The following is a 52,770-nucleotide window of genomic DNA, read 5'->3' as shown; positions in this document are numbered from 1 at the left end:
TCCGTTGGCGGGAACTCACCCCTGGAATATAGGCGCAATTGGATCACGCCACAATCTCCGCCGTCTCCACCACCGCGTGAAACAAAACATCCGCGCCGGCCGAGGCCCACTCCTTGGAGATCTCCTCCGCCTCGTTGTGGCTGAGACCGCCGACGCAGGGGCACATGACCATGGTTGCTGGCGCCACCTTGGCGGCCCAGCAGGCGTCGTGGCCGGCGCCGGAGATGATGTTCATGTGGCTGTAGCCGAGGCGATCGGCGGCGTTGCGGACGGCGTCCACCAGCTTCGGGTCGAAGGTGACGGGGTCGAAATGGCCGACGGCCTCGACCGAGCAGCCGACGCCGAGAGCTTCGCAGATTTTCGCGGCCTCGGCCTCGATCGTCGCGCGCATGCGGTCGAGCTTGGTCTGGTCGGGCGTGCGGATGTCGACGGTGAAGACCACCTTGCCCGGCAGGACGTTGCGTGAGTTGGGCGAGAAGAAGACCTGGCCGACGCCGCCGACGGCGCCCGGCTGCTCGCCCATCGCCACGGCCTGTACCATTTCCATGATGCGGGACATCGCGAGCCCGGCGTTGACGCGCAGGTTCATCGGTGTGGAGCCGGTGTGGGCTTCTCGGCCTGTCAGCGTGAATTCCAGCCACCAGAGGCCCTGGCAGTGGGTGACGACGCCGATCTGCTTGTTTTCGGCTTCGAGGATCGGGCCCTGCTCGATGTGATATTCGAAATAGGCGTGCATCTTTCGAGCGCCGACCTCTTCTTCGCCCAGCCAGCCGATACGCTTCAGCTCGTCGCCGTAGGTCTTTCCATCAGGATCCTTGCGGGAATAGGCGTAGTCGATGTCGTGGACACCGGCGAAGACGCCTGAGGCGAGCATGGCAGGGGCGAAGCGGGCGCCTTCCTCGTTGGCCCAGTTGGTGACGACGATGGGGTGCTTGGTCTTCAGCCCCAAGTCGTTCATCGTGCGCACGACCTCGAGCGCGGCGAGCACGCCGAGAACGCCGTCATACTTGCCGCCGGTCGGCTGCGTATCCAGATGCGAGCCGACATAGACGGGGAGCGCCTCGGGATCGGTGCCGGGGCGGGTCGCGAACATCGTGCCCATCTTGTCTACGCCCATGGTCATGCCCGCGGCGTCGCACCATGTCTTGAAGAGGCTGCGGCCTTCGGCATCGGCGTCGGTCAGCGTCTGGCGGTTGTTGCCGCCCGCAATCCCCGGGCCGATCTTCGCCATATCCATGAGACTGTCCCAGAGACGGTCTCCGTTGACGCGCATGTTCTCGCCTGGTGCTGCCACCATATCCGTATTCCTCACCAGTTTTATGCGGCATGCGTCAGCATGTCCGCTTGTTCCCGGGGCCAATTTCAGCGCCTTTGTTTGTTTTATTGGCGTCTGAAAATCGTCAGTTGCCTTTGATTTGCTTCTGACGGATAATTTGACCGACTGGTAAACATTACAACTTCCGGCGTCTGGCTCAAGGCGAAAATCAGGAAAAATACAGACAAAATTCAGGGCATATGCCCGGTTTTTTGGCAGCGGATCGCCGATTGTTAAAGTTGACTGAAATAGTTGAATTTGAAAGAGAAAAATTAGCGACATGGCGATACCGAGAGCTGCGAAAACACAGCGGCGCACCCGCATCCAGGAGGAGAAAGAAGAACAGATCCTGGAAGCGGCGCTCGATGTGTTTTCGGTGAGCGGTTTTCGCGGATCGACGATCGACCAGATCGCCGAAGTGGCGGGCATGTCGAAGCCCAATCTGCTCTATTACTTCCGCACCAAGGAAGCGATGCACCGGGCGCTGATCGACCGCGTGCTGTTCACCTGGCTCGAGCCGCTGCGCGCTTTCAATGCGCAAGGCAATCCCGAGAGCGAGATCCGTGGCTATATCCGCCGCAAGCTGGAAATGGCGCGGGATTTTCCGCGCGAGAGTCGCCTGTTCGCCAATGAGGTGCTGCAGGGCGCGCCGCATATCGAGGACGAGCTGAAGGGGCCGCTGAAGGAGCTCGTCGACGAGAAGGCGGCGGTCATCCGTGCCTGGGCAAAGGCCGGCAAGATCGTCAAGTGCGATCCCTACCACCTGATCTTCTCGATCTGGTCGACGACGCAGCACTACGCCGACTTCGACGTGCAGGTGCGTGCCGTTCTCGGGCAGGGGCAATCCGGCGAGGGGCGGTTCGAGGACGCGGCGCGCTTTCTCGAGCAGCTCTTCGTGGATGGTCTCAGCGTGCGGACGAACCAGCCGGCATCATGATTTAACGATCGGCGCGATGCGCGATAGAGCGCTTGCGACGCTCTCGATCGTGTAGGGCTTCTGCAGCAGATTGGCGCCGAGGGCGCCATAGGCCTGCGATACCCCTTCGCCGTAACCCGTCGCCAGGATCAGCGGCACGCCCTTTGCCGCCAGCCTTTCGGCCACGGCGATGCTCGTTTCCTCGCCGAGATGGACGTCCAGAACGGCCAGGTCGAATTTGCGGTTTTCTATGACTGCCAAGGCGTTCGAGACATTCGGGGCCAGCGACACGCTATGGGCGCCGAGTTGCAGGAAGATGTCTTCACCATCCATGGCGATGATGAGATTGTCCTCGACGAGCAGGATGTCGAGCCCGTCCAGCGGCCGATCCTTGATCGTCTCCAGAATGGCCTTGGCCGATTGCAGCGATTGCTCCGGCAGAAGCGAGACCGCGCCATCGGCGAAGGTCGCGAACTTCTCGGGGATCAGGAAATGCGCCTCAAGGCCTTCAGGCTCATAGCGCACATCCGCCTGGCCGCCGAGCTCATAGGGGATCGAGCGGCGGATGATCGTGGTGCCGAAGCCCTGGCGGGTCGGCTGCTTGACGGGCGGCCCATCACTTTCGCGCCAGTGGATGAAGAGATTGCCGGCGTCGTCCTTGTGCCAATCGACCCCGACGGTGCCGCTGTCGCAGAGGCTGCCGTATTTGGCGCTGTTGGTGACCAGTTCGTGGAACACCAGCGCCGATATCGAAAAGGCCTGCGGCGCGAGCAGCACTTCCGGCCCGTTCATGATGATGCGCGCGGCATTCGGGCCGAGATAGGCGGCGGCTTCGGCCTGCAACAGGGCGCGCAGCGGTGCCGGCGCCCAGTGGTCTCGGGTGATCTGGTCGTGTGCGCGCGACAGCGCCTGAACGCGGCCTTCGAGATGGCCGATGAACTCGTCGGTGCTATCCGTCGTGCCGCGCGACTGGCGGATCAAGCCGCTGATCAGGCTCAATATATTGCGCACACGGTGGTTCAGCTCGGCGATCAGCAGTTCCTGCCGTTCGTTGGCCTGCTGGCGCACGGCGTTGGCTTCATCGGTCAGCCGCAGCACGACCTCGATCAGCGTGACGCGAATGGTTTCGGCAACGCGGCGTTCGGCGGCGGAGAAGGGCTGCGAGTGCTGGCGCACCAGCTCGGACCATGTCTCGAAGCTCTTGCGCGGCGTCAGGCGCGGGCCGTTCGGGCCGTATTCGACGGGCTTGTGCGGATCGCCCGCCCAGCGCACGGAGCGCACGATCTCCTGGCGGAAGAGAACCACGTAGTCGCGTGGCGAGCGCGAGATCGGAATGGCGATCAGCCCGGCCACGATGTCGCCGGACATCGTCCCCGGCCATGTCTGAGCGATGCTGTCGGTCGAAAACACGCGGCCGGCGGAGTTACGGTTGAGGACGCGGACGAGCTCGGCGAATTCGGCCTGCGACGGCGTGATGCCGTTCAGCGCGGAGCGGCCATTGATCCAGACGCCGATGCCATCGGCGGGGATCGCGTCGGCCAGCGCATCGATCAGCCAGGAGGGATCGTCGAGCAGGCTGGCATTGTCGGCGACCGAGGTCAGCAGCCGGTCGGCGATCTGGCGGGCCTTGGTTTCGAACTCGAGCGCAAGCCGCCGCTCGCGGCTCTCCAGCCTTGAGGCGAACATCTGGCCGAACAGTTCCGATGTCGTGCGCCGCTCGAAGGAGGGCAGGCGGGCGGAGTAGTGGTGGCAGGCAAAAAGGCCCCAGAGCTTGCCGTCGACGACGATCGAGATCGACAGCGAGGCGCCGACGCCCATGTTCTTCAGATACTCGATGTGGATGGGGGACACCGAGCGCAGGATCGACATGGAGAGATCGAGCGAGCGCCCATGCGCATCTATCTCCGGCACAAGCGGCACGTTGACGGCGTCGATGTCGGCGATGATGCGGAAGAGATTTCGGGTGTAGAGCGCCCGCGCCTGCACGGGAATGTCTGAGGCCGGGTAATGCAGGCCGAGGAACGAGCCGATGCCGGCGCGCGCGGCTTCCGCCACCACCTCGCCGGCGCCGCTCTCGTCGAAGCGGTAGACCATGACGCGGTCGAAGCCGGTCAGCGCGCGGGCCTGGCGGGCACCTTCGCGGAAGAAGGCTTCCAGCGTTTCGGCCTGGTCGAGACGGCCCATCATGCTGCGGATCGACACCGGCGAGCCGCCTTGCGCGCCCTCCTGCGAGGGCTCTGCCTCGATCACCACCTGATCGTCGCTCATGTGGATGGCGATGTCGAAAAGCGGGCCGCCTTCGGAGAGCTCGATGCCGAAGAGGCGCTCGACCACATCGGGCCCGCGCATGATGCTCAGCCGGTTGCGCAGCGTGTGCATGGTCTTGCCGCTGATGACGCGCGACACGGGCTGGCCGATGATCTCATCGCAGGCGATGCCGACGAACTGTTCCAGGTTGGCGGATGCGCGCGCCACCATCCAGTCCGATGACACGACGAGCAGGAAGCCGAAAGGCTGGATGGCGCCCAGGCGATGGATGGGTTCGCGGTCGCAATTGGTGAGGTCGACCTTGCCGAAATTCTCGCTCGAATTCTCGTTCACGACTGATCATGCTCCCGATCATACGGGGCAGCGTCTGCCATCGGGCGAACTGGAAAAACGTCTGCCGCTGCGTGGCAATCGCTGGTGTGGGCGCGAAGCGCGCTGCAAGGGGGCATGCTGTGGGATTTCCAGTTTTCGGTTCGGTACGCGAGACAGATCTCTAATGAGCAGGATTGAAAATATGCGTCAAGCCATCCGGATTTCCACCCGCCGGGCAGGAAATTTCACTGCATCAAGGACTTCGCCTGTTTGCGCGCGGTTTTCTGCCTGATCTCGTAGACCTGCCGGACTTCATGTCTTCGCTGGTCTCGCCTGTCATCCGAGGGAATTTCCGAGAGCCAGGCGATGGCTATGTCCGTGAACTCTGCGTCGGCGGGGATGAGGAGATCGGTCTCATCGAGCTGTTTGCGGATGCAGCCGCGATCAAAGGCAATGACGTCGTTTCCGGCTGCCTTGGCTTCGAAGACGACCAAGGGCTGGGCTTCATTGGCGTAGGTTGTTGGGAAGACGAACACGTCGATATCGCGGTAGAATTTTGCCTTGTCGTCGCCAAGCACGCGGCCGCGATAATCCAGCGCGCCGGCGAATTCACCGAGCGCCGCATCGATCATGGCGCGGTCGGCGCTATCGGTCGCGGGGCCGGCAAGGACGGCGCGGATCGGCAATCCCTGCAGGATCGCCTGTCGCAGCAGATCGAGAAACGTCTCCAGACCCTTGGCGCGGCTGAGGTTGCTGAGCATGCCGATCGTCAGCGGACGGGCGGGGATCGCCGCGTCCTCGCTCTGCGAGGGCACGAAGGCGGCGTTGGAGATGATGGCGGTGTGCAGGCGCCGGTCATAGGTGTCGGTGAAGCGGTCGCGCATCATGCCGCAGAGAAAGACATGGGTGAGATCGGGTGCGGCGAGCGCCAGAATGGCGCGCATGGTGATGCTCGGCCGGTCGATATAGCGAAAGCTGTGGTGATGAAGGTAGGTCGGGTAGGCGAAGAGCCGGGCGAACGCCACCAGCAGCAGGGTGTAGAGCTGGCCGAAGCCGCCGTCGCAGGCGAGGTAGCAGGCCTTGTCTGGGTGTCCGCGCTCGCGTGCGAGACTCGCGAGTGCGGCAAAGACCTTGATTGCCTTTGCCGGATGTCGCCAGAGGCGGGAACCGCCTGCCGGTGGCGAGAGGTTGCTGGTGACGACGGTGTGGTCTTCCAAGAGCAGCTCCACCATCGCCGCTGTGGCGAAGGAAAAGCCGTGTAGCGGCGGCGGCAGCGGGCCGATGGCAACGATATGACGGGTCATGCGGGCCACCTCTTGAGCCTGCGATGACTATGCGCGCCGGCGCGGAAAACTCAATCTCCCCGTTCGGCGCATATGCCCGCCGCTATGCTGTGGCGTTGGACGATCCGGTTTCGAAATCGAAGCCTTCGTCGGCCCAACCGGTCATGCCGCCGATCATCACCTTGACCTGGTATCCAAGCCTTGCGAGGCGAAGGGCCGCCTTGTCGGTGCCGTTGCAATGCGGGCCGGCGCAATAGACGACGAAGAGTGTGTCGGATGGCCATGCGGACATACGGTGCGCGGTCATCTTGCCGTGTGGCAGGTTCTGGGCGCCTGGTACATGCGACCGCGCGAACATGGCGGGAGAGCGGACGTCGAGGAGGACGAAGTCGATGCGTCCTGACGCGAGCGAGGCGTGAACGTCCCAGCAGTCGGTCTCGAAGGCGAGCTTGCGGGCGTAATAGGCGGCGATCGCCTCGGGTGCCGCGGCCGGGGTTTCGGCGACGTAGCTTGGTGCCGCGGGGTGGGCTGCGGGCTGCTGTTCGGCGATCATATCGGTCATCGGTGTCTCCTATCGTTGCTGTTGCCGGCGAAGATGCGCGATGATAGGTGTTGGCGAAACTGGCCATAATGACGACTGGCGTAAAGATCATGCCAAATATTGCCGCACTATCAGGACCCAAAGTCGCCGTGCTCGTCTATGACGGCCTGTGCACGTTCGAATTCGGCATCGCCTACGAAGTCTTCGGCCTGCCGAGGCCGGAGATGGGGTCGAACTGGTATCGCTTTCGCGCCTGCGGCGTCGAACCCGGCCCGCTTCGCGCGGCCGGTGGGCTGAGCGTGACCGTCGATGGTGGTCTCGAAGATCTCGAGGATGCCGATCTGATCGTCGTCCCCGGTTGGCGGGCGATCGATGCGCCGGTGCCTGATGGGCTGATAAAGGCTTTGCAAGCGGCGCATGGGCGCGGGGCGCGTATCATGTCGCTATGCTCGGGCGTAGCGGTTCTGGCCGCCTCGGGATTGCTGGCAGGCAAACGGGCGACGACGCACTGGCGCTATGTCGCCTCCGTCGCCGAGCGCTATCCCGAGATCGGGCTTGATGCCGATGTGCTCTACATGGACGAGGGGCGGATGCTGACGGCGGCGGGCAGTGCCGCCGGCATCGATCTCTGCCTGCACGTGGTGCGCGGCGATTTCGGCGCGGAGGCGGCCAATTCGGTCGCCCGGCGACTCGTCGTGCCGCCGCATCGCGAGGGCGGGCAGGCGCAGTTCATCCGCGCTCCCGTGCCGCAGCCGCGCGAAGGCGTGCGGCTCGGGCCGCTCATCGAGTGGATGCGGGCGCGGCTGAACGAGGAACAGCCGATCAGCCTGCTTGCGACCAAGGCGGGGATGAGCCAGCGCACCTTCCAGCGCCGCTTCGAGGCCACGACGGGCTCGAGCGTCGGCGAATGGTTGCTCATCGAGCGGCTGCGACATGCGCGCGAACTGTTGGAGCGGGAGGGCGAGGCATCGCTCGACGACATCGCCACCGCCTGCGGTTTCGGAACGCCGGCAACGATGCGGCATCATTTTCGCCGCCGATTGGGGACCAGCCCGGGGGCTTATCGGAAGGTGTTTTCGGGTGGCGTTACGGATGCGAGCCGGGGCGTATGATGCCGCTGGCGGCCGTGATCAATAGCTGGCCTTGCGCCAGCCTGCGGCGCGCGCTTCTGCTTCGGAGCAGAACCACCGCTCGCCATATTGCGGCGAGATCTTCGTGGCTGCGTAATAATGCTGGCCCGGAACGTGATAGATGCGTTCGCCCGAGTTGATGCTGATGTTACCCTTGATGTTGCAAGAGGTCCCCCGCTGAACGATCACGCCGTTGTCGATGATCATCGGCTTGGCGGCTGTCGTTCCCTGAGTAAAGCTCAGCGCCTGAGGCACCACGGTGTAACCACCGGCGGCAAGAAATGAGGTTGTTGCGCATAATGCGACGATAATTGGAAACTTCATGATCTGCCCCGAAAACCTCTTAAGGTTGTAGCAGGGGCGCTTTAGTATCTTATGTATACTATTGCTAAAATACCGGTGATCGGCATCGCCAGGATCTCGCGGCCTCATGAATGAAGCGGTGACCCATACCGTGAGCGTGTGGTCTCACGGTATGGGTTCAGATGCTCGCCTTACTCCGCGGCCTGCCGGGCCATCGGGTTGTTCGGGTGCGTCGTCCAGTTGGCGTAGTTGGGGTCGACGGTCTTGCCGGTGCGCTCATCAAGGCTGCCGGAGGGAAGCTGCTCCATGGTGATGCAGTTCTCGACAGGACAGACGTTGACGCAGAGGTTGCAGCCGACGCATTCGTCTTCCATCACCTCGAAGTGCCTGACGCCGTTGACGAATTGCGTGATCGCCTGGTGCGATGTGTCCTCGCAGGCGATGTGGCAGCGGCCGCACTTGATGCAGGCGTCCTGGTCGATCTTGGCCTTGGCGATGTAGTTGAGGTTCAGATACTGCCAGTCGGAGACATTGGGCACGGCGCGGCCGGTAATGTCGTCGAGGTTGCGGTGGCCCTTGGCGTCCATCCAGTCGGAGAGGCCGGAGATCATCTCCTGGACGATCTTGAAGCCGTAGGTCATCGCCGCCGTGCAGACCTGCACGTTGCCGGCGCCGAGCGCCAGGAACTCGGCCACGTCGCGCCAGGTGGTGACGCCGCCGATGCCTGAGATCGGCAGGCCCTGGGTTTCCGGATCGCGGGCGATCTCGGCCACCATGTTGAGCGCGATCGGCTTGACCGCTGGACCGCAATAGCCGCCGTGGCTGCCGCGTCCGTCGATCGAGGGTTCCGGCGAGAAGGTGTCGAGATTGACCGAGGTGATCGAGTTGATCGTGTTGATCAGCGACACCGCGTCGGTGCCGCCGGCTTTGGCGGCGCGGGCCGGCTTCCTGATATCGGTGATGTTGGGCGTCAGTTTGGTGATGACGGGCATGCGGGTGTACTGCTTGCACCAGCGCACCACCATCTCGATATATTCAGGCACCTGGCCGACGGCGGCCCCCATGCCGCGCTCGGACATGCCGTGCGGACAGCCGAAGTTGAGCTCGATACCGTCGGCCCCGGTCTCTTCCACCAGCGGCAGGATCGCCTTCCAGCTCTCTTCCTCGCAGGGCACCATGATCGAGGCGATCAGCGCGCGGTCCGGCCAGTTCATCTTCACCTGCTTCATTTCGCGCAGGTTGGTGTAGAGGTCGCGGTCGGTGATGAGCTCGATGTTGTTCAGGCCGAGCAGGCGGCGGTCGGCGCCCCAGATCGCGCCGTAGCGCGGGCCGTTGACGTTGACGACGGGCGGGCCTTCCTCGCCCAACGTTTTCCAGACCACGCCGCCCCAGCCCGCCTTGAAGGCGCGCTCGACGTTGTATGCCTTGTCTGTCGGCGGCGCCGAGGCGAGCCAGAAGGGGTTCGGCGATTTGATGCCGACGAAATTGTTGCGGAGATCAGCCATGGTTCACTCTCCCCTTCAGGCGACGGCAACGGCCGGCGGCGCATCGGCGGCCAGCATGCGGTGAATGGATTCGGCGGCGTCGCGGCCATTGGCGACGGCCGAGACTGTGAGGTCGTTGCCCCCGAAGACGCAGTCGCCGCCGGCCCAGACGCCGTCAAGCGAGGTGCGGCCTTCGGCATCGACGACGATGCGGCCGGATTCCAGACGCAGGCTTCCGAGGCTTGACGAGACGAGGGCCTGGCCGATCGCCTTGAAGATCTGGTCGGCGGCGATGACGCCGGTTTCGCCCGTGGTCGCCAGGCGTCCTTCCGACAGCGTGGTGTATTCGACCTCCAGGGCCGCGACCTTGCCGTCCTGCGCAAGGATCGCCTTCGGCGCCAGCCAGTGGCGGATGATGACGCCCTTGGAGGTCGCCAGATCCTGCTCGAATTCGGAGGCGTTCATGTGCTCCTTGCCGCGGCGGTAGCAGATGGTCACTTCCTCGGCGCCGAGCAGCTTTGCCTGCACGGCCGCGTCGATTGCGGTCATGCCGCCGCCGAGCACGATGACGCGGCGGCCGATGGCGATGTCGGCCTTGTTGTCGGTCTGACGCAGCGCGGCGATGAAATCGACCGCGTCATCGACGCCCGCGAGGTTTTCGCCCTCGACGCGGAGCGCGTTGACGCCCGATAGGCCGATGCCGAGGAAGACGGCGTCATATTGCTGTTGCAGGTCGGCCAGCTGGAAGTCGCGGCCGAGCAACTGCCCGTGCCTGACCTCGATGCCGCCGATCGACAGCACATAGTCGACTTCCTTCTGCGCGAAGCCGTCGACGGACTTGTAGGTGGCGATGCCGTATTCGTTGAGGCCGCCGGATTTCGGCTTTGCGTCGTAGATCACGACCTCATGGCCCTTGACCGCGAGACGGTGCGCGGCGGCAAGGCCGGCCGGGCCGGCGCCGACGACGGCAATCTTCTTACCTGATGCGGCGGCGCGGGTGTAATACTGCTTGCCGGCCTGCATCGCCGCATCGGTGGCGTAGCGCTGCAGGCGGCCGATCTCGACGGGGCGTTCCTCGGCCGTGTTGCGCACACAGGCCTGCTCGCAGAGCTCTTCGGTGGGACAGACGCGGGCGCACATGCCGCCCAGAATGTTCTGGTCGAAGATGGTCTTGGCGGAGCCGAGGGGATTGCCAGTCGATATCTGTCGGATGAAGAGCGGGATATCGATGGCGGTGGGACAGGCCGTCATACAGGGCGCGTCATAACAGAAATAACAGCGGTCGGAGGCGACCAGAGCCTCGTGCTTGTCGAGGCGCGGGTGAAGATCGGCGAAATTCTTGTCATACTCGGCGGGCGAAAGCCGGCCAGCATGAATCCCAGTGTCCAGACGTTCCATTGAAGTTCCCTCATTATAGGTAAACGGCCAGTGGAACGAAGCGTAACTCAGCATAAAAAATTTATCAAACGGTAAAATTTTAGCATGAGGCGGGCTTGAAGAAGACGTATCCTGCTGTTTTAGAACGGCTTTTCGATTTTGAGTTGATTGCTGTCAAGTTGCTCGACGGGCGCTTGCGGCCGCGCCGATCTTCACAGCGGAAGAATAATTGAAAAAATCAGAGATTTTTCGTGAAGAGCGGGAACCATTCCTCGCATAGCCCGTTATGGCGATATCCGAATGGTGATCGCATCGACCCAAAAATGCGCGCCCCCAAACCACCTTCGGATCACACTCACGGTCCCCTCCCGGTGAGTGAAAACAGCCGGTGCGCCGCCCTCGCACTGGCTGTTTTCTTGTGTGCGGTATTCAGTAAAAATCGATGGAATGTCAGGTGGTGACGGTCAGACGCCGCCGACTTGTTGCGGCGCGCGCTTCAGGATCTCGAATTCCGTGTCGGGGATCAGCAGGTGATACTCGATGCGGCCCGGTGTCAGCCGCAGATCGGCCTTGCCGTTGACCGATGAGGGCACGACGCGCTCGAGCACGATGCGGCCGAAGCTGTTGTCGCTGAATTCGTGGACTTCGTCGTTGGGTAGCGTTTCGGTCCAGGTGAAGCTGATCGCCTTGCGGTCGCCGTGCATGGTTTCCTGACAGTCGAGCGCTATCGCGGGTGCGCCGCCGGCAATGGCGCCGAAGGTCGCCGAATTGACGATCAACTCGTGCAACGCAAGGCCGACATGAACCGCCGCGTTTGGCGTCAGGTGAACATTGAGCCCGGTGACGGGCAGGGGGCCGGCGCTCTCCGGCCAATAGGGGGCGAACTGCTTGCGGGTGAGTTCGAAGAGAAAGGCGCCGCGCCAGCTGCTATCGGTGATGAGATCCTGCGAGTTCGACAGCGACTGTAGCCGGCCGCGGAATTTTACCAGGAAGCTGTCGAGAGACAGCGTGTTGCGGGCTGTCTGCGTGGCGATGCCCTGGATGATGGCAAGCAGGTTTTTCGAGCGGTGCGAGAGCTCGCGCAGAAGCGATTTTAGCACCTTCTCGCGGTGTCTGGTCTCAGTGATTTCGGTAATGATCGACAGCAGGCCGACCTCGTGTCCGAGCGTGACGCGCTGCACCTTGATTTCGTAGGTACGCATCTCGCCGTCGATGGCGATGTCGGCCTCGGTACTGGCGGGCGTGCCGGTTTCCAGCACCTTGCGCTTCAGTGTTTCGAGATTGCGCGCGTGGACCTCGCCGAACATGTCGGCATCGCTGCCGCCGGGGGGAACAGCGTGTTCAAGATGCGCGGGGAGGTTCTCGGCGTAGACGATGCCGAGATCGGGGTCCTGATAGACAACGGCGATGCCGGCGCTTGCGAGCGCCCGCTCCATCAAGAGCTCTTTGCCTTCCAATGCGAAGGGCGTGCCGGCCAATGGTCCAGTCCTCTTCACCCAGCCGCCTTTCCTTCAATCCGTTTATGCCGCCAGCAGACCCTGAAGTCCGCCCACCGCTTCTTTTTAGAGGCAAGCGCTAGATAAAATCTTAATATCCGGGGAGCGCTACAGATGGACTGGAACGCTCCCCCTTTCGCATTGTTCCGCAATGGCTGAAATATAGCTTCAGGCGGCTGCCTTCGTGCTTTCGTTGAAGAAAAGCGCCTGGCTGATCAGAGCTTTGACCATGTCAGGATTGAATGGCTTGGTGACGAGGAAGGTCGGCTCGGGACGCTCACCGGTCAGAAGGCGCTCGGGGAAGGCGGTGATGAAGATCACCGGAACGCTCGAGGTCTTCAGGATGTCGTTGACCGCGTCGATACCCGAGCTGCCGTCGGCAAGCTGGATGTCGGCGAGAACCATGCTCGGCTTGGTCTTGTTGTAGAGTGCCACGGCTTCCGTGTGGGTGCGGGCGATGCCGGTGACGCGGTGGCCGAGGCTTTCGACCATCTGCTCGATATCCATGGCGATCAGCGGTTCGTCCTCGATGATCATGATATCGGTCGCGACCTGGCGGGAGATTTCGCGCGATGCGCTGTCGAGCAGGGTCGCCACTTCGCTCTCCTCGCTGTCGAGGATCTCGGCGATTTCGCCGACGCGGAAGTTTTCGACCGAGGCCAGGATGAAGGCCTGGCGGGCGCGCGGCGAGACCTTGCCGAGGTTGATGGTGGCGCGCTGCTCCCAGGCGTAGGGGGAGGAGGGCTCTGGAATCTGCACCGTCGAGGAACCAAACAGCGTCGTGAATAGTTTGTAGAGTGCGACGCGGTCGTTCGATGTGTCAGGGAAAATGGATATGTCGGCAATGATTGCCTCAAGCACTGCGGCAACATACGCGTCGCCTGATGTCTGTGTGCCGGTCAACGCCCGTGAATAGCGGCGCAGATAAGGAAGGTGCGGCGCAATTCGAGTAGAAAGTGTCATAGAAAGCTCCCATAAGCAGGGCCGAAAAACAGCTCCAGTGCATCGAGAACGCACACTACCGGAAAAAAGTTCCAGATGATCAGGAACTTTTTTTACCACCGCGCATTCTACTGCCCACGAGAAGGGGCTCATCGTAAACTGACCTGCGACACGACATGCATTCCGAGAGGGTTGTCCGGCGAGAATTCGACCGAGGCGGCGGGGGACCGGAATGAAGGTTTTCCCGCAGCGGTACGCGAGGCTTAGAGACAACGGACAAGAAGTGAAAAGTTAATGACAAGCCGGAACAACGAAGACATAGACGGCCAACGCGCTGAGTTACGTGCAAGCGACATCATGGATCCCAACAGCCAGATCGGGGTGCGTTTGAGGTCGCTTTACGCTGCCGTTCAGGAAGAAGCGATTCCCGATCGTTTCCTCGATCTCCTCGAAAAGCTCGACCAGGCCGAAATGGCCTCGGCCAAAGCAGCGAAGTGAAGGTTGATCTATGGACAAGCAGCAACCAAGCTTCAAACGCGAGCTCCTTTCGGCTCTCCCAAGCCTGCGCGCATTCGCCATCTCGCTGATCGGTCGTCATGACCGCGCCGATGACCTCGTGCAGGACACCATCATGAAGGCATGGGCCAAGCAGGACCACTTCGAGATGGGCACCAATATGAAGGCCTGGCTCTTCACCATCCTGCGCAACGAGCTTTACAGCCAGATGCGCAAGGCGGGTCGCGAGATCCAGGACAGCGACGGCCTGTTCACGGAATCCATGGCAACGCACCCGTCGCAATATGGCGCGCTTGATCTGCAAGACTTCAAGAAGGCGCTCGAGCAACTGCCGAGCGACCAGCGCGAAGCGATCATTCTGGTCGGCGCATCCGGCTTTTCCTATGAGGAAGCGGCCGAAATCTGCGGCTGCGCGGTCGGAACGATCAAGAGCCGCGTCAACCGCGCCCGCCAGCGGCTGCAGGAAATGCTTCAGATCACCGGCGAAGCCGATTTCGGACCGGATGCGACCTCGTCACCGCTGACCTCCAAGGCATTCGCGTTCTGAGATTGCATTGAACGGACAAGGAAAAACCGGCTGACCCTTGCGGGCGCCGGTTTTTTTATGCGTTCAGCGAAGCTGCCAATACCCTTAGTCGCGATCCTTCGATGTGAAGAGATTGGCGGCGACCATGGCGGCAATAACGCCGGCGGTCAGAAGCGGCTGCGAGCGGATGATGCCGAGACTGGCCGCGGCGGCCGTTTCGAACGCCTGCTTGCGTTCCCTGGCGCGCCGAGCTTCCTGAGCGTTCATCACCATCATGACGATCATCACGATGATGGCGATCAGAAGCGCACATGCCGCCAGAAAGAGTGCTGCTCCGACGGCGCCGTAAATGCCGGCAAGCCAGATCGCGCCGGCTGTGACGGCAAGCGCATAGGCGGTCAGCACGAAAATAGCGGCGATGGCAATGAAAATACCGTTGCGCTTAGTGCGCGCAACGGTGCGGTGAACACTCGTGCCTACCAGGAGGCTGAGGATCGGGAACAGCATCTAGCCTCCTTAGCGTCGTGCCAGGAGGGCAACGACCAGTCCGAATGCGGCAGCAGCGCCGATGGTGGCGACCGGGTGCCTGCGAACGGTGTCACGCACTTCGGAAGCGCCGCGCAGATAACCATCCTGCAGGTCGCGCAGCAAGTCCTCGCTGCGGGCAACCAGATCTTCGTAGCCGGAAGCTGCCTGGGCGCTGAGTTTTTCGCTCTGCTTGCGCGAGTTCTTGCTGATCATCTTCGTCAGCGACGCGATTTCATCCTGAAGGGACGCGATCTGGTCCTCGACCGTTGCCTCGATATTGTGGAGAGCGGCGCTGCCATTGCGACGGTGACGGCCGGACTGAAGGAAAGATGCCATGGTTTTCTCCATTGTTACGGCGCGGTTTCGCACCGCCTGGTTAAACACAGGATCAGAACGCAAGCTTGCATGAACACAGATGCCCGGCAATGACCCAAATCAATGGCTTAACGCGGGTTGTGGCCAAAAGGTTCCGCGCGTGATCAGCCGCCGACGGCGCTGTGGGCAAGCACGAATGGGGTGCCGTCGTCGGGCACCTTGTTGATACGCAGCGGGCAGCCGAACACCGAGTGCATGGTCTCGTCGGTCAGCACCTCATGCACCGTGCCGCCGGCCGCGAGACCGCCCTGCTGCATGAGAATGATCTGGTCGGCGAAGAGCGCCGTCAGGTTGAGATCGTGCATCACGGCGATGACGCCGCCGCCGGCATCGCAGAAGGCGCGGGCAAGCCGCATGATCGTCAGCTGGTGGCTGATATCGAGGCTCGAGACCGGCTCATCGAGAAGCAGCCAGCGCGGCTTGCCGTCGACGACGGGCTCGGAGATCTGGCAGAGCACGCGGGCAAGCTGCACGCGCTGCTGTTCGCCGCCGGAGAGGTGCTGGTAGAAGCGCCCTTCGTAGCCGTCGAGATCGACCGAAGACAGCGCCTTGGCTGCCGTCTGCTCGGCGCGCTCGGGATTGCGGTTCAGCCCCGAGGTCAGGCCCATGCGGACGATTTCGCGGACGGTGAAGGGGAAGGAGATGTTGCTTGCCTGGGGCAGCACGCCGCGCACGGCCGCCAGCTGATATGGCTGCAGCCCGCGCACGTCCTCGCCGTTGATGCAGATCGAGCCGTTATAGGGCAGTTCGCCGGATACTGCTTTCATCGTCGTCGTCTTGCCGGAGCCGTTCGGCCCGGCGATCGCCGTCAGCTTGCCCGAGGCGGCGGTGAAGCCGACGTCTTCAACGATGGTTTTGCCCGACAGGCGGACGGAGACGCCGGAGACTTCGATCATGGCAGATACTCAAAGGGCAAGGCGGGAACGCTGGCGCAGCAGGATCCAGAGGAAGAACGGGCCGCCGACGGCCGCGGTGATGATGCCGATCGGCAGTTCGGCGGGCGCGACGATGGTGCGGGCGATCACGTCGGCGAAGATCAGCAGCGAACCGCCGAGCAGGGCCGAGGCCGGCAGGAGATAGCGGTGATCGGGGCCGATCGCCATTCTCAGTACATGTGGCACGACGATGCCGACAAAGCCGATACCGCCGCTGACGGCGACAGAGGCGCCTGTCGCAGCCGCGACGGTGACGATGGCGATGTTCTTCAGCCGCTGCACGGGAACGCCCATGTGGAAGGCCGCGGCTTCGCCGAGCGTGATGGCGTTGAGGCCCTTGGCGAGGAAGGGGACGACGATGAAGGACAGGATGATGATCGGGCCGGCGGCGGCGATCTTGGTCCAGGTCGAGCCGGCGAGCGAGCCCATGCCCCAGAAGGTGAGGTCACGCAGCTGCTGGTCGTTGGCCATGTAGACGAGCAGGCCGGTCATGGCGCCGGCAAGCGAGCCGAGCGCGATGCCGGCAAGCAGCATGGTCGCGACGGAGGTCTGGCCGTTGCTGGTGGCGATGCGGTAGAGGAGCAGCGTGGTGGCGAGGCCGCCGGCGAAGGCTGCGAATGGAAGCGCGTAGATGCCGAGCAGGACGTAGAGCGGCGCGACGAAGCCGCCGCCGAGCACGATCATGACAACCGCCCCGAGGCCGGCGCCGGAGGAGACGCCGACGAGGCCGGGATCGGCCAGCGGGTTGCGAAACAGGCCTTGCATGACGGCGCCCGACACCGCCAGCGAACCGCCGACGAGGAAGCCGAGGATGGCGCGCGGCATGCGGATGTCGAAGATGATGATGCGGTCGCGCATGCTGAGCGCATCATCCGATCCGGCGACATTGGCGATCACGTCGAGGAAGGACGCATCCGAGGCGCCCGTCGTGACGGAGAACAGCAACGACAGGACGGAGCCGACAACCAGCAGCGCGATGACCGCCAGTGCCAGCAGCGAGCGGTCACCGGCCCGGTGACGCTCACGCATCCCCGAGGCCGAAAACACGATGCGACGTCCGTCCATGTCGTTCACTACCGCCATGGTCAGCCCCCGTAGATCGCCTTGGTGAGTTCGCGAACGGCGCTTGCGGTGCGCGGTCCGAAGCCTAGCAGGTGCAGGCCGTCCATGCGGATGATCGCCTTGTTCTGCACGGCAGGCGTCAGCGCCAGCGCCGGCTGGCTCATCAGGTCCTCGTTCTTGGTGCCTGCGCCGTCGCCACGGTTCATCATCAGGATGACGTCGGGCTTGGCTTCGATGATCGCCTCATCGGTCAGCGGCTTGTAGCCCGGGAAGGTGCCGACGGCGTTGACCAGGCCGGCGAGCTTGATGATGCCATCGGCCGCCGTTCCGGTGCCCGAAGCCATGATCTTGCCGCCCTGCATGCTGAGGATGAAGAGAACGCGCTTGCGTTCGCTTTCCGGATGCTTGGCAGCGTCGGCAATCGCGGCATCGAGATCGGTCGCGACCTGCTTGTGCAGTTCGGCGGCCTTTGGCTCGACACCGAGGAGTGCGCCGACCCTGTCGATCTTGGCGAGGATGCCGTCGCGCGTATAGGCGTTCGGCACCGTCTCGAAGGGCACGCTGGCGCTGCGCAGCACCGTCAGCGCTTCCGGCGGGCCGGAACCTTCGACGGCAACGATCGCCGTCGGGTTCATGGCGAGGATGTTTTCGGGCGACAGCGCGCGCATGTAGCCGACATCGGGCAGCTTCAGGGCCTGTTCGGGAAACAGGCTGGTCGTGTCGCGGGCGATCAGGTGCTTTTCTTCGCCGAGCGCATAGATGATCTCGGTGAGGTCGCCGCCGATCGAGATCAGGCGGGTGCTGTCGATCTTGTCTTCGGCATGGGCAGCCGGCGAGAAGGCGAGAAGCGAGGCTGCCAGCGGCAGGGCCATGAGGCCCCGCAGCATGGATGTCGTCTTGGATGAACCGCGATTGTGGTTCGGCATCGTCATCTCCTTCGGCTTACGCCGCTACGCTGGTCGCCTTGGGCAGGCTTTCGACGATGTCGCGCCAGTCGGCGCGCTCCGCGGAGCCTTCGTGGCGCTTGCCGAAGAACTGGATGATCATTTCGCCATTGGCGCCGTAGACCTCGACGGAGGTGACGTGACCATCCTTGGTCGGCTTGCGCACGGCCCAGGTCTCGGCGATGTGGTCCTGACGCAGGTGCAGGTGGAAGGTCTCATCGAGGATGTTGATCCACGGACCCATCGGCTGGATGTTGAAGATCGGGCCGGAGTGGATCTGGACGATGCCGTCATTGCCGACGAAGCACATGATCGGCAGGCCGGACTTCACCGAGGCGTGCATCATCTCTGCGGTTGCGGTGTTGTCGAGCTGCCAGGCGAAGTCGTCGCCAACGGTGCGCACGGCGGCCTGGCGGCCGATCTTCAGCTTGCGCAGCATGCCGAAGAACTCGTGCGTGTCGGTCATCTTGCTCCAGTGGTCGCGGAGCTCATCCTTGGTGACGCTGCCGCTCTCGTCGGCCACCGTCCTGCTATCGTCGGCGACGAAGTCCTGCGACTGGTCCTCGAGCTTCAGGTCGTTCACGATAGAGTGATAGGCCTCGACGTTGGAGGCCGGGCGCAGGTGAACCTTGTGGACGGCGGTGCCGGCCTTGTCGAAATACTGCAGGCTCAAGCGCTCCTGGTCGCCATCCTTCTTGGTGACCGCGAAGGCGTGGACCCAGCGGCTCGGGAAGATGCGCAGGTCGATGTTTTCACCAAGCACGATGGCGCCCTGGCCACCGGTCTTGATGTTTTCGTAGACGCCGATCTTTTCATGGACGGCGCTTTCGTTGCGCGAGAGCGCCATGACTTCGCCGAGTTCGGCGACGCGCTCCAGGAGCTTGATCGCGCTTCCGTCGATGCGGATGGCGGAAATGCCGACTTCTGCGGCCACGAGCGCTGCTTCGGAAACCTTGAGCTGGGCGGCGATATCGCGCTCGCGCATCTTCGGGTTTTCGGCGCGGAAGGCGCGGATCTCGGCCGGCGACGGCTTGGTGTTCTCAGTCATATGTCTACCCCTACTTATTCAGAATTAGCTTGCCCTGGCGGGTGATTTTCATCCGGTACAAGGCGCCGTCGTGGCGAATGACGATCTCGTTGGCGCCGCGAAAGATCTCGCTGCTCTCCAGGATTCGGACCTCGGCCACGGCGTCGCGCGCCAACAGCGTTTGCTTCAGTGTGTCCGGCTTATCGACCATCATTTCGTTGGCTTTTTTGCTTCTTTAGGTGGGCCAAAAATGCCCTTGCGACCTACAATTATCTTGACTTTCATAGTCATCATTTTCTAAAGACGCAATAGCGGACTTTGTAAGTCAAGTTTCAGAATTTCAGTGGAGAGACGCAATGGTAGTCACGAGGCCGGTCACCCGATTTGCAACGCTTTTGGCGGCCGGCTCCCTGGTCCTTTCGGGCGCGATCCAGGCCTATGCGCAGGAGCCCGCCGCGGCGGCCGCGCCGAAGGCGGCGCTCGATGTGGAGCTCAACGCGCTGGCGCCTTCGCAGAAGGGTTGCATGATGACCTTCGTGGCGCTGAACACGCTGCCGCAAGCGATTACCAAAGTGTCCTTCGAGCTTGCCTTCTTCAACGACAAGAACGCCGTCGACAAGATCACCGTTCTCGATTTCCGCGATCTGCCGCAGGGCAAGAAGCGGGTGCGGCAGTTCGATATGCCGAACGTGAAATGCGAGGCGGTGACGCGGCTGCTGATCAATGACACGCCGGCGTGCGAAGGCCCCGACAAGGGTGAGTGCATGAAGGGTCTGGTGACCCGCTCCCAGGTTTCCATTCCTTTCGAAGGTTGAGTGACGGCCGGGGGTAGCCCCGGCCTCTTCCGTTGCAGCGGTACAAGGCGTCCAAAATGGTGGTTTCAGCGAGATCAAAGGCGAGACAGGTTCTCTTCGACGAGGCGGTCGCCGATGGCGGTGTGAACGACAACAATCCGGGCATGCATCCCGGCCACGAGTTGTCGGATCTTCGCAACGTGGCGCGCCAGCCGGCCGCCGAGGCTGTTCTGCACTATACGCGCCAGGCGCAAATCTCGTCCTTCCCGCAGGATCCGCGCAGCGCGAGCAGCGGCCACGCGGCGGCGCCGCTGATGGATGCGAGCGTCGAGATGCCGGCGGCCACCCGGCCGCATCGCGGCAAGCTCGGCGTGACGGCCGCCTGCATCGGTTCCTTCATTTTCCATAGCGCGCTCGCCATCGCCCTTATCGTCGGCGTCGTCGTCACTCCGGAGCAGCCGGAGGAAGAGGCGGGCGAGACGGTGAGCGTGATCATGCTCGGCGATTCGGATCTCGATCAGGCATCGTCGGGTGAGGAGACGGCCGAGCCGCAGCCGGAAGAGATCGTGGCGGAACAGGTGCAGCCCGAAACCGCGCAGCAGCCGACAGAGGTTCAGCCCGACGCCCAGCCAGTCGATCCGCAGCCTGTTGCGCCAACGCAGGAAGTCACGCGGGTCTCGCCTGAGAACATGACGGCGGTCGAGCCTGAGGTGCTGACATCGCAGGTGCCGGCCGAGACCTCGGTCGTTCAGCCGATGGCAACCGAGGTGCCGACGGAGGTTCAGCCGGAGGTAACCGAGACGCCGCCTGCGACGCCTGAGGATGTGGCACCGGTTAAGCCGACCGAGACAGCGGAAATTCCGCCTGAGCCGGAGACCGTGCCGACGCCGGACCCGAAGCCGGTTGCGCAGAAGCCGGTGGAAAAGCCGAAGCCTGTAGAGAAGAAGCAGCCGCCGAAGAAGGTTGTCACACGTTCAGGCTCTCAGGGCGAGAACAAGCAGGATAGCCGACGCGGCGCTTCCGATGGCGTTGACCAGGCCTCCGACCAGGATTCGCGTAGCGCCGGAAATCGCGGCGGCTCCGGCAGTGCCGCTGTCGCCAACTATCCGGGCAAGGTGCAATCGAAAATCAGGCGGTCCGTCCGCGTGCCTTCCGAATACCGGCGGATGAATGCCGCGATGAGCGTTCGCATCCGCTTGAGCATCAACGGCTCTGGCGGCGTGAGCAGCCTGTCTGTTGCGCGCAGCTCGGGCATTCCCGAACTCGACGCCGCCGTGGTCGATGGCGTTCGCCGCGCAGCACCATTCCCGCCGCTGCCGGCCGAATGGGGCAAGCCGATCTGGACCTTCACCCAGGAAGTGCAGGTCACGACGGGCCGCTGACAGCAAGCGGCCCGATGATGAAATCGGGCCCTTGAGAAAATATGATCATAATAATCAACTTTATACTTTACTATAAAAATCAAGTTTACTAAGGTCCACCCACACACGCAGCAATCGTGTGCCGATCAATGAACGAACGGGTGGTCAATGGCGCGTAAGGCGAAGAAGGGTTCTAACCGGGAAATCCGCGTGAGTGCGGATACAAGCACGGTTGAGGATACCTCCGGACGTTCCAAGCTCGATGGCCGCAGCTTCCTTTATGTCGGCGGGCGCGACTGCCAGGTGGCGCATCTGCGCCAGATCGCCAGCAACTTCGGCGCCGAGCTGATTCACCACGATGGCGGGCTGCGCGAGGCTGTGTCGCGCATCGATACGGTGCTTCCTTCCGTCGACTGCGTCTTCTGCCCGATCGACTGTATCAGCCATGATGCGTGCCTCAGGGTAAAGACCGGCTGCAAGAAGTTCGGCAAGACCTTCATTCCGCTTCGCAACGGCAGCAAGTCGAGCCTCGAGCGGGCGCTGACGACCATGAACGAGCGAAACGCCACCCGATGAGCGATAGACACCCGGAAGGGTATACGTTGATCGGCCTGCACAAGCTGGCCGCCCACAATGGCGATGGCATGGTTCCCGAACTCTATGAGCTGATGATGGAACGCGAAGAGCGGCGCAGGTACTATCCCAATGTCGAGCAGTTCCCGATCTGGGAAGCGCGCATGCCGGGCGAATTGCCGGAAAAGCCGCTCGGGCGCGATGCGCTTGAGGGCCGCAATGTGATAGCCTTCGAGGCTCCCGAGGCCGAGAGGAAACGCAAGGCGTGAGTGTTCCCATGTTTATCGCAATGAACCGCTTCAAGGTATCGATCGGGTCGGAGGCGGAATTCGAAAGCGTCTGGCGCAACCGCGATTCCAGCCTTTCGGAAGTGCCCGGCTTCGTGGAATTCAGGCTGCTGCGCGGTCGGGAGAATGCGGAGGAGGGCTATACGCTGTTTTCCTCGCACACGATCTGGCGCAGCGAAGAGGATTTCCTCAGCTGGACGAAGTCCGAGCAGTTTCGCGCTGCCCATCGCAATGCCGGCGACCGCAAGGCGATGTACAAGGGACCGCCCGTGTTCGAGGGCTTTCAAGTCGTGGACGGGATCTAAGCGATGATGGCTGACAATCCAGATCGTATCGAGGTTCTGCCGGTTTTGCCGTCGCTCGATATCGGCGAGACGCTGTCCTTTTATCGCGGCGGGCTCGGCTTCGAGATGATCGTCTATCAGGACAAGGATTATCTCATCCTGCGTCGTGACGAGATGGAGCTGCATTTCTGGCTGACGGACGATCGGTCGCTCTGCGAGCGCACATCCGTCTATCTGCGCGGTGGCGGCATCGGCGCGCTTCACGCGGAATACAAGGCGCGCGGCGTCGAGAAGCTCAGCGACATGACGGTGCGGCCGTGGAACATGGAAGAGTTCTACATCCACGATCCGCACGGCAACCTGCTGCGCTTCGGCCGGATCCCGCAGCAGTCATAAGCCGCTTGGTCTTAGGCGCGGTTGCGGAAGATGGCGCCGGCGGCGATTGCCAGCCAGCCGAACATCATGGCGAAGCCGCCCGTGGGCGCGGCCATCGGAAACAGGCTTGAGCCTGCAAAGCGAAGCGTCACCAGATCGCCGGAGAAGAGCAGCGTGCCGAGGCCCATAAGGAGCCCGGCGAGCCAGGCTGTCTTCAGCTTTTCGCCCGCCAATGCCAGTGCCAACAGGGCAGGGGCGTGGGCGAGGCACATCGCGGAGGCCGAGGCGAGGAAGTGTCCGTCGCCGTCGAGATGGGCGGCGGCTGCGGCCAGCGCCACGCCGGCAAAGCCGAAGAGGCCCGAGAACACCAGGAAAAGCGGCGAGAAGCGCTGATTGAGCGTCATTATAGGAGGCCTATTGCTTGTTCTGCATGTGATCGGCCAGCCGCTCGATCGGTGGAAGGATGATCTCGCGCAGCTTCGGGTTCGGAACGGTCTCTTCCAGCGCCTGGCGGAAGCATAAAAGCCACTCGTCGCGCTCGACGGGGCCGATCTCGGCGATGAAGTGGCGGCTTCTGAGGCGCGGATGGCCGTATTTCTCGACATAGACGGGCGGGCCGCCGAGATAGCCGGTCAGGTACTCGTAGAATTTGGCTTCGCTGCCCTCGAGCGTCGGCGGGTGAACCGCGCGAACGTGGCTCGCCTCCGGCAGCGTGTCCATCAGCTCGTAGAAACGATGCGACAGCGCCCGGATCGTCGCGTCGCCGCCGATGGCCTCATAAAGTGTAATGGTGTTTTCGCTCACGGCGCGGCTCCTCACAGCTTGCTCCTTCATGCACCGCCACAGCGTCGATCGCAACCGGAACCCGCACCACCAAGCGCGACATTTCGCGCCAGACCCAATGGTCGAATTTCACGGTATCTTGACAAAACCGTCCAGACGGTATCTTTATGCAGCATGTCAAACGCTCATCATCGCCGCAAGCAACCCGCCATCGTCCGCCAGCAGCTGCTGGATGTCGCCGCGCGCCTGACGAACGAGCAGGGGATGAGTGCCGTGACGCTCGATGCCGTGTCGGGTGCCTCAGGCGTGAGCAAGGGTGGCCTTCTCCACCATTTCCCGACCAAGAATGCGTTGCTTAACGCGCTGTTCGAGGATCTCCTGGCGCGCTTCGATGCCGATCTCGACGAGCGCATGCGCGAGGATCCGGTGCCGCATGGCCGCTTCACGCGCGCCTATCTCAATGCCGTTGCCGGCCTGCGCGACAGTCCTGACGACGCCGGCCACTGGGCGCAGGTGACGATCGCGCTTCTGGCCGAGCCGCGGCTGCGGCAGCGCTGGGGGGAGTGGATCGACGGGCGGATCGAGGAATATGTCGGCACGGACTCGTCTATCGATGCGCAGATCGTGCGTTTCGCCGCCGATGGCCTCTGGCTCGCCGACATGATCGGCGGCGCCTCCGACGACACGCAGCGCCAGGCGCTTCTGGCACGCCTTGTCGAGCTGACAGCCCGCTAATTTCCCTGGAATAGAGGATAAACCATCATGGCACCGGTTGCGGTCTATGCGCTCCTGTTTACGGCGATCGCGCTCGAAGTCATCGGCACGACGGCGCTGCAGCTGTCGCAACAGTTCAGCCGCTTCTGGCCGACCGCGCTGATGGTCGCCTGCTACGCCGCCTCCTTCTACTGCCTGTCGCAGACGCTGAAGGTCATCCCTGTGGGCATCGCCTATGCGATCTGGAGCGGGCTCGGCATCGTGTTGATTTCCAGCGTCGGCCTCATCTATTTCAAGCAGCGGCTGGATACGCCCGCTGTCATCGGCTTGGGGCTGATCATCGCGGGCGTGCTGGTGGTCAACCTGTTCTCCAAATCCGTCTCCCATTGATTTTAGTGGAAACCGGTCGTATGCGAGGGAAGCCCCCAGTCACCAGGGGAGATGGCCCCCGGGGTCGCGACATTTGACCTCACCTCACGGAGGCCTGACTTGCGCAATCGGCTGCGATGTCCATATCCTGAGTGACAGATGACAGTTTACGCATCGCGCATTGGAACACCCATGACTGACAGCACTGCTGACCTTTCCTCCCCCAAATCCGCCGATTCCAAACCCGAGGGACAGACCTTCGGCACCTCGGGCATCGCCCCGATGGGACGCCCAAGCCCCGTGACACGGTTCTTCATGGGCATCGTTGCCTGGGCGGAAAAGCTGAACTTCAAATATGCCAAGCTTGGCAATCCGCCGGTCTATGACAACGCCACTTTCCCCTGGGCGAAAGAGGTCGAGGCGGCTTACCCTAAGATCCGCGCCGAGCTGGAGCGCGTGCTGGTGCGCCAGAGCGAGCTGCCGACCTTCCAGGACATCTCGACCGACGTGAAGACGATCTCCACCGATTCCGGTTGGAAGACCTTCTTCCTTCTCGGCTTCGGTGTGAAGTCGGAACAAAACATCGCTCAGTGCCCGGAAACGTGGCGCGCCGTGCAGAAGATTCCTGGCCTCAAGACGGCGATGTTTTCGATCTTCGAACCTGGCAAGCATCTGCCGGCGCATCGTGGTCCCTATAACGGCGTGCTGCGCCTGCATGTCGGCATGATCGTGCCGGAGCCGGCCGACAAGCTCGCCATCCGCGTCAAGGACCAGATCTGCCACTGGCAGGAAGGCAAGGCGCTGATCTTCGACGACGCCTACGAGCACGAGGCCTGGAACCACACCGACAAGACCCGCGTGGTGCTGTTCGTCGACTTCGACAAGCCGCTGAAGTTTCCGGCCCGCTTCGTCAACTGGGCGCTGATGAACCTCGCCGTCTTTACACCGTTCATCCGCGAAGGACTGGATAACCACAAGGAGTGGGAAAAGAAGTTCTACGCGGAAGCCGAGGCCTTCAGAAACCGGCCGCAAGGCTAAGCCAGCAAGGCTGAGCCCGGAAAGACAAACAGCATGGCCTCGTTTCAGAGGCCATGCTGTTGTTCGGCGGGTGGGACGCCGCTCTCAAATCATCGTGCGGCGATAGCGCCGCAGGCAGTCTCGATGCGTATGTTTCGGAGCTGGCAGGTCGCTTCCCCTCGTAAGCAGGCCTTGCTCCGGCGACGTCAGCCGCCCCCATTCGCAACTAGTTGTTGTTTGCCGCCTTCAGGCGACGGTCCGGCTTGGTTGCCAGGTAGATGACATAATCTTCTGCTGCGTCTGCCAGGTGAAGCGCGATTTCTGCTTCACGCCATCCCGCCGCGATTGCGCGACGGACAACTTCGGTTATCGCCCCTTTGCAGACGCTTTCGCATTCCCGCGACCGTCCCATATCATCGGCGTTGAATCTTGGAGAGCGGATGTTTGTCATGGCTGAAGATTGCCATAACCGCCTTCGTTTTCAACAGGATGCTAATGGATTGGTTAGCCAGTAAGGTTAAGGCTTGCGGGTGTTTCAGGCTGCGACAGACGCGTTGTCGCGGAACGAAACGACGGGCCGAAAACGGCTGGCAACAGAGGCTGAAATGTCTCGATCCAGATCGGAATCTTGAATGCGCCGCCAACGGCCGGCCGACGCGCGGCCCGCGCCGTTAACGCACGTTAAGCGTGTTTTTCGGAATTTCTGCCCGGAGCGGCCTTTGCGGGCAGGCGATCGATCTGTTAAGGATGGCGCGAAGCTGAACGCAAACTCGTCCAGGGAGACTGTCATGAAAGCGATCCTGTCCAGAACGAAAGGAACGATCACTCACAAGGACACTCCGCTTCATGTCTATTCAATTCGCCCGCGCGCGAAAAGACGCGCCGCGCCGTAAACCACTCCCGACCACTTCCGAGCCTAATACCACCGCCGATCAACATGCACGGCGCCGGTCACGGGTCGCCAAGTTTCTCAGCTACTACCGTCCGCATCTGCCGTTGCTCTGCGCCGATGTCGTCTGCGCCATTCTCGTCGCGGCGACCGCCGTGGCGTTGCCGATCTGCGCCAATATCGTCACCAACCACCTTCTCGTGATTTCGGATGCGGGGGAGGCCACCGTGCTGATCCTCAAGGTCGGTGCCGTCATGCTGGCGCTTCTGGCGGTTCAGATGATCGCGGTGTTCTTCGTCGACTATCGCGGCCATGTGATGGGCGCGCGCATCGAGGCCGCCGTCCGGCAGGAGCTGTTCGATCATTGCCAGAAGCTCTCCTTCAGCTTCTACGATCGCCAGCGCACCGGACAGCTGATGAGCCGCATCACCAGCGATTCCCTCTGGCTCGGCGAGCTGTTCCACCATGGTCCCGAGGATGTCTCGATCGCCATCCTCAAATATGGTGGCGCCATGCTGGTGCTCTTCTATATCGATCCTCTCCTGGCAGGGTTGATCCTGTTGCTGACACCGCTCGCGGTGGCCTACGCGCTGCATTTCAACCGCCGCATGAACCGCGCGCTCGAACGCAGCAAGCAGCAGATCGCCGGCGTCAACGAGCGGCTGGAAGACAGCCTCGCTGGTATCCGCGTCGTGCAGTCCTTCGCCAATGAGAGACTGGAGAGGGATCGCTTCGCCGTTCAGAACGAGCGCTTTCTCGCGAGCCGTGCCGATGGCTATCGCAGCGAGGCGTGGTTTTCCGTGGGAACGGAGAGCTTCGCACAGTTCATCACCATCCTCGTCATCGTCATCGGCGGCATCAGGATCGTGTCGTCGGCGATGACGGTGGCCGATCTGCTGACCTTCCTGCTCTGCGTCGCCGTGCTCGTCGATCCCGTGCAGCGGCTCGCCAATTTCGTGCGGCTCTGGCAGGAGGGCTATACCGGCTTCGTGAGGGCGATGGAGATCCTCGATGTCGAGCCCGATATCGTCGATCGCCCGGGCGCCCATGCGCTGCCGACGCCGAAGGGTGAAATCAGGTTCGAGGATGTCAGCTTCGGTTATGATGCCGACACGACTGGCGTGTTCGAGAACCTGTCCTTCACCATCGCGCCCGGCGAGTTCGTGGCGCTGGTCGGTCCGTCAGGGGTGGGAAAGAGCACCTTGTGCGCGCTCATTCCCCGTTTCTACGACGTGCAGGCCGGGTCGATCCTGATTGATGGCGCCGATATCCGTGATGTGACGCTGTCGTCGCTGCGTGGACATGTCGGCGTGGTGCAGCAGGACGTTTATCTCTTCGCGGGCTCGGTCGCCGACAATCTTCGCTATGGGCGGCCGGATGCCACAGACGCCGAGGTGGAGGCCGCAGCGCGGGCGGCCAATGCGCATGAGTTCATTATGGCGCTTGCCGATGGTTACGACACCGATATCGGTCAGCGTGGGGTGCGGCTTTCGGGCGGGCAGCGGCAGCGGTTGACGATCGCGCGGGCGTTTTTGAAGAACCCCGCGATCCTGATCTTCGACGAAGCCACCAGCGCGCTCGACAATGAGAGCGAACGGGCGGTGCAGCAGGCGCTGCTCGGGCTGGCCAAAGGGCGCACCACCGTCGTCATCGCGCATCGCGCATCGCCTGTCGACGGTCCGCCACGCCGATCGCATCCTCGTGCTAACCGCTGACGGGATCGTCGAGGAGGGCAGGCATGAGGATCTGATGGCGCGCGACGGAATTTATGCTGGCTTGCACAGCGTGCAGGCCAGCATGTGATTGCCAACATTAGAGAGGTACGCAGCGCTTCGTCGAAGCGGAGCGTTGCGTGTCTCCGTGGCGTTTCAGTATCTCAGGTCGCGCGCGGTTTGCCGACCGCTCTGCTTGGTCTGCCGCTTGTCCTGCCGGCATGCCGCGTTGCTTTGTTGATTGGCGGCGCGGCAATCCTGCTTCGTATCGCGCGCACTCTGCCGTGTGGTCTGTTTGACGTCACGCCCCGCCCGGCGCTGCTGCGCCTGCTCTGTGCTCCACGATACATCGGGTAGGGTCGCCACGAACAGTCCCGCCAGTAGCGCGGCGCATAACGGTTTCAACTTGCCCATTGCCTCACTCCCTTGTTTTCGTCCTGGTGCTGGAGCGGTTGCGACGATCAGTCGAAACCGGGAGCGATTTTACAGGATGCGGATGAGCAAGGGGCGTATCTTACGGTATGGTACACGACGAGTGCTCAAAAAAGCCCCGGCGAACCGGGGCTTTTCTCAATTGCTGTCGTCTCAGCCTGCCTTTGCAGTGCTTGCCTTTGCGGCGACCGGCTTGGCCGGGGCGTTGTTGCCGCCCGGGTTGTAGCCGCCGCCGATGGCGACGTTGAGCGCGACGTAGTCGGTTGCCATCTGCTGGACGGCTGCGGCCAGGCTTGCCTGGGCGAGCGAGACCTGACGCTGGGCGTCGAGGACGTCGAGCAGCGAGGAGGCGCCGTCCTTGTAGCTGGCGGTCGACAGATCGAGCGTTTCCTGGGTCGTCTTGACCTGGGCGCGGAGCGCGGCCACCGTCTGCGCATCGCGGCGAACCGCCGACAGCGCGTTTTCCACTTCCTCGACCGCCTGCAGAACCGCCTGCTTCCAGGCGAGATACTGGGTCTTGGCGTCGGACTTGGCGATATCGACATTGGCGCGCAGGCGGCCGCCGTCGAAGATCGGGAGCGTCAGCGTCGGGCCGAAGGACCAGCTGGTCAGGCCGCCATTGGCGCCAACCGGGCGCACATAGGTCGGCGAGATCGAGCCGGAGAGCGAGATCGTCGGATAGAGCTGGCTGATGGCGATGCCGATATTGGCGGTGGCGGCGGCCAGATTGCGCTCGGCGACACGAATGTCGGGACGATTGCGGATCAGGTCGGCCGGAACGCCGGAGACGATACCGGCACGGAAGACCGGCTGCGAGCCGCCGCGCTGCAGTTCAGCGACCATCGAGCCGGCCGGCTTGCCGAGCAGGGTGGCGATGTGGTGGGCGGCAACGCGGAAGTTGGTTTCCAGACCCGGGATTTCAGCCTGGGTCGACTGCACCAGACCTTCGGCCTGCACGACGTCGAGACGCGAGGCTGCACCGGCATCGAGCTGGAACTTGGTCAGCTCGTAGGTTTCCTGACGCGATTTCAGGTTGGCCTTGGAGAGCGCGATGCGCTCCTGATAATAGCGGGCGTTGATGTAGGAGTTCACCAGATCCTGGAGATAGGTGAGCTTGGCGACGTCGGCGGTCGAGTAGGCGGCGTCGAGCGAGGCCTGGGCGCTTTCCTTCGAGCGGCGATACTGGCCGAAGAGGTCGAGCAGCCAGCCGACATTGGCGTTGGCGCCGGTCGTGTTGGTGGCGGCGCGGCTGTCGGCCAGCGAGCCGAGCGAACCGCTCGTGGTGTGCGAAGCGCCAACCACCAGGCTCGGCAGGGCGCCGGCGCCAGCGACCGTGACATTGCCGGCAGCGGCGTTGATGCGCTCCAGCGACTGCTGGATCGACAGGTTCTCATTGAGACCTTCGACCACCAGTCCGTTCAGGCGGGTGTCGCGGTAGGCGGTCCACCAGGCGACCGTCGAGACGTCGCCGTCGGCCTTGGCAGAGCCTTCATTGAACTTGGCCGGGAGGGGCATCTCCGGGGGGACATGATCCGGGCCACTCACACAGCCCGCGAGAACGGATAATCCGGCAAGAATTGCGATGCGGCGCATGAAATCTCCATAGGCGATGACCGCAAGGCGGTTCGCTAACAATCTATTATCGCTTATGGTTAATTTTTACTTTCCATGTCGTGGAGCAACTTCACATGGCAAGCTACGCGCAGGGGGGCTCGGCGCGCTGATAGGGGGATCACCAGACAATGGGCGGATAAGAGTTCGCTAACTATCGAATGGCAGCTATGCACCAATATCATTGAATTCAAATCGATAGGATGTTATCTAATTCCATGACAACGAACATGAAGAAGACCTGGACCGAGTTCGCACCCTTACTGATGATCTGCGGGCGTGGATGGCGCCGTGCGCTCAACGCCGTTTTGACCGACCACAAGCTTTCCGACGCCAGCGCCGCACCGCTTATCGCGCTCATCCGGCATGGTGACCGGATCCCGCAGAATGTGCTGGCCGAACGGGTCGGGGTGGAAGGGCCGACGCTCGTGCGTGTGCTCGACAGTTTGGAGAATGATGGCTTGATCTGCCGGGTCGCCGACGAGGCGGACCGGAGGATCAAGCTGGTGCAGCTTACCGGGGAGGGCACAGCGGTCGCCGAGCGCGCCGAGCGCTGTGCGGCAAAGTTGCGAGAGCAAATCCTTGGCGATCTCGACCCCGACCAGGTCGATGCCGCTATCGAGGTTTTGCGCGCCGTCGCGGATCGAACCGCGGCGATAACCGGAACGCAGGACAATGACGAGTAGCCACAATCCGATCTCCCCGAGCATCTGGGATGTCGTTTTCTCCATCAAGACCTTCACCGCGGCGATGCTGGCGCTTTTGATCGCGCTTTGCTTCGATCTGACGAATCCCTACTGGGCTGTTGGCTCGGTCTACATCGTCGCGCACCCGCTGTCGGGTGCCAGCACGTCGAAGGCGATCTATCGCCTGATCGGCACCGCCATCGGTGGCGCGATGACCATCATTCTGGTGCCCAATCTCGTCAATTCACCGGAGCTTCTGACGCTGGCGATCGCGCTCTGGATGGCGTTCTGCCTTGGTGTCAGCCTGCTCGACCGCACGCCGCGCAGCTATTCCTTCATGCTGGCCGGCTATACGACGGCGCTCACCGGTTTTCCGATCGTCGCCAACCCCGAAACCGCCTTCACCTATCCGGTTGCCCGCGTCGAGGAGATCGCGCTCGGCATCATCTGCGTTGCGCTTGTGAGCCGTCTGGTCTTTCCGCGCCATGCCGGTCCCGTGCTCGCCGCACGTATGAATAGCTGGGTTCACGATATCGCGGCACTCGCCATCAGCACGCTGAACAGCAGCGACAAGAGCGACGCGCTGCAGGCGGCCGCTCGGAAGCTGGCTGCCGATGCGGTCGATCTGCACAGCTTCACCACGCATGTTGCCTACGACACGTCGGGTCTGCGCGACATGGTTGGGCGCACACGCACGCTGCAGCAGCGCATGGTCGCCATGCTGCCCGTTGTCTCCGGTCTGGCCGATCTCCTTCATGCCTTCCGCAAGGCGACCGACGGCAAGCTCACCGTCTCGGCCAATGAGTTGATCAGGCGCGTGACTGAACTGCTGTCGAATGAGGCTCCTTATGGCGAGGTCGAGCGGCAGGAAATTCTTGCGTTGATGGAAAAGGCCGAGCAGGAAGGCCGCGAGCAGCAGGAATGGAACGGCCTTCTCGCCCATAATTTCACCTCCCGTCTGCGCGACCTGCTGCAGATATGGAGCGACTGTCTGGCGCTGCGCGACGACATCGAAACCGGCGGCCGCCGCGAACTGCGCTGGCAGCGTTTCGGTACGCTATTCGACCGCGCACCGATCCACCGCGACTACGGCATGGCGATCCATTCGGGTCTCTCGGTGATGCTGGCGACCTTCATTGCCGCGGGGCTCTGGATCCTCACCGGCTGGTCACAGGGTAGCGCTGCCGCCATGATGGCGGGCGTGCTTTGCTGCATCTTCGCGACGATGGACGATCCGGCACCGATGATGCTGAAGTTCATGTATGTGTCGATCTTCGCGGTCGCCGTGGCCTTCGTCTTCGAGTTCGGCCTGCTGCCGCTCGTGCATGGCTACCTGCCGCTGGCGGCTGCTCTGGGCCTCGTGCTCATTCCGGCCGGCGTGCTGATGCCAAAACCCTCGCTGATGATTTACGGCCTCGGCTTCGGCGTCAACTTTCCGAACATGCTGGCCCTGCAGGATCGCTTGAACCCAGACCTGAGTTCGTTCCTGAATTCGAACATGGCAATGGTTGTTGGCCTGGTGATTGCCTGCGGCACCACGGTGCTGGTGCGCTCCGTCGGCGCGGAGTGGACGGCCTACCGCGTGCTGCGCGCCGGCTGGGCGGATATCGTTGCAGTGGCGCGCAAGTCGGATGCCCCTGACTTCGCAAGGTTGCTCTACCGCATGGTGGATCGCTTCGGTCTGGTTGCACCGCGCCTGGCGCGCATTCCGGTCGAATCCGCCGTCGCCCAGAACGACATCCTTGGCGATCTGCGCAATGGCCTGAACACGATGGAACTGCAGCGCCACCGGCAGCTGCTGACGCGCGACAGCCGAAAGGATGTCGACGAGGTTCTGTCGGGAATTGCCGGCCTCTACCAGCAAAAGCAAAAACATGGCCACGCCCAGCCGGGCGAGGGCCTCTTGAAGGCGATCGACACATCGTTGGTCGACCTCATCAACCAGAATCCGTCATCGGCCGTCGAGGGCGCACGACGGGCCATCACATCGCTTCGCTACAATCTGTATCCGGATGCGAATTTCGTGATGCCTGACGCGACCATTCAGGCCGGCGGACAACTCGCAAAGGAGAATGCGGCATGAGACCGGAACTCGATCTTTATGGCGTCTTCATACCAACGCTCGCGGCAATTGCCGTTGTTGCCTTCTTTCTCAACTCCATCCTGCGGCGGATCCTGGCCTTCATCGGATTCTATCGTCTCGTGTGGCATCGGCCACTCTTCGATACGGCCATGTATTTCTGCCTGCTCGGCGCGCTGGCGCTATCTTTGAACAAGGTGTCATTATGAAATCGCTTCTCGCTTATTCCGGCCGCTTCCTTCTTACCGGTGTCGTCGTGGCGCTGGCCGGTGTGCTGGGCTGGCATCTCTGGGACTACTACATGAACGACCCGTGGACGCGTGACGGCAAGGTTCGCGCCGATGTCGTTCACCTGGCATCGGACGTGTCCGGCATCGTCAGCGAAGTCGATGCGACCGACAACCAGACGGTCAAGAAGGGTGACGTGATCTTCCGCATCGACCAGGCTCGCTTTGCTTTGGCGCTGCGCCAGGCCGAGGCGCAGATGGAGAGCAGCAAGGCCGCGCTCGACATGGCCAAGAGCGATCTCGATCTCTACCGCAAGCTCGGCGAGAGCTCGGTGACCCGGCAGAAGATCCAGCAGGCGGAGACCACGGTTCAGCAGGACGAGGCGACCTATAACCAGGCCGTCATCAGCCGCGATACCGCGCAGCTCAACCTCGACCGCTCGGTCGTGCGCGCACCCGTCAACGGCGTGCTCACCAACTTCTCGATGCGTCCCGGCAATTACGTGACAGCGGGCAGTGCCGTGACGGCGCTGATCGACACCGACTCCTACTACATCTCCGGCTATTTCGAGGAAAACAAGCTCGATCGCATCAAGATTGGCGATGAAGCGCTGGTCTATCTCATGGGCAGCGAAAAGCCGCTCAAGGGCCGCGTCACCGGCGTTGCCAGTGGCATAGAAGACCGCGAGCGCAGCGATACGGGTGCGCAGCTCGCCAATGTCACGCCGACCTTCACCTGGGTTCGCCTGGCGCAGCGCGTTCCCGTTCGGGTGACGCTCGACGGGGCGCCGGGTGAAACCGCGCTGGTCGCCGGTCGCACGGCAAGCGTTACGATCGTCGAGTGATCTAACCATGGCGTGAGGCATCCGGTTCGGTACTTTGCGCATGACCAAACACGTTACGGCCCACGGGTCCTTCAAGGGCTGTGACGAGGCATGCGCGGATTAAGCCCGTCCGCGCATGCCTGAACCTACGAATGCCCGGATATTCTCAATGATCCGGGATCAGGAGACACCCGTGGACGATCGCCACGTCATCGAAATCACCACATGGCTGATGCAAAGCGGGCTGAAAGGCCTGTCCGAGGCCGACCTGCTCGACGGCTTCTGCGAGCGCTGCGTCGCGAACGGCCTCCCGATCGGCCGGTCGGTCGCCGTCATCGATACGCTGCATCCGCTTTATGAAGGTCGCGCGTTCAGGTGGGACGCCTTGGAGGCCGTCGAGCGTGTCTCTGCCTATGGCGTCGCCGGGGCGGGCAATTTCGCCGACAACTGGCTGCGCTCGGCGTTTCACTATCTCGAGGTCGAAGGCGGAAACGAGGTTCGCCGCTCCTTCCTCCGTGGCGACGCGGCCGATTTCTATCTTCTCGACGAATTGAAAGCGGCAGGCTTTACCGACTTTGTCGCCATGGCGCATCGTTTCGGCGATGAGGGAGCGATCGGCGAGATCGACTGCTTCTTCTCGCATTTCGCCACCCGCGCGGCCGACGGCTTTTCGGAGCAGGATCTGGCGGCACTGCGCGAGCTGCTTCCATGTCTGGCATTGGCCGTCAAATGCGTGACAGTCAGCGGTGTTGCCGGAACGATCGCCAAGGTCTATCTCGGCGACGACGCCGCCAACCAGGTGCTGCACGGCAAGATCACGCGCGGGCGCAGCGACAGGATTTCCGCAGCCCTCTGGTTTTCCGACCTCGCCAATTTCACCCACATCTCCGACACGGTCGATCCGGAAGAAATCATTCCGATGCTCAACGATTATGCCGATGCGGTGATCTCCTCGGTGCAGGAGGCTGGCGGCGAGGTGCTGAAGCTGATGGGCGACGGCACGCTTGCGATCTTCAAGGACGAGAAGCCGAGCGAGGCCTGCCTTTCGGCGCTGAAGGCGCGGACGCTGCTCGACAAGCGTCTTTCGGACCTGACGGCGCAGCGCCGCATTGAGGGCCGGCCGGTGACCGATGTCTATCTCGGCCTGCATATGGGCGATGTGTTCTACGGCAATATCGGCAGCAAGGACCGTCTCGACTTCACGGTCATCGGCCCTGCCGTCAATGAGGTCAGCCGCATCGTGTCGCTCTGTCGATCGCTGCAGCGCAAGGTGCTGATGTCGGCAAGCTTCGCGGCGATCGTTCCATCCACGCAGATCGACCTGATGTCGATCGGCCAGCACGCGCTGCGTGGCGTCAACCGCGCCCAGGAACTCTTCACGCTTCTGCCCACGCTGTGACGGTGGCGGTTCTGAGATTGCCATTGGCCAAATTAGACCTCGCCAAGTAATTCGGCAGCCTCTAAAACAGCACATCAATACAGCGGCCCCTCGGTCGAGGAGGCAGGGCCGCTTCATCGCGCAATGGGGAATTTTCGATGGATCTCTCGAACTGGAAGGGCGTGGAGCGCCCGGAGCGTATTGCTCTCGAAGGACGCTATGTCAGGCTTGAGCCGCTTGATGCCGGCCGCCATGGGCGCGACCTGCTCGCTTCGGCACAGCAGCCCGGCGCCGACGATCGCTTCCGCTATCTCTTCGAGGACGCGCCCGCCGACATGGCAGCCTTTACGGCGTGGCTGGAAAAGGCCGAGGCGTCGGCGGATCCGATGTTCTTCGCCGTCATCGACAAGCGCACCGGCCGGGCCGAGGGGCGTCAGGCGCTGATGCGCATCGATGCCACGCATGGGGTGATCGAGATCGGCAACATCTTGTGGGGACCGGCGATCGCGCGTAGCCGCGTGACGACCGAGGCGCTTTATCTCTTCGCCAAGCTTGCCTTCGACAAGCTCGGCTATCGCCGTTTCGAATGGAAGTGCAACAATTCGAACGAGCCGTCGAAGAAGGCGGCTGAGCGCTTCGGCTTTACCTTGGAAGGCGTGTTTCGCCAGCATATGGTGGCCAAGGGCAAGAACCGCGACACCGCGTGGTTCGCGATGATCGATGCCGACTGGCCGAGGCTGAAGGCCGGTTACGAGGCTTGGCTCGATCCCGACAATTTCGACGATGCTGGGCAGCAGAAAAGCAAGCTGCGCTTCGATTGAGCTCTTGCTGACGACTTCGAGCGCTTGTTGAGGCGCTTGGCGATGTGATTCCGCAATTGGCGGCAATGCGTTGATATTATAAAACTATTTTTGACGTATGCGGCGGCCGGGTTTCCTGGCCGCCGCATTGCATCTCAGACGGCGATGCGCCGCGCGGCCTTGTCGGACGCTTTGCGATCGTCGCCGTATTGCTCGATGATCTGCTTGGCGTCCTCGACCGAAATGCGGTGCTTCTTGGCAAGCGTGACCGCATCATAGGGTCCTTCGGACGCAGCCGTTCGTGTGGCTTGAGCCATCCTTTTTCTCCAATCCATTGTGTGGGTTATCGCGGAAGGCGGATCGCGGTTCGTCGCGATATCTGCTCCGTGGTCCAGACATATATGGGGATTGGGAAGCCTGCGTTCCAGAGACGGTCTGTCGCAGCGAATTTGATTGAGCTGTCATGGAACCCATCGAGTCCCGCAGGTGTTTCCCTGCCAAAGGAGACTTTGCATGGAAAAAAAGACTGGCGTGAAAAAGAAGTCGAACCCCCCCATCGTCGAGGTCGCCGTCACATCCGAGGAAGGGCGCGTGGCCGTGGGTATCATGAACGCGGAGCAGGCGCTTGAGCTTGCAGACAGCGTCGATGTCGAGGTGTCGCATCCCGATCACGAAGCGGGAGAGACCGACGTGTTTATCGCGGCGGACGAACTTCGCGAGCACCCGGCGGTGGCCGCGTCGTCGGCTGCGTCGATGAAGACCAGCGAGGCCGCCAGCGGCAAAAAAGGCAAGGTAGAAGGTCTTGAGACGGAGGCCGCGTTGCGGGAGCACTTGTCTGCTCTTGAGGCCGACGCGCCCGCCGAGGAGGGCCAGCAAGGGCCGCCGGCCGATTATGTCTTCGAAGACGATCACGTGGCCGATGAAGACATGCTCGACGAGGAAGGATCGCTGCGGCGGCTTCAGGAAGAGGTCGACAATCTGCGCGCCCGGCTTCATGTCATAAGGGAGCAGGCGGGGACGGTTGTCAGCGCCAATGCCAAATGGGCGGATGCCAGCGCTCACGAGCAGCTAGGGTCTTATCCGTGGGCGAAGCTTGCCGGTGCCATGGCCGTCACCTTCGTCGCGACCAAATTGCTTCGGCGGTTGCCGCTCGGCGCTGTCGCGAGTGCCGCCCTGCCTTTGGCGGCAGCCGAGATGCGGCGGCGCTACGATCGATAACGCCGCTGTTTTGTGGTCCTGACCGATTTGCCGATCAGGGGCGAAGCAGCGGGACGTGCGGAGCCGCTGTCTCCGGCATATGGCCGGAGAGGCGCGGATCGTCGATCACCTCCACCAGGAAGGCATAGGGTTTGAAGCCGGCCTTCTGGTAGAAGAAGATGGCCGACGGATGATCGAAGTGGCAGGTGTGCAGCCAGAAGCGGTTGATCGGCCGCGCCCATGCGCGGGCAACCGCCTGGGTGATCAGCAGCTTGCCGGCGCCCTGGCCGATTGCATCGGGAACGAGGCCGCAGAACACCAGCTCGCATTCGCCCGCCTCTCGGAAATCGAGCTCGAGCAGGCCGATCCGGCGGCCTTCTTCCGACAGGATCGTATAAATCTCGACATCGGGATGATGGATGATCGCTGCGAGCTTTTCGTCACTGATGATCAGCCGCGACAGCCAGAGCCAATTCTCGCCGACTTCGCGAAACAGCTGGCGATAGTCGTCGAGCGAAGGTGCTTGCCAGCGCTCGAAACGCAGGGCGCCCGGGGCCGGCACGCTGACGTCGGGCTTCTCGCGCATTTCCAGGCAGGTCACGACATTGGCGAGCTTGCCACGCGGCAGTTCGGAATAGCCCATCGGCAGAGGCGGATTGGTCTTCATTCAAGGCGTCCTTGCTCTTCGTCGTCGGGGCCTGCAAGTGCTGGCGAAACCAACCGATCTCGCATTGTCGCCCAGCCCTTGGCAACAGTATTTTCAACGACCACTTCCCTTCCTTAGGCTTTCGGCCTTACACTCCCTTTCATCTCCCGCTGGATGAATGCTCATGCTGTGCAACAGGACAGTATCGCTCACATCATTCGTCATCGCCGCCGCGGTCGCGGGCCATGCGCCGACGCTGTTGGCGCAGGAGAAAGCGGCCAGGCGCACACCGCCGGGCGCCATGATCTCCGTCCGTGACGTCATCAAGCCCAACCCGCACGACGGCGCGCTTGCGGCCCCCGTCTTGTCGAATACCTGGTGGATCCGGGTGGGGGCGGGGCAACAGCGTGTGGTGCAGCCGGGGGGCGCTGATGGCGCGGGCATTCGGGACGCCGATCCTGCCGGTAAGCCGCAGTGATATCGACGCTGCCTTCCCCGTAAAAATCCACCTGGGTGGCGCGCCGAGCCTGTTGTGCCGGCGTAACGTCGCGTTGTTTACCGTTGCGTACTTACGCCGACGGGACACTGCCTCTAGTCTTTCTCGATTACCCTTGCGGGGAGGCCTTCACGACGATGAACAGGCAGGGAGGGACAGGCGGAACGACCAGCGACGCGGCGCGGCGCGGCCTCGCGCGGCTTATGCTGAAGCTGCCCGCATTGCGCACGAGCCTACAGGCCGCCGCATCGCGATCGCCTGATCTCTATGAGCTCTTCGAGGCCTATGAGATCGCCGCGGTCGCGCTCGAGACTTTTCGCAGGGCAGGTGACCAAGTGCGGACCAGCGAATATGAAGGGCTCTGTTCCGGCATCGAGGATGATGTAACCCAGCACATCCTACGCACGAATTCACATATCCGAAATTGAAGCGTACCTGTCACGAAATGTATCATTTATTTGGCTTGTTAGCGTTTCGTATTGCAACTTAATGTTAAGTGCGCGATAGTTTTCCTGTTCTGCTTTAGTGGTCAGTGCGTATCGGGGGGCAGCCCATGAGTGCTGAAGTACACGGTGAGAGGGCATGCGAGGTCAGCCTTGAAGAGGCCGAGGCGGAGCTGGAGCGGCTCCTTGCGGATGGCCGCTTCCGGGTGTCGGACCGGCAGCGCGACATATTGCGCTACCTCGCCGAGCGCCGGTTTGCAGGATGCACCGAGGGTGTGAAAGCCTATTCGATCGCGCTCGACGTGCTTGGGCGCTCCAGCAACTTCGATGCCTCCATCGACCCGATCGTCAGGATCGAGATCAGCCGTCTCAGAGCCGCGCTCGATGGTTATTATGCTGCCTTCGGCGCTGAACTGGGCGTCTCTGTCCATATTCCGAAAGGCAGCTATGTCGCGCTGTTTCCGCAGGCTGTCGTGGACGGTCGTGCGCAGACAGCGCCAACCCAACTTGCCCATCATGCATACACAGCGCTGGCCGATAGCGGGCCGGATGACGCCGCGGTGTCATTGCCAAGTTCTCCAATGTCGCGACGCTGGATGCCGGCCGCGCTTTGCGTCGGGCTGCTGGCGCTTGCGGGCATCGTGGGCTGGAAGGCGATCGATCGTCCCGTGGTTACGCTGAAGCCCGCCGTCACCATCCTGATGAGCGCGGCTTCGCCTGACATGGCGGGCGAGGCGAGTGTGGCCCGCGACACGCTACTGACCGCGCTCTCCGCCTTCGACACGATCGTGGTGACGAGGCCGGGGTCGCCGACCCAGCCGGCGCGGCGAGGCTACGAGGTCGATCTCAAATACTACGCCGACAGTGACGATCGCTCCGTCTGGTGGCAGGTCGTCGATACCGCGAGCGGCACATTGCTCAAATCGGGGCTGGAGCGGGTTGAGACCGAAGGCAAGGAGCCGGCGACGATAAGGCTCGAGATCGCCGGCGCGGTGTCGCGGCAGATCGCGTCGTCGCGTGGCGTGATCAACGCGCTCGAAGCGAGGGAGGCTCCGGCGGAGGCTCTAGGCAATGCCTGCGTTGCCAGGGCAGAATTCATGCTCGACGGCAGTGACAGCGGCGGCGGTGCGGACGGGCTTCGCGGATGCCTGGAGCGGACGCTGGCGGCTGATCCCGAGGATCCCGACACCAGCGCAATGCTGGCGCGGCTTTATGCCCGCGATACCGCAACCATTCCACAAGCCCTTGAGATGGCGAAATCTGCGGTTTCCACCGCGCCACTTTCCGATCGCGCGCAGGGGGCGCTGATGGCGGCGCGTTTCGCCAGCGGAAGGCTGGATGCGGCGATCGATGCCGGAAACAGGGCGATGGCGCTCAATCCCAACAATTCGGCGAATGCCGCGTCGCTCAGCCTCGTGCTCTTTGCCACCGGCTATTTCAAGGCGGCGAACGACCTTGCGCGGGAGGCTGTCGCGATGGAAGAGACGCCGCCGCGCGACGCCTCGCTGGTGCTGGCACTTGATGCCTACAGGAACGCGCGGTGGTCGGAGGCGTCGCTTGCCGCCGAGCAGGCCGTCGGCAACGACATGCTGACGCGGGCCATTCGCGTGGCCGCGCTTGGCGAGCTCGGCGCGGATAGCGCGGCGCAGCGTCTGGGGGAGGCGGCAACTGATCGGGCGGCATTCGTTGCGGCATTCCGTCAGGCGGCGAAAATGGCGCAGCTTCGGGCCGATCTCGTCACAAGCCTGGAGACGGGGCTTGGGAAGGCGGGCGCGAGCTTCGAGGCCGTCGCGAGCATTTCGGGGCAGTGATTTACGGGCACATTTACCGTTGCGTACTTGTGACGGCGAATGGGGGGATTGAAGGTTCCAAGGTGGCGTAAAAAGCCTGCCGCGGGACGAATGAGGGGAAGAGCATGAAACTGAGATTTCCGACCGGAGCGCTTCTTGCCGGCGCATCGATGCTTGCCTGCGCGCACATGGCCACCGCCGCCGAACGCGGCGCCGGCTTCTATCTGCTCGGCGGCAAGGGTCCTGCCGCGGGTATTCTCCCGCCACCCGGCGTCTACCTTCAAAACGACATCTGGCTCTACAAGGGCGATCTCGGCGGCGGCACGCAGCTTCCGACCGGCGGCCGGGTCGCCGTCGGCGTCGAGGGCAAGGCGGCGCTCGTGGCGCCGACCGTCATGTGGGTCATTCCCGAGGAAGTGATGGGCGGGCGGCTTGGGCTTGGGGCGACCATCCCTGTCGGCTGGCAAGAGACGATCGCCGATCTGACGCTCTCAGGTCCTCGTGGTGGTGTGCTCTCCGGCGCCACCAAGGATACGATCTTTACCGTTGGCGACCCGCTCGTCAGCGGCACGCTCGGCTGGGATGCCGGCAACTTCCACTGGACCACGGGCGTTCTCGTCAACATCCCGATCGGGGACTATCAGGATGGCGAGATCTCCAACATCGCGTTTCACCGCTGGGGCGCTGACGTCAGCGCCGCCGGAACATGGCTCGATCCGGAGATCGGCCTCGATCTCTCGGCGGCGATCGGCGTGACCTTCAACGGCGAGAACCCCGATACGAATTATCGCACCGGCACCGAGTTCCACTTCGAATGGGCGGCCGTGCAGCATTTCAACGAGCAGTTCGACGCCGGTCTGGTGGGCTACTATTACGACCAGCTGACAGGGGATAGCGGCGAGGGCGCATTCGGTCCGTTCAAGGGACGCGTAGCGGCAATCGGTGCGACGATCGGCTGGAACTTCAAGGCCGGCGAGCTGCCGATCTCGGCGCGGATCAAATATTACCACGAGTTCGCCGCCGAGAACCGGGCGGAGGGAGACTCGGTGTTTCTGACGATCTCGATGCCGCTGTCGATCACCAAGCCGGTGGCGGTGCAGTAGACCGCGCGACACTATCTGGATCACTGGTCGAAGGCGAAGACCTTCTTCCAGTCGTTCTTCATGTCGACGACGAGCCAGTTGCGGCGTTCGGCCTCGTCCAGCGCCTTGTCGAGCTTGCCGAAGGCGGATTGGCGGTCATAGGCATATTCGCGCGCGCCATCGGTGTGGTGCACGATAAGCGCGAAGCCGGGCTTCCTGGCCGTGACCCAACGCAGCATCTCATAATCGCCATCGGAATTGCCGGCCACGAAGATCGGCTTGCGGCCGATGAACTTGTTGATGCCGGTGGGCTTGCCGGGGCCATCATCGATGAAATCGATCTTCGGCAGGCGCTTCAGTACCGGCACATCGTCAACGATCGCATATTGGGTGGCGATGGTGCTGCCGACGACCTGTTGCGGTGGGATTCCATAGAGCTTTTCCGTCACCGGCCGCATGAATTCGACGCCGCCGCCGGAGACGATATAGGTGGTGAAGCCGTTGGCGCGCAGATAGTCCAGCAGTTCGCGCATCGGCACAAAGGTCATCTCGGTGTAGGGCCGGCCGGATTTCGGGTGTTTCGCGGTCGCGAACCAATCGGTCACGATCTTTTCGAACTCATCCGTCGTCATGCCGGCATGCGTTGCCATGCCGAGCTCGACCATCCCCATTTCTCCGCCCCGGGCGATGCCCTTCAAGTCGCCATTCAGGATGCTGGCGAAGGGCTCCTTGGTCTTCCATTCGGGATGTTCGGGCGCCAGCGTCTTCACCCGGTCGAGCATGAAGCCGAGCTGGATATAGAAGGGCTGTTCGGTCCACAGCGTGCCGTCATTGTCGAAGACGGCGATGCGATCATCGCGAGCAACGAAGCCGTCGCTGCCCTCGGTCGTCGTGGCTTTGACGAAATCGATGATCCGTTGCCGGGCAGGGGTGTCGTTCCACGAGGCTAATGGTTCCTGCGCAAGCGCCACCGCCGGTGCGGCAAGCAGGGTCACGGCGAGCAGGCAGGCGCGGGCGGCGGCCAGGAAAGTTCGCATTGCGGTCATCGTGCTTCTCCCTTGCGCGCAACCCGCTTGATGCAGCGGAAGCCGACGTGGCTGGTCGATGTATCCTCCGGTTCGGCGTGCCGCGCGGCGGGGCGGTAACGGCGGCAGTAATTCGGCGCGCAGAGATGCGAGCCGCCCTTCAGCACGCGACGCGGAATGGGGATATCGGGCAGGCGCGGATCGTAGCTCGCCTCCGCTTCACCCCCGCGCGGATTGCTAGGGATGCAGCAGGAATGTTTCGCGGGCTCCGGATGGCGCGTTGTCCAGTAGTCCGATGTCCACTCCCAGACATTGCCGATCATGTCGTACAGGCCGTAACCATTGGGCGGGAAGGAGCGAACCGCCGATGTCCGCTCCTCGCCCTTGGCCTTGGTGGTTTGCGTCGGGAATATGCCCTGCCAGGTGTTCGCCATCGCCTTGCCATCGGGCGAGAGCTCGTCGCCCCAGGCATATTCGCTCTCCGATCCGCCGCGCGCGGCGAACTCCCATTCCGCTTCCGTGGCAAGCTCGAGGCCCGCCCAGTCGGCATAGGCCTTCGCATCCGACCAGGCCACGTGGACGACCGGGTGGTCCAGCCTGCCTCGCAGGTCGCTGATACCGCCGAGCGGGCGACGCCAGTTGGCGCCGAACTTGAAGCTCCACCATTGCGAGATGTCGGTACCGTTGACCGTCTTCGGCTGCGTGAAGAGCAGGGAGCCGGCCCGCAGCATGTGGGGCAGCGCGCCCGGATAATCGCGCGCATCCGGCGCCTTCTCCGCCATGGTCACATGGCCGGTCGCCTTCACGAACTCCATGAACTTGCGATTGGTGACGGGCGTTTCATCGATCCAGAACCCATCCACCGTCACCGGATGCGCCGGCGCTTCCTCGGGATAATGGTGGTCTGATCCCATAGTGAAGGTGCCGCCCTCGATCCAGCGCATTCCTTCCGGTGCTGCTTCCGAAGTTTCGATCTTCTCGAACGCAAGCGCCATCGCTGTCTCCCGATTGTGAGGGCCCAGCATCGCGCAGGCGCGCGCGCGAGGTAAGTACGCAACGGTAAATGCCGGCCGCGTTTACGGTACGGGGCCGTAAATGCGCGATAGACGAAATGTACCGGGCGCGATCGTGCCGCGCCCGGCAATTCGGCTTTCCGCTATTTCGCGCCTGGACCCTGGTCGATCGAGTTCATCAGCGCCGAAATCATCTGGTCGACGCTGAAGCTCGCGGGCCGCTGGCTCGGTGGATATTCGCGGAACGTCTGCAGGAAGGGCGCGACCTTGTAGACGCCGTACTGCACGAGATAGGCGTTCTTCATCACCCAGTCGTAATATTGATCCGACACGACATCCGCGCGCTCGTAGGGGTCCATTCTGAGGTTGAACACCTTCGGCACGCGCAGGCAGGTGAACGGATTGGCCCATACCACGAAGCCACCCGGCTGCCGCTGTTCGCAGAAGACGATCTTCCAGTTGTCGTAGCGATAGGCGACGAGTTCGCCGTCGTCGTTGAAGTAGAAGAACTCGTCACGCGCGGACTTGGGTTGCTCGCCCTTGAGATAGGGAAGCTGGTTGAAGCCGTCGAGGTGAACCTTGAACTGGTTGCCGCTGATCGAGGTGCCTTTCGCAAGCTTCTCCTTGATGTCGCCATCGCCGGCAGCGGCGAGCAGGGTCGGGAACCAATCGAGGCCCGACATCATCTCGTTCGACACTTCGCCGGCCTTGATCTTGCCCGGCCAGCGGATCATCGCTGGAACACGGAAGGCGCCTTCCCAGTTCGTGTCCTTTTCGCTGCGGAAGGCTGTGGTTGCCGCATCCGGCCAGGAGAACTGGTTGGGGCCGTTATCGGTGGTGTAGACGACGATCGTGTTGTCGGCGACCTTCAGGTCGTCGAGCGCCTGCAGCAGTTTGCCCACGTCGCCGTCATGCTCGACCATGCCATCGGCATATTCGTTGCCCGGCATGCCGCTCTGGCCCTTCATCGAGTCTCTGACATGCGTGAAGACATGCATGCGGGTCGTGTTCATCCAGGTGAAGAAAGGCTTGCCGGCCTTGACCTGCCGGTCCATGAAATCGATCGCCGCCGAGGTGGTCTCGTCGTCGATGGTTTCCATGCGCTTGGTGGTGAGCGCACCCGTATCCTCGATCTTGCCGTCCGCCGACGCCTTCAGGACGCCGCGCGGCGCATTGGATCGCACGAATTCCTCGTCGCCCTTCGGATAGTAGGGTCGCTCGGGCTCTTCCTCGGCATTCAGGTGATAGAGGTTGCCGTAGAACTCGTCGAAGCCGTGTTTCGTCGGCAGGAACTCGTCGCGGTCGCCGAGATGGTTCTTGCCGAACTGGCCGGTCGCGTAGCCGAGCGGCTTGAGGGCCTGGGCGATGGTGATGTCACGCGGCTGCAGGCCGACCGTCGCGCCGGGGATGCCGACCTTGCAAAGGCCGGTGCGCAGGCAGACCTGCCCGGTAATGAAGGTCGAACGGCCCGCGGTGCAGCTGTTCTCGGCGTAATAGTCCGTGAACATCATGCCTTCCTTGGCGATGCGGTCGATGTTCGGCGTCTTGTAGCCCACGAGCCCGAAGGAATAGGCGCTGATATTGGTCTGGCCGATGTCGTCGCCGAAGATGACGAGAATGTTGGGCTTGGATGTGTCCTGGGTAGCCGCGGCATCGGCGGCGGGCGCAGGGGCTGCCGACGCTGCCTGCTGGGCTCTGGCCGGAGACAGGAACGTGGTCGACGTCAGCGCCATCGCGACCGCGACCGTTGCCGAAAACAGCTTCTTGGGGAGTGAGTTCGTCATGACGCGCTCCTCACCGATGGATCGTTCAACATTGCGGGCTCCCTTGTGCCGGGCGGCCGGTGCCGCCGGATCTCGATCGTCGTCAGCCGACGCGAGGGGAGCCTTTCGCTTTATGCGCGCGGGTGGAAGTACGTAACGGTAAATGATGGTGTAACCGGTGCGTAAACGGGGCGGCTGGGTGTGGGGTGTGTACTTGCCGGCATCGATCTCGAGGTCCGCGACCGCTGGTTCGCCTATATCCGCATCTACGGTCCGGACAAGCCGGCCTTTGACGGTAGCTGGAAGCCGGGGGATTTCGAAGAGGTGAAATAGGGGCGGCGTCGCGAGCGCCAACCGCTATTTTACGACCGGAACCGGGATCGTCGATTTGGCCAGCACTTCCTGCTTTGGGGTGATCGCTATCATCCTGATGTGGCCGTTTACCAAGCTGAGCATTGATGCTTTTGAATGAGGCGTGGCTCTGATCCTACGGCGGTCGGAAGCTAAGCTGACGTTCAAGTTCATTGGAGGGTTCATGAAAGCGACGCTTTCACCATTTGCGATTCCCTTGGTCGCGACGGTAGTTTGGGCTGTAGGTATTCTTTGGCTGATTTGGCCTAGCGAGCATTTGGCGTCAAACGACTGGGCTGACGTATTTTCCGGCGTACTCGCTCCCGTGTCGATTTTCTGGGTAATCTATGCGGTACACCTACAGTCCAAAGACCTAGCCCTCAATAGAGAGGCGCTTTTTGCGCAGGCCCAGGAAGCTAAAGCTTTGGCATTGGAGGCTAGAGCTCAAGCGGAGTTCACCAATAAGCAAACGGATGTTTTTCAAGCGGAACTGGCGCTGAGCCTGCATCGGGAATTTGTGTCTCTTATGCCTGAACGATTAGAGGTTTGGAAACGGTTTGAGGACCCAAGCACTCGAGTTGGATCGGACGATGGCCAGTTTTGGCAGATCGTCGGTTTTTTTCAGCGAATGGACTATCTCGTCCACCACGGTCACTTGGATCCGATGAGGGCGGGGGAGTTGGTGGCGTCTAATGCTTGGTGGTGGCATCACCACTTCTTCACACACAACCGTTGCGCACTATGCGCTCCAACTGATTTGAAAGGCGCAATAGGTCTGTGGGACAAGATTCACGCTGCGTATAAACTCAAGGATCAGACGCAGATCAACGAATGGGCAGTTGCCGCACTTTCCTATGGAAATCCACGCATTTCTGCTGGCGAATAAAAATGGCGCACCCGACAGGATTCGAACCTGTGACCTTTGGAATCGGAATCCAACACTCTATCCAGCTGAGCTACGGGTGCATGCCTGAGGCGGTTTGAATCGCCTGTCCGATGGGTGGTTCTTAGCCTAGCTTTTGGCCGGCTTCAATCACCAAAATGAAAAGTCCGCCGTTCTGTCGATCGGCGGACCTTCCTTGTCGTGGTTTGCCTGATCACACCTGCATGGCGCCGGGGCCGGGGATGGCCTTTGGGGGGACCTTGCCGAGGATGATCATGCCGAGCACTTCGTCCTTGGTCACGTCCTCGGTGCGGGCGTGGCCCACCACCTGGCCGTTCTTCATGACGGAGACGCGGTCGGCGAGGTCGAAGACGTCGTGGATGTCGTGGCTGATGAGGAAGATGCCGATGCCTTCCTTCTTCAACTGCTTGATCAGCTCGCCCACCTGCGCGGTCTCCTGCGGCCCGAGGGCTGCCGTCGGCTCGTCCATGATCAGGATGCGGGCGTTGAAGAGGATAGCGCGGGCGATCGCCACCGATTGCCGCTGGCCGCCCGAGAGCGCCTTCACCGGCTCCTTGAAGCGGCGGAAGTTGGGGTTGAGGCGGCCCATCACCTCGCGGGTCGAGGCCTCCATGGCGACGTCGTCAAGCGTGCCCCACTTGGTGCGGATCTCGCGGCCGAGATAGAGGTTGGCGGCGGCATCGACGTTGTCGGCGACGGCGAGCGTCTGGTAGATCGTCTCGATGCCGTATTTTTTGGCGTCGCGCGGGTTCTTGATATCGGCGGGTTCGCCGTCGATCATGATTTCGCCGCTGTCGCGCTTGTAGGCACCCGAGAGGATCTTGATGAGCGTCGACTTGCCGGCGCCGTTGTGGCCGAGAAGGGCGACGACTTCGCCGGGGTAGAGATCGACCGAGGCATTGTCCACGGCGTGGATGCCGCCAAACGAGATCGAGATGTTCTTCAGTTCCACGAGAGGAGTGTTCGGGCTTGGGGAAGTGCGTTGATCAGTCATATCCAGGCTCCTCTTACTTCGACCGCGAGCGATAGACGGTGTCGAGCCAGACGGCAACGACGAGAACCGCGCCCACGACGACGTTCTGTATGGGGGTATCGACGTTTGCGAGACCCATGCCCGACTGCAGCGACTGCATGACGAGCGCGCCGAGCATGGCGCCGGCGATCGTGCCGGTGCCGCCGGCAAGCGACGTGCCGCCGATGACGGCCGCCGCGATGGTGTACAGCTCGTAGGTCGTTCCTTGAGAGTTGGCGGCGGCGTTGAGGCGGGCGGTGGAGATCGCCGCGGCAACGGCTGCCAGGAAGCCCATCAGCGCGAAGATGCGCACCGTGACCCAGCGGGTCTTGATGCCGGCGAGCTCGGCTGCCTCAGGATTGCCGCCGATCGCGAAGACATAGCGGCCGAAGCGCAGGCGGGTGGCGATGAAGGTCATGACGATGCCGACGAGAACGGCGATCAGGACCGGCACGGCGATGCCGTAGGAGATGAAGAGCCCCGTTTCCGGCCATGCGATGGCGTTGGCTTCGGCGTATTTCTTGGCGATCGCCACCGGCCAGTAATAGATCGTCGAGACCCAGATGGCGCCGAGCACCAGCGCGCAGCCGAGAACAACTAGGAAATACTCGGCCCAGAGCGGCCGGCGCGGGAAGTTGAAGCGCTTGCGCTGGTGGCGCGAGCTGATGATGCCGACGATGATCAGCACGCAGGCGATCAGCCCGATGATCCAGCTCCATGTGGCGCCGACGGAGCCTTCCGCACCGCCGCCCATGATGCGGAAGGTGGTGTCGAGGGGGGCGACCGTCTGGCCTGAGGTGACGTACCAGGCAAGGCCGCGCCAGGCGAGGAAGCCGCCGAGCGTGACGATGAAGGAGGGCACACCCAGGAAGGCGATGATGACGCCCTGGAAGAGGCCGATCAGCGTGCCGGCGATCAGGCCGCAGATGAGTGTGATCAGCCAGGTCCAGGAATTGTCGAAGCCGAGATATTGCGGCAGGAACTTCGCCTGGACGACGCCCATGATCATGGCGACGAGGCCGAGCATCGAGCCGATCGACAGGTCGATGTTGCGGGTGACGATGACGAGCACCATGCCGGTCGCGAGAACCGCGATCTCGGTGGTCTGGACCGAGAGGTTCCAGAGGTTGCGCGGCGTCAGAAACAGCCCGCCGGTGTAGAGATGAAAGCCGATCCAGATGACCAGAAGTGCCGCGACCATGCCGAGCAGGCGCGTGTCGATCTCGGTTGCGCGCAGGAAGCGCGTGAAAGGGTTACCCTCCGCCGAGCGCGGATGGCTCGATGAGGATTGCGTGATGTTTGCCATGGGTTTGCCGTTTCCCCCATTGTTTGGGCTCTGGCGCGGGCGCCCGAAAGCCCTTGCCGAGGTGCCCTGTTCTTCAAATCGACCACCGAGAGACTTCCGAAGCGGCCGCGTGGGGCGCGGCATCGTTGCGGCAGGGAATCAAAGCGTTCGCGGTGCGTTGCGAGGCGGGGAGCGCTTCATTGGGGCTCCATCCGCATCCGGCGCCGCGGCGAGATCGCCACGGCGCCGGTGTGTTGGCTCAGCTGGCGAGGATTAGTCGCAAGCCTTGACGCTGCCGGCCTTTACGCCCTGGCAAGCTTCAGCCTTGGTGATCCAGCCTGCGTCGATGACGACGTTCAGGTTGTCCTTGGTGATCGCCTGCGGCTTCAGGAAGATGGACTGCATCTTCACCTTCTTCGGACCGCCTTCGAAGGCGGTGACGCCGTCGATCTTGTCCATGGTCTTGCCGCCGGCGAGGTCGAGCGCGATTTCAGCGGCGCGCTTGCCGAGTTCGCGGCTGTCCTTCCAGACGGAGACCGTCTGGGTGCCGAGCGCGATGCGGTTCAGAGCTGCCTTGTCGGCGTCCTGGCCGGAAACCGGCACGGTGCCTGCCATGCCCTGTGCGTCGAGAGCAGCAACCGCGCCGCCGGCCGTGCCGTCGTTGGAAGCAACAACAGCGTCGACCTTGTTGTTGTTGGCGGTCAGGAACTGTTCCATGTTGCGCTGGGCGTTCTGCGGCAGCCAGCCGTCGGTGTAGGCTTCGCCGACGTTCTTGATCTTGCCCGCGTCAACGGCAGCCTTCAGGACTTCCATCTGGCCGGCGAACAGGAAGTCCGCGTTCGGGTCGGAAGAGGAGCCCTTGATGAAGACGTAGTTGCCTTCCGGCTTGACCTTGAACACGCCTTCAGCCTGCAGGCGGCCGACTTCCTTGTTGTCGAAGGTGATGTAGAATGCGGCCGGGTTTTCGATCAGGCGGTCGTAGCCGACAACAGGAATGCCTTCAGCGGCAGCCTTTTCGATGGCCGGGCCGATTGCGTCCGAGTCCTGCGCGAGAACGATGAGGGCGTTGGCGCCCTGCGAGATCAGCGATTCAACGTCGGTCAACTGCTTTGCAGCGGACGACTGGGCATCAGCGGAGATGTACTTGGCGCCCTTGGCTTCAAGCGCCTTCTTGATGGCGGCTTCGTCGGTCTTCCAACGCTCTTCCTGGAAGTTGGACCACGAGACGCCGACCACGAGGTCGGCTGCCATAGCGGCGGTATGCACCGATACGAGGATGGCAGCACCTGCCATCAGCTTCAAAACATGCTTCATAATATCCTCCCGAATAGAATGCGGCCAGCCCCAGCCAGTGGTTCCTCCGGCCGCCGCGATGTGCTGTCGGGAAAGGTTTTCATTATTTTCTCGACAGTCGAGAAATTAAGTGTCAGAGAATTTTTCAACTGTCAACACCGCACTACCTGTGAATGATCTCTCACGTGGAGGTTGTTGGAGATGCGGTGTGAACGAGGGGTGGAATGCACGCGGGAATAGGGCGGCCTTCATGCTGACCAGATCGAGCACGGAACTGGTGCGCCAGCGCAACAGCGTGCTGGTGCTTGCCGCGCTGAGGCGTCATGGCGCGCTGTCCCATACCGAAATAGCTGATTTCACCGGACTTTCCTCGGCCACGATTTCGGCGATCACCGCCGATCTCGAGAAGGGCGAGGTGATCGAAAAGTCCGAGCAGCAGGCGGCAAGCGGCCGGGGGCGGCCGCGCGTGCAGTTTCGTCAGAGGCGCGATAGCGGCTATCTGATCGTCGTCATCATTTCGTCGGATGGCGTGCAATATTCGCTGGTGGATTATGCCGGCACGCTGATCGACCGGTTCGGTGAGGACCGCTCGCATGATCCCGATGGTGCGGCTCGATTCGCGGATGCTGTTGGTGAGGGGCTGGAGCGGTTGCTTGAGCGTTCGCGGCTATCGCGGGACAAGATCAAGCTGATCTCGATCAGCAGCAAGGGGCTGGTGAGCTCGGATGATGCCGTGCTCCTGTGGTCGCCGATCTTCGGCAGCGATCGGATCGATTTCGAGGCGGCGCTGAGGCCTGCCTGGCAGGCGAAGATCATCCTCGACAACGAGACGTTGCTGGTTGCCGCAGCGCTTGGCGCGCGCGAGGATGCGGGCAATCCCGAGGGCTTGCGGTCGCTGGCGGCGCTGTCGCTGGGTCACAGCATCGGGCTCGGGATCGTCCGCAATGCCGGGCCGGCGGAGCGGGAGATCTCGGCGCCCAATTTTGGGCACATGCTGCATGTGGCCAATGGGGGGCTTTGTCGGTGCGGGAGCAGGGGGTGCATCGAGGCCTATGCCGGGTTCTACGCGATCCTGCGCATGGCCTTCGAAGTGCCTGACGATACGATCCCGGCGAAGTTCGTGCCCGTCGGCGAACTGGACAAGATCGCGTCGCGGGCGCGGCAGGGGCACCGGATGTCGGCCTTTGCCTTCCGGCAGGCGGGGCTGGCGCTCGGAAACGGGCTGTCGCGGCTGCTCAGCCTCACCGAGCGGATGCCGGTCGCGATCACCGGGCCCGGCACGCGCTACTACGATCTGCTGCGGCCGGGGATAGAGGAGGGGCTTGCCCAGTCGCACATGGTCAGGATGCAGGGCATGCCCGAACTGCGGGTGGTGTTCGACGAGCCGCTGTTGGTGTTCGAGGGGCATCTCAACCGGGCGCTATCCGTCATTGACGGCGATATCGTCCAGGGTGGGCTCGGCTAAGCCGTCGACGCCCGGCGCCGAGTGAGCGTCCTGCCGATCTTCTGTCCCTGCATTTCGATGAACCTGTGCCCGACCGCAGACAGCGCATAGACGATCGGGATGGTGATCGTAATCGAGAGCAGAAAGCGCTGGAAGTTGCTGATATCGTGCCCATGCGCCTTGATGAGGTAGGCAATGACGGGCTGCATGACCAGCAGGTGGATCAGATAGGCTCCGAAGGAGAGTTCGCCGAGCTCGTGGCAGAACCTGTTGCCCATGAAATCGGAAATCCGGTTCAGCGGGTTTGCCAGCGGGCGGGGCAGATGCGCGTGGAAGATCAGCGCGAAGAAGGCGACGACAAGTCCGAGGCGTACGACTTCGCGAAGCACCGTCATGCCGCCGCCGATCGGGATCGCCACGAAGGCCAGCGCCAGGAGGAAATGAGCGAAGGCTCTTCCGCTTCCGGCATTGAGCGCGCCGGCAAGCAGCATGCCTGATGCGAAGACGTGCATCTTCAGCGGCAGGAAGGCCGGCATCGGAAAATTGATGC

The 52,770-nt window shown here is 62.5% G+C and carries 58 protein-coding genes, 1 tRNA gene and 1 pseudogene (1 of these 60 cut by a window edge); 28 read left to right on the top strand and 32 right to left on the bottom strand.

Annotated elements, in window-relative coordinates; genetic code table 11:
* Positions 1 to 43: 43 nt before the first annotated feature.
* Positions 44 to 1,297, bottom strand: a complete 1,254-nt coding sequence (locus ACVTFQ_RS12730; RefSeq protein ID WP_111564151.1) for a Zn-dependent hydrolase — start codon at positions 1,295 to 1,297, stop codon at positions 44 to 46.
* Between the two features lie 298 nt (positions 1,298 to 1,595).
* Between ACVTFQ_RS12730 and ACVTFQ_RS12725 the strand changes: the two genes are divergently transcribed.
* Entirely contained in the window at positions 1,596 to 2,252 is a 657-nt protein-coding gene (locus ACVTFQ_RS12725) for a TetR family transcriptional regulator C-terminal domain-containing protein (RefSeq protein ID WP_018897122.1), read from the top strand.
* On the opposite strand, the gene ACVTFQ_RS12720 is transcribed toward ACVTFQ_RS12725, so the two are convergent.
* The 3 genes from ACVTFQ_RS12720 to ACVTFQ_RS12710 all read right to left on the bottom strand — a co-directional run bounded on the left by ACVTFQ_RS12720 (position 2,247) and on the right by ACVTFQ_RS12710 (position 6,647).
* Entirely contained in the window at positions 2,247 to 4,832 is a 2,586-nt protein-coding gene (locus ACVTFQ_RS12720; protein WP_111564152.1) for an HWE histidine kinase domain-containing protein, read from the bottom strand. The genes ACVTFQ_RS12725 and ACVTFQ_RS12720 overlap by 6 nt on opposite strands.
* Positions 4,833 to 5,056: 224 nt before the next feature.
* On the bottom strand, positions 5,057 to 6,115 hold the full coding sequence (locus ACVTFQ_RS12715; RefSeq protein WP_111564153.1) for a glycosyltransferase family 4 protein: 1,059 nt from the start codon (positions 6,113 to 6,115) through the stop codon (positions 5,057 to 5,059).
* An 82-nt stretch (positions 6,116 to 6,197) separates the two neighbouring features.
* Positions 6,198 to 6,647 carry a rhodanese-like domain-containing protein gene (locus ACVTFQ_RS12710; protein ID WP_111564187.1) on the bottom strand — a complete coding sequence of 150 codons (450 nt, stop codon included), beginning with the start codon at positions 6,645 to 6,647 and terminating at the stop codon, positions 6,198 to 6,200.
* Between the two features lie 77 nt (positions 6,648 to 6,724).
* Between ACVTFQ_RS12710 and ftrA the strand changes: the two genes are divergently transcribed.
* The gene (gene ftrA / locus ACVTFQ_RS12705) at positions 6,725 to 7,747 is read left to right on the top strand and encodes a transcriptional regulator FtrA (RefSeq protein WP_112949866.1); all 1,023 of its coding nucleotides are present in this window, start codon (positions 6,725 to 6,727) and stop codon (positions 7,745 to 7,747) included.
* Between the two features lie 18 nt (positions 7,748 to 7,765).
* On the opposite strand, the gene ACVTFQ_RS12700 is transcribed toward ftrA, so the two are convergent.
* The 5 genes from ACVTFQ_RS12700 to ACVTFQ_RS12680 form a co-directional block, all read right to left on the bottom strand.
* A complete protein-coding gene (locus ACVTFQ_RS12700; protein WP_111564155.1) occupies positions 7,766 to 8,089 on the bottom strand; it encodes a sunset domain-containing protein in 324 nt (107 codons plus the stop codon).
* 170 nt (positions 8,090 to 8,259) lie between these two features.
* Positions 8,260 to 9,573, bottom strand: a complete 1,314-nt coding sequence (preA, locus tag ACVTFQ_RS12695) for an NAD-dependent dihydropyrimidine dehydrogenase subunit PreA (protein WP_111564156.1) — start codon at positions 9,571 to 9,573, stop codon at positions 8,260 to 8,262.
* 15 nt (positions 9,574 to 9,588) lie between these two features.
* Positions 9,589 to 10,950: an NAD(P)-dependent oxidoreductase gene (locus ACVTFQ_RS12690; RefSeq protein ID WP_112949867.1), complete on the bottom strand. Its 1,362-nt coding sequence runs from the start codon at positions 10,948 to 10,950 to the stop codon at positions 9,589 to 9,591.
* Between the two features lie 443 nt (positions 10,951 to 11,393).
* A complete protein-coding gene (locus ACVTFQ_RS12685) occupies positions 11,394 to 12,425 on the bottom strand; it encodes a PAS domain-containing sensor histidine kinase (RefSeq protein WP_111564158.1) in 1,032 nt (343 codons plus the stop codon).
* A gap of 168 nt (positions 12,426 to 12,593) precedes the next feature.
* Positions 12,594 to 13,388, bottom strand: a complete 795-nt coding sequence (locus ACVTFQ_RS12680; RefSeq protein WP_047514451.1) for a response regulator — start codon at positions 13,386 to 13,388, stop codon at positions 12,594 to 12,596.
* A 273-nt stretch (positions 13,389 to 13,661) separates the two neighbouring features.
* On the opposite strand from ACVTFQ_RS12680, the gene ACVTFQ_RS12675 reads away from it, so the two are divergent.
* Positions 13,662 to 13,865: a NepR family anti-sigma factor gene (locus tag ACVTFQ_RS12675; protein ID WP_018897184.1), complete on the top strand. Its 204-nt coding sequence runs from the start codon at positions 13,662 to 13,664 to the stop codon at positions 13,863 to 13,865.
* A 10-nt stretch (positions 13,866 to 13,875) separates the two neighbouring features.
* Positions 13,876 to 14,430, top strand: a complete 555-nt coding sequence (locus tag ACVTFQ_RS12670) for an RNA polymerase sigma factor (protein ID WP_018897185.1) — start codon at positions 13,876 to 13,878, stop codon at positions 14,428 to 14,430.
* A gap of 84 nt (positions 14,431 to 14,514) precedes the next feature.
* Here ACVTFQ_RS12670 and ACVTFQ_RS12665 read toward each other — a convergent pair whose 3' ends face one another.
* The 7 genes from ACVTFQ_RS12665 to hemP all read right to left on the bottom strand — a co-directional run bounded on the left by ACVTFQ_RS12665 (position 14,515) and on the right by hemP (position 19,494).
* On the bottom strand, positions 14,515 to 14,916 hold the full coding sequence (locus tag ACVTFQ_RS12665) for a hypothetical protein (protein WP_047514448.1): 402 nt from the start codon (positions 14,914 to 14,916) through the stop codon (positions 14,515 to 14,517).
* Between the two features lie 9 nt (positions 14,917 to 14,925).
* Complete coding sequence (locus ACVTFQ_RS12660) at positions 14,926 to 15,273, bottom strand: ElaB/YgaM/YqjD family protein (protein ID WP_111564159.1); 348 nt, start codon at positions 15,271 to 15,273, stop codon at positions 14,926 to 14,928.
* Between the two features lie 143 nt (positions 15,274 to 15,416).
* Entirely contained in the window at positions 15,417 to 16,208 is a 792-nt protein-coding gene (locus tag ACVTFQ_RS12655) for a heme ABC transporter ATP-binding protein (protein ID WP_111564160.1), read from the bottom strand.
* Positions 16,209 to 16,217: 9 nt separating this feature from the next.
* Positions 16,218 to 17,312 (bottom strand): FecCD family ABC transporter permease, encoded by a 1,095-nt coding sequence (locus ACVTFQ_RS12650; protein WP_409527935.1) that lies wholly within the window; start codon positions 17,310 to 17,312, stop codon positions 16,218 to 16,220.
* 20 nt (positions 17,313 to 17,332) lie between these two features.
* Complete coding sequence (locus ACVTFQ_RS12645) at positions 17,333 to 18,241, bottom strand: heme/hemin ABC transporter substrate-binding protein (protein ID WP_409527934.1); 909 nt, start codon at positions 18,239 to 18,241, stop codon at positions 17,333 to 17,335.
* Positions 18,242 to 18,251: 10 nt separating this feature from the next.
* Positions 18,252 to 19,301 (bottom strand): hemin-degrading factor, encoded by a 1,050-nt coding sequence (locus ACVTFQ_RS12640; protein WP_111564163.1) that lies wholly within the window; start codon positions 19,299 to 19,301, stop codon positions 18,252 to 18,254.
* 10 nt (positions 19,302 to 19,311) lie between these two features.
* On the bottom strand, positions 19,312 to 19,494 hold the full coding sequence (gene hemP / locus ACVTFQ_RS12635; RefSeq protein WP_112437348.1) for a hemin uptake protein HemP: 183 nt from the start codon (positions 19,492 to 19,494) through the stop codon (positions 19,312 to 19,314).
* 142 nt (positions 19,495 to 19,636) lie between these two features.
* Here hemP and ACVTFQ_RS12630 point away from each other — a divergent pair, with 142 nt between their 5' ends.
* From ACVTFQ_RS12630 to ACVTFQ_RS12605, 6 genes are all read left to right on the top strand, one after another.
* The gene (locus tag ACVTFQ_RS12630; RefSeq protein WP_047514431.1) at positions 19,637 to 20,095 is read left to right on the top strand and encodes a hypothetical protein; all 459 of its coding nucleotides are present in this window, start codon (positions 19,637 to 19,639) and stop codon (positions 20,093 to 20,095) included.
* 56 nt (positions 20,096 to 20,151) lie between these two features.
* The gene (locus ACVTFQ_RS12625; RefSeq protein WP_112989167.1) at positions 20,152 to 21,456 is read left to right on the top strand and encodes an energy transducer TonB family protein; all 1,305 of its coding nucleotides are present in this window, start codon (positions 20,152 to 20,154) and stop codon (positions 21,454 to 21,456) included.
* 147 nt (positions 21,457 to 21,603) lie between these two features.
* On the top strand, positions 21,604 to 22,011 hold the full coding sequence (locus tag ACVTFQ_RS12620; protein WP_112437346.1) for a DUF2325 domain-containing protein: 408 nt from the start codon (positions 21,604 to 21,606) through the stop codon (positions 22,009 to 22,011).
* The gene (locus ACVTFQ_RS12615) at positions 22,008 to 22,277 is read left to right on the top strand and encodes a hypothetical protein (protein WP_026282764.1); all 270 of its coding nucleotides are present in this window, start codon (positions 22,008 to 22,010) and stop codon (positions 22,275 to 22,277) included. The genes ACVTFQ_RS12620 and ACVTFQ_RS12615 overlap by 4 nt, the downstream gene beginning before the upstream one ends.
* Before the next feature lie 8 nt (positions 22,278 to 22,285).
* Positions 22,286 to 22,600 carry a heme-degrading protein HmuQ gene (gene hmuQ, locus ACVTFQ_RS12610; RefSeq protein ID WP_111564166.1) on the top strand — a complete coding sequence of 105 codons (315 nt, stop codon included), beginning with the start codon at positions 22,286 to 22,288 and terminating at the stop codon, positions 22,598 to 22,600.
* 6 nt (positions 22,601 to 22,606) lie between these two features.
* On the top strand, positions 22,607 to 22,975 hold the full coding sequence (locus ACVTFQ_RS12605; RefSeq protein ID WP_181459310.1) for a bleomycin resistance protein: 369 nt from the start codon (positions 22,607 to 22,609) through the stop codon (positions 22,973 to 22,975).
* Between the two features lie 11 nt (positions 22,976 to 22,986).
* Here ACVTFQ_RS12605 and ACVTFQ_RS12600 read toward each other — a convergent pair whose 3' ends face one another.
* On the bottom strand, positions 22,987 to 23,358 hold the full coding sequence (locus ACVTFQ_RS12600; RefSeq protein ID WP_047514414.1) for a DUF423 domain-containing protein: 372 nt from the start codon (positions 23,356 to 23,358) through the stop codon (positions 22,987 to 22,989).
* 10 nt (positions 23,359 to 23,368) lie between these two features.
* Positions 23,369 to 23,758, bottom strand: a complete 390-nt coding sequence (locus ACVTFQ_RS12595; protein WP_111564188.1) for a group II truncated hemoglobin — start codon at positions 23,756 to 23,758, stop codon at positions 23,369 to 23,371.
* A gap of 153 nt (positions 23,759 to 23,911) precedes the next feature.
* Here ACVTFQ_RS12595 and ACVTFQ_RS12590 point away from each other — a divergent pair, with 153 nt between their 5' ends.
* From ACVTFQ_RS12590 to olsC, 3 genes are all read left to right on the top strand, one after another.
* On the top strand, positions 23,912 to 24,472 hold the full coding sequence (locus ACVTFQ_RS12590; protein ID WP_111564168.1) for a TetR/AcrR family transcriptional regulator: 561 nt from the start codon (positions 23,912 to 23,914) through the stop codon (positions 24,470 to 24,472).
* A gap of 27 nt (positions 24,473 to 24,499) precedes the next feature.
* A complete protein-coding gene (locus ACVTFQ_RS12585) occupies positions 24,500 to 24,841 on the top strand; it encodes an SMR family transporter (protein WP_047514405.1) in 342 nt (113 codons plus the stop codon).
* Between the two features lie 171 nt (positions 24,842 to 25,012).
* Positions 25,013 to 25,858, top strand: a complete 846-nt coding sequence (olsC, locus tag ACVTFQ_RS12580; RefSeq protein WP_111564169.1) for an ornithine lipid ester-linked acyl 2-hydroxylase OlsC — start codon at positions 25,013 to 25,015, stop codon at positions 25,856 to 25,858.
* A gap of 205 nt (positions 25,859 to 26,063) precedes the next feature.
* Here the strand turns inward: olsC and ACVTFQ_RS12575 are convergent, their stop codons facing one another.
* Positions 26,064 to 26,288 carry a hypothetical protein gene (locus ACVTFQ_RS12575; RefSeq protein ID WP_018897204.1) on the bottom strand — a complete coding sequence of 75 codons (225 nt, stop codon included), beginning with the start codon at positions 26,286 to 26,288 and terminating at the stop codon, positions 26,064 to 26,066.
* Positions 26,289 to 26,372: 84 nt separating this feature from the next.
* Positions 26,373 to 26,627, bottom strand: coding sequence for a hypothetical protein (locus tag ACVTFQ_RS12570; RefSeq protein ID WP_146618532.1), 255 nt, complete (start codon positions 26,625 to 26,627; stop codon positions 26,373 to 26,375).
* 56 nt (positions 26,628 to 26,683) lie between these two features.
* Here ACVTFQ_RS12570 and ACVTFQ_RS12565 point away from each other — a divergent pair.
* Positions 26,684 to 28,529: pseudogene (locus ACVTFQ_RS12565) on the top strand (ABC transporter ATP-binding protein).
* 65 nt (positions 28,530 to 28,594) lie between these two features.
* Here ACVTFQ_RS12565 and ACVTFQ_RS12560 read toward each other — a convergent pair.
* Both ACVTFQ_RS12560 and ACVTFQ_RS12555 read right to left on the bottom strand, forming a co-directional pair.
* Positions 28,595 to 28,852, bottom strand: coding sequence for a hypothetical protein (locus tag ACVTFQ_RS12560; RefSeq protein ID WP_111564171.1), 258 nt, complete (start codon positions 28,850 to 28,852; stop codon positions 28,595 to 28,597).
* 171 nt (positions 28,853 to 29,023) lie between these two features.
* Entirely contained in the window at positions 29,024 to 30,463 is a 1,440-nt protein-coding gene (locus ACVTFQ_RS12555; protein WP_111563001.1) for an efflux transporter outer membrane subunit, read from the bottom strand.
* A gap of 248 nt (positions 30,464 to 30,711) precedes the next feature.
* Here ACVTFQ_RS12555 and ACVTFQ_RS12550 point away from each other — a divergent pair, with 248 nt between their 5' ends.
* From ACVTFQ_RS12550 to ACVTFQ_RS12525, 6 genes are all read left to right on the top strand, one after another.
* The gene (locus ACVTFQ_RS12550; RefSeq protein ID WP_181459274.1) at positions 30,712 to 31,167 is read left to right on the top strand and encodes a MarR family winged helix-turn-helix transcriptional regulator; all 456 of its coding nucleotides are present in this window, start codon (positions 30,712 to 30,714) and stop codon (positions 31,165 to 31,167) included.
* Positions 31,157 to 33,250, top strand: coding sequence for an FUSC family protein (locus ACVTFQ_RS12545; protein WP_111563000.1), 2,094 nt, complete (start codon positions 31,157 to 31,159; stop codon positions 33,248 to 33,250). The genes ACVTFQ_RS12550 and ACVTFQ_RS12545 overlap by 11 nt, the downstream gene beginning before the upstream one ends.
* Complete coding sequence (locus tag ACVTFQ_RS12540; RefSeq protein WP_047515002.1) at positions 33,247 to 33,456, top strand: DUF1656 domain-containing protein; 210 nt, start codon at positions 33,247 to 33,249, stop codon at positions 33,454 to 33,456. Before ACVTFQ_RS12545 ends, ACVTFQ_RS12540 begins: the two co-directional genes overlap by 4 nt.
* Positions 33,453 to 34,319, top strand: coding sequence for an efflux RND transporter periplasmic adaptor subunit (locus ACVTFQ_RS12535; RefSeq protein WP_111562999.1), 867 nt, complete (start codon positions 33,453 to 33,455; stop codon positions 34,317 to 34,319). Before ACVTFQ_RS12540 ends, ACVTFQ_RS12535 begins: the two co-directional genes overlap by 4 nt.
* 172 nt (positions 34,320 to 34,491) lie before the next feature.
* Positions 34,492 to 35,697, top strand: a complete 1,206-nt coding sequence (locus ACVTFQ_RS12530; protein ID WP_111563021.1) for an adenylate/guanylate cyclase domain-containing protein — start codon at positions 34,492 to 34,494, stop codon at positions 35,695 to 35,697.
* Between the two features lie 137 nt (positions 35,698 to 35,834).
* Complete coding sequence (locus ACVTFQ_RS12525; RefSeq protein WP_111562998.1) at positions 35,835 to 36,497, top strand: GNAT family N-acetyltransferase; 663 nt, start codon at positions 35,835 to 35,837, stop codon at positions 36,495 to 36,497.
* Between the two features lie 134 nt (positions 36,498 to 36,631).
* Here ACVTFQ_RS12525 and ACVTFQ_RS12520 read toward each other — a convergent pair whose 3' ends face one another.
* Positions 36,632 to 36,793 carry a hypothetical protein gene (locus ACVTFQ_RS12520; protein ID WP_018897213.1) on the bottom strand — a complete coding sequence of 54 codons (162 nt, stop codon included), beginning with the start codon at positions 36,791 to 36,793 and terminating at the stop codon, positions 36,632 to 36,634.
* A 196-nt stretch (positions 36,794 to 36,989) separates the two neighbouring features.
* On the opposite strand from ACVTFQ_RS12520, the gene ACVTFQ_RS12515 reads away from it, so the two are divergent.
* The gene (locus tag ACVTFQ_RS12515) at positions 36,990 to 37,694 is read left to right on the top strand and encodes a hypothetical protein (protein WP_313760978.1); all 705 of its coding nucleotides are present in this window, start codon (positions 36,990 to 36,992) and stop codon (positions 37,692 to 37,694) included.
* Between the two features lie 34 nt (positions 37,695 to 37,728).
* Here ACVTFQ_RS12515 and ACVTFQ_RS12510 read toward each other — a convergent pair whose 3' ends face one another.
* Positions 37,729 to 38,340 (bottom strand): GNAT family N-acetyltransferase, encoded by a 612-nt coding sequence (locus ACVTFQ_RS12510; protein ID WP_111562997.1) that lies wholly within the window; start codon positions 38,338 to 38,340, stop codon positions 37,729 to 37,731.
* 163 nt (positions 38,341 to 38,503) lie between these two features.
* Between ACVTFQ_RS12510 and ACVTFQ_RS12505 the strand changes: the two genes are divergently transcribed.
* The 4 genes from ACVTFQ_RS12505 to ACVTFQ_RS12490 all read left to right on the top strand — a co-directional run bounded on the left by ACVTFQ_RS12505 (position 38,504) and on the right by ACVTFQ_RS12490 (position 42,151).
* Positions 38,504 to 38,797: a hypothetical protein gene (locus ACVTFQ_RS12505; protein WP_111562996.1), complete on the top strand. Its 294-nt coding sequence runs from the start codon at positions 38,504 to 38,506 to the stop codon at positions 38,795 to 38,797.
* Between the two features lie 155 nt (positions 38,798 to 38,952).
* Positions 38,953 to 39,243, top strand: a complete 291-nt coding sequence (locus tag ACVTFQ_RS12500) for a hypothetical protein (RefSeq protein WP_111562995.1) — start codon at positions 38,953 to 38,955, stop codon at positions 39,241 to 39,243.
* 125 nt (positions 39,244 to 39,368) lie between these two features.
* Complete coding sequence (locus tag ACVTFQ_RS12495; RefSeq protein WP_111562994.1) at positions 39,369 to 41,069, top strand: tetratricopeptide repeat protein; 1,701 nt, start codon at positions 39,369 to 39,371, stop codon at positions 41,067 to 41,069.
* Between the two features lie 104 nt (positions 41,070 to 41,173).
* Positions 41,174 to 42,151, top strand: a complete 978-nt coding sequence (locus ACVTFQ_RS12490) for a SphA family protein (RefSeq protein ID WP_111562993.1) — start codon at positions 41,174 to 41,176, stop codon at positions 42,149 to 42,151.
* A 20-nt stretch (positions 42,152 to 42,171) separates the two neighbouring features.
* On the opposite strand, the gene ACVTFQ_RS12485 is transcribed toward ACVTFQ_RS12490, so the two are convergent.
* From ACVTFQ_RS12485 to ACVTFQ_RS12475, 3 genes are all read right to left on the bottom strand, one after another.
* Positions 42,172 to 43,176, bottom strand: coding sequence for an HAD family hydrolase (locus ACVTFQ_RS12485; RefSeq protein ID WP_181459273.1), 1,005 nt, complete (start codon positions 43,174 to 43,176; stop codon positions 42,172 to 42,174).
* A complete protein-coding gene (locus ACVTFQ_RS12480; RefSeq protein ID WP_111562992.1) occupies positions 43,173 to 44,150 on the bottom strand; it encodes a formylglycine-generating enzyme family protein in 978 nt (325 codons plus the stop codon). The genes ACVTFQ_RS12485 and ACVTFQ_RS12480 overlap by 4 nt, the downstream gene beginning before the upstream one ends.
* Before the next feature lie 161 nt (positions 44,151 to 44,311).
* Positions 44,312 to 45,952: an arylsulfatase gene (locus ACVTFQ_RS12475; RefSeq protein WP_112437458.1), complete on the bottom strand. Its 1,641-nt coding sequence runs from the start codon at positions 45,950 to 45,952 to the stop codon at positions 44,312 to 44,314.
* A gap of 180 nt (positions 45,953 to 46,132) precedes the next feature.
* Between ACVTFQ_RS12475 and ACVTFQ_RS12470 the strand changes: the two genes are divergently transcribed.
* Together ACVTFQ_RS12470 and ACVTFQ_RS12465 are read left to right on the top strand one after the other, a co-directional pair.
* Positions 46,133 to 46,264, top strand: a complete 132-nt coding sequence (locus tag ACVTFQ_RS12470) for a hypothetical protein (protein WP_313760254.1) — start codon at positions 46,133 to 46,135, stop codon at positions 46,262 to 46,264.
* Positions 46,265 to 46,466: 202 nt separating this feature from the next.
* Positions 46,467 to 47,168 carry a hypothetical protein gene (locus ACVTFQ_RS12465; protein WP_146618496.1) on the top strand — a complete coding sequence of 234 codons (702 nt, stop codon included), beginning with the start codon at positions 46,467 to 46,469 and terminating at the stop codon, positions 47,166 to 47,168.
* Positions 47,169 to 47,171: 3 nt separating this feature from the next.
* On the opposite strand, the gene ACVTFQ_RS12460 is transcribed toward ACVTFQ_RS12465, so the two are convergent.
* From ACVTFQ_RS12460 to xylF, 4 genes are all read right to left on the bottom strand, one after another.
* Positions 47,172 to 47,248: transfer RNA gene (locus ACVTFQ_RS12460), tRNA-Arg, on the bottom strand.
* A gap of 131 nt (positions 47,249 to 47,379) precedes the next feature.
* Positions 47,380 to 48,180, bottom strand: a complete 801-nt coding sequence (locus ACVTFQ_RS12455) for an ATP-binding cassette domain-containing protein (RefSeq protein WP_026282772.1) — start codon at positions 48,178 to 48,180, stop codon at positions 47,380 to 47,382.
* 13 nt (positions 48,181 to 48,193) lie between these two features.
* On the bottom strand, positions 48,194 to 49,504 hold the full coding sequence (locus tag ACVTFQ_RS12450) for a sugar ABC transporter permease (RefSeq protein ID WP_018897225.1): 1,311 nt from the start codon (positions 49,502 to 49,504) through the stop codon (positions 48,194 to 48,196).
* Positions 49,505 to 49,756: 252 nt separating this feature from the next.
* Positions 49,757 to 50,797, bottom strand: coding sequence for a D-xylose ABC transporter substrate-binding protein (gene xylF, locus ACVTFQ_RS12445; RefSeq protein ID WP_018897226.1), 1,041 nt, complete (start codon positions 50,795 to 50,797; stop codon positions 49,757 to 49,759).
* A 229-nt stretch (positions 50,798 to 51,026) separates the two neighbouring features.
* Between xylF and ACVTFQ_RS12440 the strand changes: the two genes are divergently transcribed.
* Entirely contained in the window at positions 51,027 to 52,241 is a 1,215-nt protein-coding gene (locus ACVTFQ_RS12440; RefSeq protein WP_111562989.1) for an ROK family transcriptional regulator, read from the top strand.
* On the opposite strand, the gene ACVTFQ_RS12435 is transcribed toward ACVTFQ_RS12440, so the two are convergent.
* Positions 52,238 to 52,770, bottom strand: partial view of an acyltransferase family protein gene (locus tag ACVTFQ_RS12435; protein WP_112437459.1) — the final stretch only. The gene runs 613 nt beyond the window's last position; only the last 533 of its 1,146 coding nucleotides appear in the window; its start codon lies off the right edge, out of view; the stop codon is at positions 52,238 to 52,240. The two genes, ACVTFQ_RS12440 and ACVTFQ_RS12435, sit on opposite strands and share 4 nt — an antisense overlap.

The sequence above is a fragment of the Rhizobium sp. O111 genome (assembly GCF_055616315.1).
Note: the sequence above shows the minus strand (reverse complement) of the source record. Positions and strands in the feature narration are given on the sequence as shown.

Excerpts from the sequence above, each read along its gene's own strand:
- ACVTFQ_RS12475 (WP_112437458.1), bottom strand. The coding sequence starts at position 45,952 with ATGACGAACTCACTCCCCAAGAAGCTGTTTTCGGCAACGGTCGCGGTC.
- ACVTFQ_RS12450 (WP_018897225.1), bottom strand. The coding sequence starts at position 49,504 with ATGGCAAACATCACGCAATCCTCATCGAGCCATCCGCGCTCGGCGGAG.
- ACVTFQ_RS12665 (WP_047514448.1), bottom strand. The coding sequence starts at position 14,916 with ATGCTGTTCCCGATCCTCAGCCTCCTGGTAGGCACGAGTGTTCACCGC.
- ACVTFQ_RS12560 (WP_111564171.1), bottom strand. The coding sequence starts at position 28,852 with ATGGGCAAGTTGAAACCGTTATGCGCCGCGCTACTGGCGGGACTGTTC.
- ACVTFQ_RS12505 (WP_111562996.1), top strand. The coding sequence starts at position 38,504 with ATGCTGTGCAACAGGACAGTATCGCTCACATCATTCGTCATCGCCGCC.
- ACVTFQ_RS12710 (WP_111564187.1), bottom strand. The coding sequence starts at position 6,647 with ATGATCGCCGAACAGCAGCCCGCAGCCCACCCCGCGGCACCAAGCTAC.
- ACVTFQ_RS12525 (WP_111562998.1), top strand. The coding sequence starts at position 35,835 with ATGGATCTCTCGAACTGGAAGGGCGTGGAGCGCCCGGAGCGTATTGCT.
- hmuQ (WP_111564166.1), top strand. The coding sequence starts at position 22,286 with ATGTTTATCGCAATGAACCGCTTCAAGGTATCGATCGGGTCGGAGGCG.
- ACVTFQ_RS12640 (WP_111564163.1), bottom strand. The coding sequence starts at position 19,301 with ATGACTGAGAACACCAAGCCGTCGCCGGCCGAGATCCGCGCCTTCCGC.
- ACVTFQ_RS12600 (WP_047514414.1), bottom strand. The coding sequence starts at position 23,358 with ATGACGCTCAATCAGCGCTTCTCGCCGCTTTTCCTGGTGTTCTCGGGC.
- olsC (WP_111564169.1), top strand. The coding sequence starts at position 25,013 with ATGACTGACAGCACTGCTGACCTTTCCTCCCCCAAATCCGCCGATTCC.
- ACVTFQ_RS12655 (WP_111564160.1), bottom strand. The coding sequence starts at position 16,208 with ATGATCGAAGTCTCCGGCGTCTCCGTCCGCCTGTCGGGCAAAACCATC.
- ACVTFQ_RS12605 (WP_181459310.1), top strand. The coding sequence starts at position 22,607 with ATGGCTGACAATCCAGATCGTATCGAGGTTCTGCCGGTTTTGCCGTCG.
- ACVTFQ_RS12535 (WP_111562999.1), top strand. The coding sequence starts at position 33,453 with ATGAAATCGCTTCTCGCTTATTCCGGCCGCTTCCTTCTTACCGGTGTC.
- ACVTFQ_RS12520 (WP_018897213.1), bottom strand. The coding sequence starts at position 36,793 with ATGGCTCAAGCCACACGAACGGCTGCGTCCGAAGGACCCTATGATGCG.
- ACVTFQ_RS12630 (WP_047514431.1), top strand. The coding sequence starts at position 19,637 with ATGGTAGTCACGAGGCCGGTCACCCGATTTGCAACGCTTTTGGCGGCC.
- ACVTFQ_RS12585 (WP_047514405.1), top strand. The coding sequence starts at position 24,500 with ATGGCACCGGTTGCGGTCTATGCGCTCCTGTTTACGGCGATCGCGCTC.
- ACVTFQ_RS12700 (WP_111564155.1), bottom strand. The coding sequence starts at position 8,089 with ATGAAGTTTCCAATTATCGTCGCATTATGCGCAACAACCTCATTTCTT.
- preA (WP_111564156.1), bottom strand. The coding sequence starts at position 9,573 with ATGGCTGATCTCCGCAACAATTTCGTCGGCATCAAATCGCCGAACCCC.
- ACVTFQ_RS12680 (WP_047514451.1), bottom strand. The coding sequence starts at position 13,388 with ATGACACTTTCTACTCGAATTGCGCCGCACCTTCCTTATCTGCGCCGC.
- ACVTFQ_RS12455 (WP_026282772.1), bottom strand. The coding sequence starts at position 48,180 with ATGACTGATCAACGCACTTCCCCAAGCCCGAACACTCCTCTCGTGGAA.
- ACVTFQ_RS12440 (WP_111562989.1), top strand. The coding sequence starts at position 51,027 with ATGCTGACCAGATCGAGCACGGAACTGGTGCGCCAGCGCAACAGCGTG.
- ACVTFQ_RS12480 (WP_111562992.1), bottom strand. The coding sequence starts at position 44,150 with ATGGCGCTTGCGTTCGAGAAGATCGAAACTTCGGAAGCAGCACCGGAA.
- ACVTFQ_RS12500 (WP_111562995.1), top strand. The coding sequence starts at position 38,953 with ATGAACAGGCAGGGAGGGACAGGCGGAACGACCAGCGACGCGGCGCGG.
- ACVTFQ_RS12590 (WP_111564168.1), top strand. The coding sequence starts at position 23,912 with ATGTCAAACGCTCATCATCGCCGCAAGCAACCCGCCATCGTCCGCCAG.
- hemP (WP_112437348.1), bottom strand. The coding sequence starts at position 19,494 with ATGATGGTCGATAAGCCGGACACACTGAAGCAAACGCTGTTGGCGCGC.
- ACVTFQ_RS12555 (WP_111563001.1), bottom strand. The coding sequence starts at position 30,463 with ATGCGCCGCATCGCAATTCTTGCCGGATTATCCGTTCTCGCGGGCTGT.
- ACVTFQ_RS12650 (WP_409527935.1), bottom strand. The coding sequence starts at position 17,312 with ATGGACGGACGTCGCATCGTGTTTTCGGCCTCGGGGATGCGTGAGCGT.
- ACVTFQ_RS12690 (WP_112949867.1), bottom strand. The coding sequence starts at position 10,950 with ATGGAACGTCTGGACACTGGGATTCATGCTGGCCGGCTTTCGCCCGCC.
- ACVTFQ_RS12515 (WP_313760978.1), top strand. The coding sequence starts at position 36,990 with ATGGAAAAAAAGACTGGCGTGAAAAAGAAGTCGAACCCCCCCATCGTC.
- ACVTFQ_RS12645 (WP_409527934.1), bottom strand. The coding sequence starts at position 18,241 with ATGACGATGCCGAACCACAATCGCGGTTCATCCAAGACGACATCCATG.
- ACVTFQ_RS12620 (WP_112437346.1), top strand. The coding sequence starts at position 21,604 with ATGGCGCGTAAGGCGAAGAAGGGTTCTAACCGGGAAATCCGCGTGAGT.
- ACVTFQ_RS12730 (WP_111564151.1), bottom strand. The coding sequence starts at position 1,297 with ATGGTGGCAGCACCAGGCGAGAACATGCGCGTCAACGGAGACCGTCTC.
- ACVTFQ_RS12670 (WP_018897185.1), top strand. The coding sequence starts at position 13,876 with ATGGACAAGCAGCAACCAAGCTTCAAACGCGAGCTCCTTTCGGCTCTC.
- ACVTFQ_RS12490 (WP_111562993.1), top strand. The coding sequence starts at position 41,174 with ATGAAACTGAGATTTCCGACCGGAGCGCTTCTTGCCGGCGCATCGATG.
- ACVTFQ_RS12540 (WP_047515002.1), top strand. The coding sequence starts at position 33,247 with ATGAGACCGGAACTCGATCTTTATGGCGTCTTCATACCAACGCTCGCG.
- ACVTFQ_RS12495 (WP_111562994.1), top strand. The coding sequence starts at position 39,369 with ATGAGTGCTGAAGTACACGGTGAGAGGGCATGCGAGGTCAGCCTTGAA.
- xylF (WP_018897226.1), bottom strand. The coding sequence starts at position 50,797 with ATGAAGCATGTTTTGAAGCTGATGGCAGGTGCTGCCATCCTCGTATCG.
- ACVTFQ_RS12625 (WP_112989167.1), top strand. The coding sequence starts at position 20,152 with ATGGTGGTTTCAGCGAGATCAAAGGCGAGACAGGTTCTCTTCGACGAG.
- ACVTFQ_RS12465 (WP_146618496.1), top strand. The coding sequence starts at position 46,467 with ATGAAAGCGACGCTTTCACCATTTGCGATTCCCTTGGTCGCGACGGTA.
- ACVTFQ_RS12570 (WP_146618532.1), bottom strand. The coding sequence starts at position 26,627 with ATGACAGTCTCCCTGGACGAGTTTGCGTTCAGCTTCGCGCCATCCTTA.
- ACVTFQ_RS12485 (WP_181459273.1), bottom strand. The coding sequence starts at position 43,176 with ATGACCGCAATGCGAACTTTCCTGGCCGCCGCCCGCGCCTGCCTGCTC.
- ACVTFQ_RS12675 (WP_018897184.1), top strand. The coding sequence starts at position 13,662 with ATGACAAGCCGGAACAACGAAGACATAGACGGCCAACGCGCTGAGTTA.
- ACVTFQ_RS12715 (WP_111564153.1), bottom strand. The coding sequence starts at position 6,115 with ATGACCCGTCATATCGTTGCCATCGGCCCGCTGCCGCCGCCGCTACAC.
- ACVTFQ_RS12725 (WP_018897122.1), top strand. The coding sequence starts at position 1,596 with ATGGCGATACCGAGAGCTGCGAAAACACAGCGGCGCACCCGCATCCAG.
- ACVTFQ_RS12660 (WP_111564159.1), bottom strand. The coding sequence starts at position 15,273 with ATGGCATCTTTCCTTCAGTCCGGCCGTCACCGTCGCAATGGCAGCGCC.
- ftrA (WP_112949866.1), top strand. The coding sequence starts at position 6,725 with ATGACGACTGGCGTAAAGATCATGCCAAATATTGCCGCACTATCAGGA.
- ACVTFQ_RS12575 (WP_018897204.1), bottom strand. The coding sequence starts at position 26,288 with ATGACAAACATCCGCTCTCCAAGATTCAACGCCGATGATATGGGACGG.
- ACVTFQ_RS12545 (WP_111563000.1), top strand. The coding sequence starts at position 31,157 with ATGACGAGTAGCCACAATCCGATCTCCCCGAGCATCTGGGATGTCGTT.
- ACVTFQ_RS12550 (WP_181459274.1), top strand. The coding sequence starts at position 30,712 with ATGAAGAAGACCTGGACCGAGTTCGCACCCTTACTGATGATCTGCGGG.
- ACVTFQ_RS12615 (WP_026282764.1), top strand. The coding sequence starts at position 22,008 with ATGAGCGATAGACACCCGGAAGGGTATACGTTGATCGGCCTGCACAAG.
- ACVTFQ_RS12510 (WP_111562997.1), bottom strand. The coding sequence starts at position 38,340 with ATGAAGACCAATCCGCCTCTGCCGATGGGCTATTCCGAACTGCCGCGT.